Genomic DNA, 57,671 nt, shown 5'->3' with positions numbered 1-57,671 from the left:
TGCAGTTGGATTTAACCAGAATTTAGCAAGAAAATTTTCTCGCTGCACATGAATGTGCGGTGGCTCGCCTTTTTCGTTGCTATAAAAAAGAACCGGTAAGCACCGAATTTGAGTATTGCAGGCGTATTCCACCATGCTTATTACACCTGCATCACCCCAATCCCGGCCAATAATGACTATCCGGCAACGGCCGTTTGCCGAAGATCGCCTGACCGACGCGCACGACGGTGGCGCCTTCTTCAATCGCCAGCTCGTAATCGCCCGACATGCCCATCGACAGTTCGTCGAACGATAGTCCTGCAGGCGCTTCCTGGCGCAGCATAGCCTGGATGTTGCGCATTTTGACGAAGCATTCACGCACACGGTCATGATCGGAGGAGAAGATCGCCAGTGTCATCAGACCTTTGATGCGTAGCGATGAAAATTGCGGTAAGTGTTGCACGAAATCACGCACGGCTTCGGGCGGCAGGCCGAATTTGCTTTCTTCGCCAGAGCTGTTGACTTGCACGTAGACGTCAATGGCGCGGCCTTCATTTTGCAGGCGCTTGTCGAGTTCTTCGGCGACTTTCAGGCTGTCGAGTGCCTGGAATTCGTTGGCGAAGCGCGCCAGGTATTTGGCTTTGTTGGTTTGCAAATGACCGATGATCGACCATTTGATGCCTAAATCGGCGAGTACTTCGGATTTTTCGCGCGCTTCCTGGATTTTGTTTTCGCCCATTTCATGGACACCGGCAGCAAAAGCGATACGCAGCCGCTCAGGCGATACGGTTTTGGTCACAGGCAAGAGCCGCACGCTGGCAGGGTCGCGCCCTGCTTTCTTGCACGCATCGACGATGCGTTGTTTGACGGTAGCAAGGTTGTTTTTGATGTCGGCGAGTTGCTGCTCAGCGTTGAGTTCCACGGCGGTCTCCTGATTCATAATGCGGATGCTCCTGTTATTTTTGTAGCTTGATGAAAAATCATTTTCCAATTGTCCCCTTGGCGCTGCCATAGCGAAGTGCGGATCGATTCCGACACTTGGTTACCGGCTTGATCCGGTTTTTGCAAAGCGTAAATCGCAAGCAGCAGATCATTGCTCAGCGCTTTGATGCGAAAATCCCGGAATGCCCAACGCAGATCCGGGTCTTTGCGTTTTAACCAATCGATCACATCGGCCCGGCTATGCAGATGCCCATAATTGTCGATTTCCTCGAAATCTTGCGCCAGCAATTCATCGATCAATCCGGGATGTGCGTTCAGATCGCTTTGCAACAATTGAAGTTCCAGTTGCTGAATCAGTTCGGCGGTTACACTCGATTCCATTGCACGCAAATTACTTAACCCGCATGCCCGGTTGCGCGCCGGAATCCGGCGATAGGATGAACAATTCACCTGGATTGCCGCCACCGGCAGCCAGCACCATACCTTCCGATAAACCGAATTTCATTTGCCGCGGTGCTAGATTGGCGACCATCACGGTCAGGCGCCCTTTCAGTTGCTCCGGATCGTACGCGGATTTGATGCCGGCAAAGACAGTGCGCTGTTCGCTACCGATATCGAGCGTCAGTTTTAGCAGCTTTTCCGCTCCGGTCACATGTTCGGCATTGATGATTTTGGCAATGCGTAAGTCGATTTTACCGAAGTCGTCGATGGAAATGGTTTCGGCAATCGGTGCAATCGATACTGCTGCGTGCTGTTGTTTTTCTCCATGGCGCGCCGGTGATGCGGGCGGCGGTGCGGCCAGGCTTTGCGTATTGGCGGCGATCAGCGCGTCGATTTGTTTGCTGTCGATGCGCGTCATCAAATGTTGATACGCGTTGATCACATGCCCGGCAGGCAATAGCAGGCTCGATACCGTTTGATCGGTGCATAATTGCGGCCAAGTCAACGGTTCGCAATTGAGAAAAACTTCAATTTGCTGCACGGTATGAGGCAGAATCGGTTTCAAGTAGCGTGCGAGCAAATAAAACAATTGAATGCCCAGGCTGCACGCACGGTGCAAGTCGTCAGTCCGTTCCGGATTTTTGGCGATTTCCCATGGTGCCAAGTGGTGGATCATTTCGTTCGCTTCATCGGCGAATTTCATGATTTGGCGGATCGCAGCGGAAAATTCGCGTTCTTCGAATGCTTGCTCGATTGCATCGGGGCGCCAGCTCAGAAAATGCTCGTCGACCATCTTGTGCAATGCTTGATATTGTTCGCCGGAAACCAGTTTGCCATCGAAACGTTTAGTGATAAATCCGGCACAGCGGCTGGCAATATTGATGAATTTGCCGACCAGATCGGAATTAACACGCGCGACAAAGTCGTCCAGGTTCAAATCGATATCTTCCAACGTGCTGTTGAGCTTGGCGGCGTAGTAATAGCGCAGCCATTCCGGGTTCAAGCCTTGTTTCAGGTAGCTTTCGGCGGTGATAAATGTGCCGCGCGATTTGCTCATTTTTTCACCGTTCACGGTCAGGAAGCCATGCGCAAAAATTTTGGTCGGCGTGCGGTAACCGGCATTTTTCAGCATTGCCGGCCAGAACAATGCGTGGAAATACAAAATATCCTTGCCGATGAAGTGATACAGTTCCGCATCTGATTGCGGTTGCCAGTAATCGTCGAACGGGATGTTTTCGCGCTCGCACAGATTCTTGAAGCTACCCATGTAACCGATCGGTGCATCGAGCCAGACGTAGAAATATTTTCCTGGTGCACCGGGAATCTCGAAGCCGAAATACGGTGCATCGCGCGAAATATCCCAGTCGGACAATTTGTTTTCCCCTGCTTCACCAACCCATTCGCGCATTTTGTTAGCGGCTTCCGGTTGTAAGTGATCGCCCTCACACGCCCACTTCCGCAAAAAATCGGCGCAGCGCGCATCGGACAAGCTGAAGAAATAATGCTCTGATGATTTGCTGATCGGTTTCGCGCCGGATACCGCCGAATACGGATTTTTTAATTCCGTCGGCGCGTACGCCGCGCCACAGACTTCGCAGGAGTCGCCATATTGGTCCTTGGCGCCGCACTTCGGGCATTCGCCTTTGACGAAGCGATCCGGCAGGAACATATTCTTGATCGGATCGTAGAGTTGTTCGATGCCGCGTATCGCGATCAAGCCGGCGCTTTTGAGTTTGCCGTAGATATCCTCGGAGAAATACCGTGTTTCCAGCGAGTGCGTACTGTAATAATTGTCAAACTGGATATGAAAGCCGGTAAAATCGCCGAAGTGTTCCGCATGCACGCGCGCAATCAGAGCTTCCGGCGTGATGCCTTCTTTTTCCGCGCGCAGCATGATCGGCGTACCGTGAGTATCGTCGGCGCAGACATAATGCACCGTATGCTCACGCATTTTCTGGAAACGCACCCAGATATCCGTCTGAATATATTCCACCAAATGCCCCAAATGGATACTGCCGTTGGCGTAGGGCAGCGCGGAAGTCACCAGAATTTTTCGCTTACTCATGGGCTCTAATGCATCGGATTAAATAAACCCTAATTGTAACAAACTGTGTGTGCATTCCCGATATTTGTTACCATTTCCGAATTAATTCGTGAACCGCCCGGCGGTAGTATTAAAGGAGCCTTGTAGTGACCATATCCGAACAACAGATTCAGTCCGTACTGAAACAAACCATCGATCCGACCACCCACAAAGATTATGTCACCGGCAAATCGGTCGGCACCATTCAAATTACCGGAAACAACGTAGCCATCGCTATGGAACTGGGCTATCCGGCGAATAGCGTGAAGAATCAGGTACAACAGCAAATTACCGAAGCATTGCGCTCGATTCCGGGTATCGGTGCCATTCAGGTCACGGTCAGCAGTAAAATCATCTCGCATGGCGTGCAGCGTGGCGTCAAACTGATACCCGGCGTCAAAAACATCATCGCCGTGGCATCCGGCAAAGGCGGGGTCGGCAAATCGGCGACCGCGGTCAATCTGGCACTGGCTTTGGCGGCGGAAGGCGCTGTCGTCGGTATTCTGGATGCCGATATTTACGGCCCTTCCCAGCCGCAAATGCTGGGGATTACCGGCCACCCCGAATCGCTCGATGGTAAATCCATGGAACCGATGCTTGCACACGGCATTCAGGCGATATCGATCGGGATGCTGGTCGACGTCGAAACGCCGATGGTGTGGCGCGGACCGATGGTGACACAAGCCTTGCAGCAATTACTCAACGATACCAACTGGAAGGATCTGGATTATCTGGTGGTGGATTTGCCGCCCGGCACTGGCGATATTCAATTGACGCTGGCGCAAAAGATTCCGGTCACCGGCGCCGTGATCGTCACCACACCGCAAGATATCGCCCTGCTTGATGCGCGCAAAGGTCTGAAGATGTTCGAGAAAGTCGGTATTCCGATTTTAGGTATCGTGGAAAATATGAGCACGCACACCTGCTCGAACTGCGGGCATACCGAGCCGATCTTCGGTACCGGCGGCGGTGAAAAAATGTGCCGGGACTATAACGTCGAATTGTTGGGCGCGCTGCCGCTCGATATTAAAATCCGTGAGCATACGGACGCCGGAAAACCCAGCGTGGTTGCTGAACCGGACGGAAAAATCGCGGAAATTTATAAACTGATCGCGCGCCGGGTTGCCGTTAAGATTGCGGAATCCGCCGAAGATCACTCCGATCTGTTCGCCAAAATCGTAATGGAAAATGACTAGGAAAACCTGAAGGATGACGATTAAATCAGATAAATGGATACGTCGCATGGCGCGGGAGCATGGCATGATCGAGCCGTTCGAGCCTGACCAGATCCGCCGCAAGGACGATCAGCGTATCGTATCGTACGGTACTTCAAGTTATGGCTACGATATCCGCTGCTCGGACGAGTTCAAGTTATTTACCAATATCAATTCCACCATCGTCGATCCGAAAAATTTCGACTCCAATTCGTTCATCGACGTTAAAAGCGATGTCTGCATCATCCCGCCCAACTCATTCGCACTGGCACGCACGGTGGAATATTTCCGCATTCCGCGCAATATACTGACGATTTGCCTGGGTAAATCGACGTACGCGCGCTGCGGCATCATCGTCAACGTCACACCGTTCGAACCGGAATGGGAAGGTTTCGTCACCTTGGAATTTTCCAATACGACCCCCCTGCCCGCCAAAATTTATGCCAACGAAGGTGTCGCGCAAGTGATCTTCTTCGAATCGGATGAAGTCTGCGAAACATCGTATAAAGACCGGGGCGGGAAATATCAGGGACAACATGGCGTAACATTGCCAAAAATTTGAGGTCGAAAGACAAACAACGATGTGGAGACCAGTTGATGCCGATTCCAATATGCTTAAAGCCAGTGAAATGGTTTCCTGTTTTTCTGGCGCTGCTTACGTTTTCCGTAGCGTTTTCCGCAGAAGCTCATCCGCACATTTCTCTGCCGCGAACCGGCTTAATGCCCGAAGATATCGCCGTCATCGTCAATGACGATGATCCTCTGTCCCGGCAAATAGGAGATTATTACCAGCGTGCGCGGCAAATACCGAAAGCCAATGTCATCCATTTAAATTTCCCGCCCGAACGCAATTCCATGACTGCCACAGAATTCATGGAACTTAAAACTAAAATCGATCAACTCACGCCAGCGCATGTGCAAGCATTTGCTGTTGCCTGGTCAGCTCCGTACCGGGTGGATTGCATGTCACTGACTTCCGCTTTGGCGTTTGGTTTCGATAAAAAATACTGCTCCGATAAATGTGAACCGACGGCACCAAGCTCCTATTTCAATGCTTTAGGTCCCTACCCGTTTGATGATTATAAGTTACGTCCAGCCATGATGCTGGCCGGCACAACTTTTGCACAAGTTAAAGATTTAATCGACCGCGGTATTGCATCGGATCATACTTTTCCGAAAGGTCAAGCTTACCTCTTGAGTACCTCGGACAAAGCCCGTAATACGCGGGCAACCACTTTTGCAGAAACCGCGAAAGAATTCACCAGTGTTTTTCCTGTACAAGTGCTGGAAGCTGATTTCATTTCGGAGCGCCAGGATGTGCTTTTTTATTTTACCGGATTAGTGAGTGTATCCAAGCTGGAAACGCTCAAGTTTGTCCCAGGTGCACTGGCAGACCACTTGACATCAGCAGGCGGCATGCTCACCGATTCTATTCAAATGAGCAGTTTACGCTGGCTCGAAGCAGGCGCCACAGCGAGTTATGGTACTGTAGTCGAACCTTGCAGTTTCCCGCAAAAATTCCCTGCTCCAGCAGTGGCCATGTTTCACTACGCAGTGGGAGCCAGTGCGATTGAAGCCTACTGGAAAAGCGTCGTTTGGCCAGGGCAAGGGTTATTTATCGGCGAACCGCTAGCGAAACCATTTGCGCCGTTATTGCGGGAAATAAGCCCGGATCGGTTCGAATTGAAGATTTTTTCACCCCGTACCGGACGATTGAAAATTGAGAAATCACTCTCCGCCGCCGGACCGTTCCAACCGGTCTCACGGCCGCAATCAATTCGTCGCGGAATAAATCGATTCTTCTTTAAGTTTAACGAGAAAACAGATGGTTATTTGAAGTTGCAGTGGAACTAGTCAATGTATCGTGATGCAAAACTGAGCTTTGATAAGAATCACCGCCTACACACATTGAGATTACTCATGACCATAAAACAAACTGCGAAAACTCCCTAAACTTTTTATCAAAATACCCGTCAAATGCATCAGAAATTGTATATACACAAATCATTGTTTATTAATATAAATCATCAACCAGAAAAAATACTTGATTTACCCGGAATGCAGACTATAATGCGTGCAAATTTAAAACCAGCAAATTTACCGATAAGGAGGTCATCATGAGAAGCACCAAGAACTTTTTTGCTCCAGCCGATTTAGTCAACATCCATATTCCTGAAACGTAGCGGTTCTTAAAGGAGCAAACGCATGTCCAAACTCTCATCTACCCTTCAGAAGCACGATCAATCTGAAGTTCTGTTTGATACCCATCCTGAAATCAGCCTGAATTTTGAACACGTTCAGAATGCCTTGAAAGAAGGCTATCGACGACCTTTTTTGCTGGTTGATAGCAATATTATCCGAAATAAAATGCGCCGTTTTAAAGCTGCAATGCCGCGAGTTCATCCGCATTACGCAGTTAAAGCCAATCCCGATGCACGCGTGCTGAAAACTCTGATCGAGGAAGGCGCTGGTTTTGAAATTGCTTCGATTGCCGAACTTGATCTATTACTTGAGCTAGGCGTACCCGCTGCTGAAATTTTCTACAGCAACCCAATGAAATCCCGAGCGTATCTGGAATATGCCACCGCCAAAGGCGTGGAATGGTATGTACTCGACAGCATCGAAGAAATGCGCAAAATCTTCAGTGTGAAACCGGATGCAAAAATGTACCTGCGCATCGATACCCCCAATATCGGCAGCGACTGGCCGTTAGCAGGCAAATTCGGCACCCACCTTGCCGACATCAACGAAATTATTCAAGAAGCTGCAAAACTCAAAGCGGATTTGGCCGGCGTTACCTTTCACGTCGGTTCGCAATGCCGCAATCCCCAGAATTGGCGTGTCGGTATTGAACGTGCAAAAAAAGTCTTCGCTGAAATGCAGCTGGCCGGTTTGAACCCCCGTTTATTGAATGTGGGTGGCGGTTATCCGGTTCGCCATGTCAAACCGATCCCTTCGATTGAAATCATTGCCGAAGTAATCAATGAAGCCATCGCCGATTTGCCGGATAATATCCGCATCATGGCGGAACCCGGCCGTTACTTGGTATCGGATTCAGCTTATTTCGTTTGCCGCGTGGTGGGTACTGCGACACGCAATGGTAAACGATGGATGTACTGGGATGCCGGTATGTTTGGCGGTGTCATCGAAATGACCGAAGGTTTACGATATGAAATTCTCACTGACCGGAAAGGAAGCAACATACCTTGGTCGATTGCCGGTCCAACCTGTGATTCAGTCGATATCCTGACACATGACTTGATGTTGCCCAACGATATGCAAGAAGGTGACTTTATCTATATACCGAATGCCGGCGCCTACACGACTGCATACGCCAGCAATTTCAATGGTTTTCCGTTACCGGATGTAAAAGTAATTTAAAACTTTGTCATTGAGTGTATATTGATCGATCAACATAAATAAAAATGGTGAAGAGCAGCAGCACGCTTCACCATTTTTATCGTAAGCCACATGAAAAACTCATCAAAATTCCATTCAAATCGTGCTGACTTTGCGATCAAGAATGACAAAATGATATTCTAAGTTACTCTCGTTTTCCGCAATGTGCTTGTCGCGCTGCGTTTCTTCCCATTCGTTGCAATCAAATTCCGGAAAAAAAACATCACCGTCAAAATCCTTCTGAATCTCCGTGATGTACATGCGCTGACACATCTTAAGCGCTTGCCGGTATAGTTTTTCACCTCCGATGATGAAATTTTCACTATGACCGGTGCTGGTCTCCTCGCATATCAGCAATGCATCCTCCAGAGAATTGACGACAATTGCTCCAGGCACTTCGTAATCCGTTTGGCGGGTAATAATAACATTAGCTCTTCCGGGCAAGGGTTTACCGATCGATTCGTAAGTTTTCCGCCCCATGACGATAGTTTGCCCCATCGTCAGGAATTTGAAATGCTTCAAATCAGCTGGTAAATGCCACGGCAACCGGTTATTGCGGCCAATCACCCGATTTTTCGCCATGGCCACGAGAATGGATAGATGGAATGATGTCATACGGCTACCGGCGCCTTAATAGCAGGATAAGGATCATAATTTTCCAAAACAAAATCTTCATATTTAAAATCCAATATCTCCCGGATACCGGGATTTAATTTCATTATAGGTAGCGATCTTGGAGTGCGCGATAATTGTTCCCGGGCTTGTTCCAGATGATTCAAATAAAGATGCGCGTCGCCCAAGGTATGCACAAAATCCCCTGTCTGCAGATTGCACGCTTGTGCAATCATCATCGTCAGCAAAGCATACGATGCGATATTGAAAGGTACGCCAAGGAAAATATCCGCGCTGCGCTGATAGAGCTGGCACGACAACCGGTTATCCGCCACGTAAAATTGAAAAAAAGCGTGACATGGCGGCAGCCGCATTTTATGCAAATCTCCTACGTTCCATGAGGAAACAATCATGCGCCGCGAATCGGGTGTGTTTTTTATCTGCTCGATTACTTGCCGCAGCTGATCAATATGCTGACCATCCGCAGTTGCCCAGGAACGCCACTGATGGCCGTATATCGGACCAAGATCGCCTTTTGCGTCCGCCCATTCGTCCCATATCGTGATGCCATGGTGATGCAAATAACTGATATTGGTTTCACCGCGCAAAAACCACAGCAATTCATGAATGATCGACTTCAAATGGCATTTTTTTGTTGTCACCAAAGGAAAACCATCCGCCAGATTGAAGCGCATTTGATAACCAAAAACCGAAAGCGTGCCAGTCCCTGTGCGATCCGATTTACGATGACCGCGATCGATGACATGTTGCATTAATTCGAGATATTGGCGCATCCTAGTTTGGAACTCCTCCTCATTCAGTTCAGAATAAATCCGTTTATTGCAGGGCTATGCCAGCCATAAAGCTGATAAGACGTATATAATAACAATATTACAACAATCATTCTTTATGCAATGACGCACGCTATTGTCATTCAAAAAATACTATTCGACAGGAAAGCTTTCAATGCTGGCATCCCTTTTCCAAAACATATCCGCTCTCGATCAATCCGTTAAAGCATCACACACTCTCGTAGTCCTCCCGAAGTTAGAAAAACTCCCCAAGAAGTATGATATTCCTGGCGAAGAATCATTGAGTAAGTTGCTTTCGCGGCGCGAGATGCAATTGACTGATCTCACTACGACGCCGGTCAGTGCTAATCTCTCGAATGGAGAATTGTGCGCCTGGGTCATGATCGATACAAATCAACCGGTATTCGAGCAGCAAACCACGCTGCGCAAGGCTGTCAAACTGTTGCTGGAAGAGAACCCTGCCGAGTTGCATATCGCAGTGTATGGCACAACACCGCAAAGAAAAAACTTTTCCGCACTGGCTGTTTATGTGAGCTGGGTCAATGGTGCTGTGCTGCCGGTCCGCAAAAATAAACCGAGCAGAAAACCACTAGTAAAAATTTTTTTGTATGGTTACAAAGATGCCGGCAACTTTACTTTACAGCGCGCCCAAGCGGAAGGTAATTTACTCGCACGCGGCTTGACCGCATTGCCGGCCAACGAGCTGACACCGCAAACCTATCGCCAGCAAATCAAAAGATTAGCTGAGAATGAAGGATGGAAATATCAGGAATATGATTTACAAAAGCTGAAGGAAATGGGCGCGGGTGCTTTTGTCGCTGTGGCGCAAGGTAGCGATACTGAAGATGCCGCTATCGTTCATTTACAGTATCGCTGTAAACAAAATTCACACAACAAAACCATCGCAATTGTTGGCAAAGGCATCTGTTTTGATACCGGCGGTCATAATTTAAAACCCGCCCGGCATATGCAGGGAATGCATGAAGATATGAACGGTTCTGCGGTGGCATTGGGCATACTGCTGGCGGCAACGCGCGCTGAAATTCCAATCAAGATAGACTGTTGGCTTGCAATTGCGCAGAATCATATCAGTCCGCGTGCCTATAAGCAAAACGATATTATTACGGCACTCAGCGGATTATCCATTGAGATCGTTCACACCGATGCGGAAGGGCGAATGGTTCTAGCCGATACGCTGGTCTTGGCGAATAAATCGAAACCCGATTTGATTATCGATTTCGCCACCTTGACCGGCAGTATGAAAATCGCACTAGGATCGCGCTATAGCGGCATATTCAGTAACCGTGACGAACTGTCGCAACAAGCGGTTTCTGCAGGAAAGGAAAGCGGTGAGCGTGTTTGTGTTTTTCCGATAGATTCGGATTACGAAGAAAGTCTGGAAAGCTCGGTTGCCGATATCAAACAATGCGAATTAGATGGGGAGTTCGATCATATACTCGCTGCCCGTTTCCTGCAGCACTTTGTTGACGATACGCCATGGCTGCATATGGATTTGTCCGCCAGCAGCCATAAGGGCGGTTTAGGTGCCGTCGATAGCGAAATCACTGGATTCGGAATCGGTTGGGCGATTGAGTTTTTAAAAAATATTTGCCCCCCTCACGCTCAGTAGAAACTGGGGTTTACTGAGACTGCGCCATTAGCTTTTCACAATAACCAGTTTCTGACCAATGGATAGATTCTCATCATTATTATTCCAAAGCTTAAGTTGGTTGATCGTCGTACCGTACCGCTTGGCGATTTCATATAGGGTATCCCCTTTTCTTACTATATGAACATTCGATTGGTAGTTCTGCAGCTGTCTTTTCTTTAACGCAACACTATCCTCCTGATACTCCGACACCATATGTGGAACCAATATCTTTTGCCCGAGGGTTAGATTTTTATTGCGAGCGATACCGTTGATCGTTTGTAATTGCTTTACAGTAGTACGATGGCGTACTGCAATTTCGTTGATATTTTCCCCTTTTTTCACATGATAAATTTGCCATGAAATTCTGGGATCTTGGTACGTTTCTAAATTCTTCAGGAAAATATCTTTATTTTTCTTCGGTAATAACAAGGTACGAGGTTCATCGAGTACTTTTATTACATAACGATTGTAAGCGGGGTTTAATGCGTTGAATTCGGTTTCGGAGATATTGGCAAGGCGGGTAACGAGAGGAATGTCGATGTGTTCATGTATTTTGATAGTATCAAAATACGGTCGATTCGCTATCGGTCGAATCTGAATGCCATATTTCTTAGTATTAATGATGATGTCTTTAATTGCCAATAACTTGTAGACATAGTGCTTGACATCGCTTGGAAGGTTTAAATCGTAAAAATTACCGGATCTGCCTTTATGAATATTCCTGGAAAGCACTTTGCTGACAGCGCCTTCACCTAAATTATAAGCTGCAATTGCCAGCTTCCAATTATCAAACTTCTGATGCAGATACTGCAGGTAATCCAGTGCAGCCTGAGTTGATGCGACAATATCGCGCCGGTCATCATGCCATACATTTTGCGTTAATCCCAAAACTTTGGCTGTTTCCGGTTGAAATTGCCACAATCCCGCTGTTTGACTATTCGATTTAATCGATGGATTGTATGCACTTTCAATGACGGGGATCAGAGCAATTTCCATTGGCATGCCGCGGCGCTCGACTTCCTCAACGATATAAAACAAATACCGTTCGCTGTTTGCAATAATGCGTTCAAACAGCTGAGGATTCTGTGTATAGGATATACCTATTTTGCGAATTATCTTACTATCGGGCGGTAACGCTAAGGCAAAGCCGTTTTGTAAACGGCTCCATAAATTTGCATGGTACTGTATTCTGTCTTGAACTAATTTGTCTGCAAATGCATTTAGCGATATTAATGAACAAGTCCCAAAAAATAGTGATATTAGTAAAATAAAGAGGCCATTTCTTTTTATAATCATTTACATATATTATTTTTTATATCCATATCGACTTACAGGATATATAAATTTTCAACATTTGCAAACTATTTTTTACATGAAAAAATATTCCTAATTATAAAAATATATTTATTATCATTGCGTTGTCTATATATCTTAGAGAAAAATATGAGATATTATCCTCGAATATTCGATTGTGTATTGAATTCCTGAAGCAAAACCATAGGTTTGGGCTGCCATCCTTTTTTTCGGTGATCGACAATCACATTGGTGAAAATGCCGCCACGCACGTAAAAACGAGCAATTATCCGAATATATCGAGGTTTCAAAGCGGCTATGAGATCATCGAGAATTTTGTTGGTTACCGCTTCATGAAATACCCCTTCGTCGCGGTACGACCAGATATAAAGTTTCAAGCTTTTTAGTTCAATACATTTTTTATCCGGTACATAATCCAGAATCAAAGTGGCAAAGTCCGGTTGTCCTGTTTTCGGACATAAACAAGTAAATTCAGGAATTTCCATGTGGATATGATAATCCCGCCCGATAAACGGGTTCGGAAAAGTTTCAAGTGTTTTTTCTGGTGTGCTGGCCATTCTTCCTGCTCATGGTGAAAGTAATTCGGTTACAATGATAAAAAGCGTTATACGCTCGTATTATTATAACTGCCTTATCCAATAAACAAAAAATTGCGCTTAGCTCATATCAAGCTTGCAGGCTTCAAATCATTTGTCGATCCCACTTTAGTTCCCATCTCCCAAGACCTGGTCGGTATCGTCGGTCCCAATGGTTGCGGCAAATCGAATATTATCGACGCGGTACGCTGGGTTCTGGGTGAATCGAAGGCATCCGCACTCCGGGGTGATTCGATGCAGGACGTCATTTTTTCCGGATCGGATAACCGTAAAGCCGTCGGGCGTGCCAGCGTAGAAATCGTTTTTGACAATCATTTAAAAAAAATAACCGGACAATGGTCCAGTTATGCCGAGATCGCCATTAAACGTGTTTTGCAGCGTGATGGCATCTCGAGTTATTACATTAACAATCTGCAAGTGCGGCGGCGCGATATCGCCGATCTTTTCCTGGGTACGGGAGTCGGCGGGCGCGGTTACGCCATTATCGAGCAAGGCATGATTTCCCGGATCATTGAGGCCAAACCGCATGAACTGAGAAATTTCTTGGAAGAAGCGGCGGGAATTTCCCAATATCGCGAAAGAAGACAGGAAACTTCCACACGGCTTGCGGAATCACGGAAAAATCTCACGCGGCTGGAAGATATCCGCCAGGAATTGGAAGCGCAATTGCGGCATTTGGAAGTACAAGCAAAAACCGCTCAGCTGTTTAACGATTTACAAGAAAAATTGCATCACGCGCAATTGCAGTTATGGCTGTTACGCAGAACTGAAGCCGGAAAGCAACGCGATCATGCGCACCAGGAGATCCGGACACTTGAAATCGAACTGGAAACCACACTGTCCACTCAGCGCCATGCGGAAAAAAACTATGAAGAAGCTCGTGCAGAAGAACATGCCGTGAATGACGCATTACTTCAGGTGCAAGGCCGGCTCTATGGCGCCGATGCTGAAATAGGACGCCTGGAGCAAGAAATTAATCACCTGAAAAATACGCAGGAACGCTTGCTGCAGCAAATCCGGCAAATCGAGGATCAGCAACAAAAAAGCACGCAGTCAAAAGATATCAAATTGGAAAACCTGGCGCATTGGCGCCAGGAAAAGACACAAGCCGAATCCGCGCAACAAGAAAGCATTCAGAAAAGCCAGGAAGAAAATAATAAGCTCCCGGCTATTGAAGCCAATTTTGTTGCATGCCAGGAAGAATTAAACCAATCCCGGCATGATCTGCTGCTCATCGAACAAGCCAGCCGGCTTGAAGAGAATCATCTCCAGCACGCCGCAAAAAATATTCAGCAGCTTGAAGCACGCGCCGCACGTCTGCAGCAAGAGCGAAATGAATTTATCGCCATAGATCCGGCCAAAATGGCGGAATTGCAGCGTGAGATGAATCACATTGAAAATACTTTAATAGCAGAGCGGCAAAAGCAGCAGGCACTCGAAAGCCAATCTTTAGTGGCAACTAACGCCAAGCAACAAATTACCGGTGAACTGCAAAAATTCCAGCATACGTTGTCCCAAGCTACGGCCCGTCATACTGCATTGCAAAGCTTGCAGCAAAAATTGGAAACCAATCAAAATTTAACTGCCTGGTTGCGCAAACAACAACTCGATACTCTGCCGCGCTTATGGCAAAAAATTCAAATCCACCCCGAATGGGAAAACGCTCTGGAGGCTATTCTGCGCGAACGACTCAACAGCATTGAATTAGCGCAATTGGATACTATCCGCAATTGGATCGGCGAGGCACCGGCCGGAAAATGGGCGATTTTTGAAGAACCCGTTCCCCTCACTGTTGTTGGCGATCAACCCATCCCCTTCAAGGACCGCCTTGCGTGTGAAAAATTACTGACTCATGTCACAGTCGATCAACCCGGGATTCAGACTGTACTCAACCATTGGCTAAGCAATGTATACATAGTAAAAGATATCGCTGAAGGTCTCGATAAAAAAGCGCTGTTAAGCTCCGCCGATACGCTCGTCACCCGCGAAGGGCATATCATTACGTGGGCGAGCGTCATTTTTTACGCGCCCGATTCGCAATTGCACGGCGTTCTGTCCAGGCAGCAAGAGCTCATTCAACTGCAAAAAGAAGCTGATCAACTTGAATCTTCCCTCTGCGTGCAACGTGATTTACTGGCAAAAACCGAACAGCAGTGCGCCGAATTACGCGATGCCGTCCGGATCAGTGACGACAACAGCAAGCGACTGCAGCAGCAATGGCATACACTACAACTCGAAACTGTGAAGCTGTCGCAGGCCAACGAGCGCGCAACTCACCGCAGCGATCAGATCGATGCCGAGTTGACGGAAATCCGGCAAGCGTTGGATCATGAGAAATCTCTGCAAGCATCTGCAAATGCAAGCTTGACGGAAAATCAGCAGAAAATTGCTGCATTTAGAGAACAAGTGCAACAAGCACAGCTTGCTTGGGAAACCGCCAATCAATCACTGGCAAAGCAGCGGCAAAATATTCAGCAAGCATCAAAAGCAGTGCAGGAAACTGCTTTCCATGTTCAAACTTGTCATAACAAAATCAGTGAAATAGAACTGAATATTCAATCAATAGATGAAGATCTGAAAAGTTTGATGCAGAACCACGCCAATTTGCTCAGTGAAATACACGACTTAAATCCAGCAGCGCTGAATGAACAGTTAGAAACCGCCCGGTTACAGCGCAAATCGATCGAACAAACCGCACGACAAGCACGCCAGACAGTAGCAGACACCGCTCGTAATTTGCGCGAAATTGAAAGCGTGCGGCTGGCATCCGAACAAAAATCGCACTCCTTACGCGAGGGAATCAATCAAGCCCGGCTCAAAGAGCAAGCAGCCAGCTTGACCATTGCTCAATTTGATGAATTGATCAGAGAAGCAAATGCCGATACGGAATCGGCATTGCTTCACCCGGCAAAAAAGAGTGTTAGTGCATGGCAAGCAGAAATTCAAAAACTGAATGCGGAAATCGCAGCATTAGGATCTGTCAATCTTGCCGCATTGCAAGAACTTGAAATTGCCCGCAGCAGAGAATCCGGCTTACTGGTGCAGTTACAGGATTTAAATGCCGCAATCGCGACACTGGAAAACGCCATTCAGCAAATAGACCGGGAAACCGAAATGCGTTTGCAAGAAACATTCACGCAAGTAAATATCTATTTAAACGAGATTTTTCCAGTCATATTCGCTGGGGGAAATGCCAAGCTCGAATTTTGTGATGACAAGATCTCGGATGCCGGCTTATTACTGACCGCGCAACCGCCCGGAAAAAAAAATAGTTCCATTCAATTGCTATCCGGCGGTGAGAAAGCGTTAACGGCTTTGGCATTGATTTTTTCGTTATTCCGGCTGAATCCGGCGCCTTTTTGTTTGCTTGATGAAGTTGATGCGCCACTCGATGACAGCAATACCAACCGTTTCTGCGAATTGGTAAAAAATATGGCGAAACAAACCCAATTTCTATTCATCAGCCATAATAAAATTACCATGGAAATGGCGCAGCGATTAATTGGGGTTACAATGCAGGAACAAGGGGTTTCAAGAATAGTGGCGGTCGATCTTGCGGCTGCGATTAAAATGGGGAAACGTGAAAAACAGCCGGCGATTGGATAACTGTGATTAGCCAAACAAAACTGACATAATTGGTTTTCTGCGGTGTAGGCAATGGCAATTTCGCGAAACAGCGAGGAGATAATATGGAGATATTGAGTATGAGTGACTTGCAGATAAGCTTGATCATCATCGGCATCATCGTTATTGCCGGTGTTGTTGTCTTCAACTGGATGCAACAACTGCGTTACCGGCGAAAAGTACAAGCCGCATTTGATCATAAGCACGATGACATTCTGCTGGATGATCAAATTCCCGAAGAATCTTTTCAGCGCATTGAGCCAAAATTCAATAAAGCACCGGTCGATCCATCGTTTGACGCTTTTGCCCCAGTTGAGGCACCGATCGACGAGCCGAAAAGAACGCCGATCACACCTCCTGCGCAGACTGCGGTCAATATTCCGGTGAGTACTGTTGCAACTTCATCGGCAGCTTCTCCATTATTGGATTACGACAACACTGCCAATTACATTGTCAACGTCCGGTCCGAATCGGTTATTCCCAATACCCATATTGCCAAGTTATTGCAAAGAAAATTCGATTTCGGAAAACCCGTTTATTGGCTTGGTCAACAAAACAAAAATGAACCGTGGGAGGAAATTACCAACGAATCCAACGTGGATAGCGATGGCTACAGTCACTTAAAAGGTTGTTTGCAGCTTGCCGATAGAGCCGGCCCTATCAGCGAAGTCAATTTATCCAAATTCCGCGATCTGGTGCAAGATTTTGCTTCACAAATCCATGCGACAGCGGAATGTCCCGATATCGTCAGTACGCATGAAAAAGCGGTCATGCTCGATAAATTCTGCGCCGAAGTGGATGTCATGATTGGTATCAACATCATCAGCAAAGATAATGGCGCTTTTGTCGGCACCAAAATTCGCGCATTGGCGGAAGCTTCCGGATTTAAACTTGAGCCGGAAGGTTTGTTCAAATATCGCGATGATAGTAATAATATATTGTTCACACTGAGCAATTATGAATCGTCTCCATTCTTACCCGATAACATGAAGTCGTTGACAACACATGGCGTAACTTTCTTACTGGATGTACCAAGAGTTGCACATGGCGAAAGAGTGTTCGATCAAATGACGCACCTGGTAAAGATTTTTTCTAATACGCTTGGCGGGATTATGGTCGACGATAATCGTGTGCCGCTCAGTGATAGCGGAATTCAAAGAAGCAAGCAACAGCTTGTCGAAATACAAGCTGCAATGAAAAAAAACCACATCAGTGCCGGTGGCCCGAGCGCTTTACGTTTGTTTGTGTAAATAAATTTTAATAAAAATTAAAGTTAAATACTGGAGTATCCGTAATCGCTATCAAAGCTACCAACCGTTCCAATAAATAGCATTTACAATAAATAGTTAGCGGATATTGTTAAGCAATAATTGTAAGATGATAGCTATAGTAGTGAGCAATATTTCAGTCAGGAAATAAAATTTACCTTACTCCCAGGAAAAGTTATCAAGAAATCGTTAACTAATTATTTTATAAAGAAATAATAATGAATAATCCCTCGGATACAAAACTGTCTTTTTCACCTATTGAGGTTAAGCTCGAATCGGAAAAAGATTATTATTGGTGTACCTGTGGTCGTAGCAAGTCACAACCGTTTTGTGATGGCTCACATAAGAATACAGAATTTACACCTAAAAAATTTAGTGTTAGTGAGAATAAAACGGCTTGGTTATGTACCTGCAAGAAAACTGGAAATGCACCTTTTTGCGATGGCACTCATCTCAAACTGTAAGTACCCAGCTGCATTCAATTTCATAAAATAACAATAATTATTTCAGTAAAAGATACTGGGGCACAAAAATAAAAGAATTTAATATTTGGCTACCTATTAACCTTTTGATAGACTTCATAAGTCAGTGCTCCCATGGAAACAGAACTGAAATCCTTAGAAGAGAAAGTTTATCTGCTTTTACGCTTATATCAGGATACAAATACCGAAAATAAAAAGTTGCGTAAGGAACTTGCAGATTCGCACGCTCATTGTGAGCAGTTAAATGAAAAAATACATGTGGCTGCGGATCGGCTTGAATCACTCCTGCTAGATATTCCCGATCATGACTAACGATCCACTCAACATCAGCATCATGGGACGAGATTTTTGTATTGCTTGTCCCGATGACGAGCGCGAGGAAATTCTGCTCGCCGCTACTTACCTTGATAAAAAAATTCAGGAAATCAAAGCGGAAGGAAAGATTGTCGATTCTGATCGCATTGCACTAATCGCAGCATTACGGATTACGCATGAATTGCTGATGTTGCGAGATGGAACTGGTTTTGACATCAATGAATTTCGGCGTAGAATTGCTGCACTGAGAAAAAAGATTGATGGAGCAATTGCTCGGAAAGAAAATTAGAGTAATGCTTGAATAAAGTTAATCCCTGCGATGTTTGTTAAGACTTATATTCTTTGAACCAATTGTTAAAAAATGGCTGTAGATTTAAGTGATACTGTTGTGCGCGCCTTTTTAGGATGTGCCTGATGTATCCATGAAACAGCCGCCTTGGACCTTATGGTTCAAGATGATGGTCTGACGGCATATGTGGGGAGCTCTTACGGGACAGGAATTGTTATTCTACATTTCTTGTCCCTTTTCGTTTTTGCATATCCTGTCTCTACTTGCATAATCCTTTCATACAGCAAAGAAACCGAATTTCACCATTGTCCACAAAAACATTTTTATTTGATATCGGTCGCGTTTTATTGGATTTTGATTTCGAATCATCGCTGATGCGATTAATTCCCAAAGGAATCGACAAGCCGGATGAGCGAATTAAACAAGTGCTGCAATGTAAAGATGCGTTGGAATACGGACAAACCAATCCAGCCAGCTTTGCCGATTGGGCATTGAGAATCTTGGAAAGCGAGGCTACACGGGAACAGTTCTATCAAACTTGGCAGCAAATTTTTACTGTCAATGAACCAATGTGGCAGTGTGTGCGTGAATTCGCCGACAATAATCACGCTTTAATTCTGATCTCGAATATTAATGCGATTCATTGTCCGTGGATATTTACAAAATATCCTGAGTTTTCTTATTTTGAACGCAAAATATTGTCATTTGAAGTTGGTATCCTGAAACCGGATCCTGCCATCTATCAATACGCGATTAACAAATATCGGCTTGATCCATTGGCAACGATTTATATCGATGATCAACCGCAAAATATTATTTCCGGTCAGAAATCAGGATTTCTTTGCTGGCAGTACGATTTGAATCATCATCAAGCTTTCGAGAATTGGCTTGCAACAATTCATACCACTGATTAGCAAAAATATAAATGCATCTAAACCTATTTCTTAGCTCGCGCTATTACACTGCGGATGACTCGCCCATACCTCTGGCAAGTAACGCATTTACGATGGCGATGGCGATGGCGATTGCTTTTAACCGCACCAAAAGCGGTAAATTCTGCATCGCAGGTAGGTAATGATATTCAATCCAAGGCATTGCCGCTAAATTTTGAATACTCATCACAAACAACCCGAGAGACCTTTTTGCACGGCCCCCCAGAACTATTCGGGATTGCTGCTGTGCAAAAGATGCTGCAGACAGGGATTTGGAACGGCGGATTAAGCGATGAGTCAGTGGAAGGCATGACGAACTCAAATCTGCATGTGATGCGATTTTTGGGATTGTCGATGGAAGACGATGTACCGGACCACTCCGTACTATCGCGTTTTAGAACGCGGTTAACGGCGGCGGGTGCGTGGGATAGACTATTAAACCAAATCAATCGGCAGATACAAGTGCACGACATCACGGTCAGAAAAGGCTGTTATGTCGATGCGAGTATCACCCAAAGTCCACGCAAACCTAAACGTACCTTCGGCAGCCAGATGCGGTGGTTCAATGCCAAAACGCTGCGTTACCGCGGCCTGGCCTTGGCGCATGCTTGGCTATGGTGTATAACCTGAAAAGGCTACCCAAACTCTTTGCCGATCCTGGAATGACCCGTTTAGAGTGATTATTCCCAGCTCGTTCGTAGAAAAGGGCTAAAAATTTCCTATCGCTTACATGCGAACCCACAATTACATTGAAATAAGTTACGTGACTTGCAAAGATCTCCCTAAATTAATTACCGCCAATTGGAGGGATTGGTTGATGCAGTTTGACTCAAGAAAATAAGTTTCTGGAAAATCCAAGGGCGATTCATGGAACGAATTTCATAGTGATAGGTTTTAATGCTTAATAACAGATTCTATTGAATTTTCTTCAGTAGTCGATTGTAAAACTGGCTGTGCAATTGGTGCAGAAAATAACTCTGGTTTATGTTCCAATGCGAGATCAAGCACTTGATCTATCCATTTGACGGGATAAATTGTCAATTGATTTTTTACATTAGCCGGTATCTCAACCAAATCCTTCACATTCTTTTCTGGAATAATGACCGCTCTAATACCGCCACGATGCGCTGCTAATAGCTTCTCTTTTAGACCGCCAATCGGAAGCACCTCTCCTCTCAGTGTAATTTCTCCCGTCATGGCGACATCCGCTTTTACAGCAATATTCGTGAGAACCGATACCATCGCAACACAGATACCAATCCCTGCACTCGGTCCATCCTTAGGTGTCGCACCTTCCGGAAGATGAACATGAATATCGTTCTTCTGGTAAAAATCTTCAGATATCCCCAAGAGATGAGAGCGACTTCGAACCACGGAGAGAGCTGCTTGGATAGACTCTTGCATCACTTCACCGAGTTGCCCGGTCGTGATAGTTTTTCCTTTCCCGGGAAGAACCACAGCTTCAATAGTCAATAACTCGCCGCCAACTTCCGTCCATGCTAAGCCGGTAACTTGCCCAATTTGATTTTTCTCTTCCGCAACGCCATAAGTAAAGCGTTTAACGCCCAAGAATTTATCAAGATTGCGAGAAGTAACAGTGATTTTGTCTTTGCCTTTTTTAAGCAGCATCGCTTTTACTGCTTTGCGGCAAATTTTTGAAATTTCCCGTTCCATTGCACGCACACCGGCTTCTCTTGTGTAATAGCGTGCGATATCACGTAACGCGGATTCTGAAACAGTTAATTCGCTTTCTTTAAGGCCATGATTTTGCATTTGCTTGGTGAGCAAATACCGTGTGGCTATATTCAATTTCTCGTCTTCCGTATACCCTGAAAGCTGAATGACTTCCATGCGATCAAGCAGCGCCGGCGGAATATTGAGCGTATTAGCCGTGGCAACAAACATCACGTCCGACAGATCGTATTCAACCTCAATATAATGATCGACAAAGGTACTGTTTTGTTCTGGATCAAGAACCTCCAGCAGCGCTGAAGAGGGATCTCCGCGAAAATCCATACCCATCTTATCGACTTCATCAAGCAAGAATAATGGATTTTTGACACCCACTTTGCTCATATTGTGTAAAATTTTCCCAGGCATGGATCCTATATAGGTTCGGCGATGACCGCGAATCTCAGCTTCATCACGCACACCACCAAGTGACATGCGTACAAATTTCCGGTTGGTTGCATGAGCTATCGATTGTCCTAAAGAAGTTTTACCAACACCGGGCGGTCCGACTAAACAAAGAATCGGCGCTTTCAATTTGTTTACACGTTGCTGAACTGCAAGATATTCAACAATTCGTTCCTTTACTTTTTCCAGACCATAATGATCTTTCTCAAGCCTTGCTTCCGCTGCTTTTAAATCGTGATTAATTTTGCTTTTCTTTTTCCAAGGTAAGGTCACGAGCGCATCAATATAATTGCGCACTACTGTAGCTTCGGCAGACATTGGCGACATCAAGCGCAGTTTCTTTAGCTCCGATTCGGCCTTGACAAGCACTTCTTTCGGCATTTGAGCAGATTTGATTTTTTTCTCAATTTCATCGATATCCGCGCCATCCTCACCTTCGCCTAATTCTTTCTGGATAGCTTTCACTTGCTCATTGAGGTAGTAATCACGCTGACTCTTTTCCATCTGGCGCTTCACTCTACCGCGAATACGTTTTTCTACTTGTAAGATATCTAATTCGGTTTCCAATAACCCAAGCAAGTGTTCCAGTCGTTTAGAAACATCAAATATTTCCAATACTTCTTGTTTTTGCTCTAATTTCAGTGGCAAATAAGCCGCAATGGTATCAGCCAATCGACCGGCATCATCTATGCCGCCAAGCGAAGTAATGATTTCCGGGGGAATTTTTTTATTAAGTTTTACGTATTGATCAAACTGATTCAGAATAGCGCGACGCATCGCTTCTACTTCAGGATTTTCCGTAGCATCGGATCGAACTTGTATCGCCCTTCCGGAATAATGAGTATCAGAGTCAATTAACTCCTGGATTCGTGCGCGGTGATTACCTTCCACTAGAACTTTGACAGTTCCATCGGGTAATTTCAGCATTTGCAGTAAGCTGGCAATACTGCATACGTCATAAAGATCCTCAGGTGCAGGATCATCCTTTGACGCCACTTTCTGTGCAACCAGTAGAATATTTTTATTCGACTCCATTGCCAGTTCAAGTGCTTTAATGGATTTCTGCCTGCCGACGAATAACGGAATAACCATATGCGGAAAAACAACAACATCCCGCAAAGGTAAAAGCGGCAACACCAACTGTTCAGAATCTTCAACCAAAGAAGTCATATTAACTCATTAAAAATTTACAATTGTTCGATGAAATATATGCACAAATCAAAAATTCAAGATGACGATGAGAATAAACCATACACTACCATGTCTCGCCGTCTGTGAATCATTCAAATAAAGATATTAAATGCGCATACTTTCTTTATTGACAATAAGACCGACTAAATTTTTTCAATTACTTTGAGCGCTTGGCAACTTTAGGTTGATCTGAATAAATCAAAATTGGCTTGATATCATCATTCGCTGCATTAAAGTCAATAACTACTTTTGTAACATTCTCTAATGAAGGAAGATCGTACATGATATCCAGCAATATCTCTTCCAGAATCGAACGTAATCCACGTGCACCTGTTTTACGAGTCAAAGCCCTCTTTGCTATTGCTTTCAATGCCGCCTCACGAAACTCCAGATCAACCCCTCCCTCCATATTGAACATTTTCCAATATTGTTTAACAAGTGCGTTCTTGGGCTCCGTTAAAATCTGAATTAATGCCGCTTCATTCAGTTCTTCCAATGTGGCTACTACCGGCAATCGTCCAACAAACTCTGGGATCAAACCAAATTTCACTAAGTCTTCCGGTTCTACTTGCTGCAGCACTTTATTCACATCCTTCCGGGTATGACTTTTTACATCAACACCAAAACCGATACCGCCTTTCTCAGTACGCGCCCTAATCACTTTATCGAGACCATCAAACGCGCCACCGCAAATAAACAATATGTTGGTTGTATCGACTTGAATGAATTCTTGATTAGGATGTTTTCGTCCACCTTGAGGCGGAACCATAGCAATAGTGCCTTCAATTAATTTCAATAATGCTTGTTGCACCCCTTCGCCTGAAACATCGCGTGTAATAGATGGGTTATCGGATTTACGTGAAATTTTATCGATTTCATCAATGTATACGATACCACGCTGTGCTTTTTCAGCATCATAATTACATTTTTGCAGTAGTTTCTGAATGATGTTTTCAACATCCTCACCAACATAGCCTGCTTCGGTTAAAGCCGTCGCATCCGCCATAATAAAAGGAACATCGAGTAACCGCGCCAAGGTTTGCGCCAATAATGTTTTACCTGAGCCTGTCGGCCCCACAAGCAGAATATTGCTCTTTGATAATTCAATATCATCCGTTTCGTCTGATTTCGCCACATTTCTCAGTCGCTTGTAGTGATTATAAACGGCTACAGAAAGAATTTTTTTTGCAGATTCTTGCCCAATTACATATTGATCAAGTATCTGGCAGATTTCGCGAGGCACAGGTAAATTCGATTTAACCAACTTGGTAGCCTCGTCGCCTTGCATTTCTTCGCGTATGATGTCATTACACAAATCGATACATTCATCGCAAATAAAAACCGAAGGGCCCGCAATCAGTTTCCTCACTTCATGCTGACTCTTGCCGCAAAAAGAACAATACAGAAGTTTCTCGCTACTAGCTTTGTCTGGCATATCTTTATCTCACCGTAATCGAGTTTGGTTACTCGTGTTTAAATAAATTTCGCACACGCATTTCCCTTAATTTGCGCTTTCTTCCCTTTGTGCCAATACTGCATCAACTAAACCATAATTTACAGATTCTGTTGCACTCATAAAATTATCACGATCGGTATCTTTTTCTACTTCTGACACCGGATGTCCGGTGTGTTTCGCCATAATCTCATTTAATCGCGCTTTAAGATACAATATTTCACGTGCATGTATCTCGATATCCGAAGCCTGACCCTGAAAACCTCCGAGCGGTTGATGGATCATGACGCGTGAATTCGGTAAACAATAACGTTTGCCTTTCGCGCCCGCGGTTAAAAGTAGCGCTCCCATACTTGCTGCTTGGCCAATACACAGCGTACTTACATCCGGCTTTATGTACTGCATTGTGTCATAAATAGCCAAACCGGCGGATACTATTCCCCCCGGTGAATTAATATAAAAATGAATATCTTTTTCTGAATTTTCAGACTCAAGAAATAAAAATTGCGCAACTACCAGATTTGCACTGGCTTCAGTAACGGGGCCAATCAGGAACACGACCCTTTCTTTTAATAAGCGTGAATAAATATCATAGGCACGTTCACCGCGCCCGCTCGTTTCGATTACCATAGGAATTAATCCCAGGTTTCTAGGTTCCAGATCACGCATATTCTCAGGCAGTTGAATCATTTCAGGATATCCCCATCAGCTCGTCGAAAGTCACAGTTTTATCAATCAATTTTATTTTTCCGAGCGCCCAATTAACTACATTTTCTTCCAGTGCCAACGACTCCGCTTCCTGCAGACGCTCTGGAGAAGCGTAGTGCCATTTAACAACTTGTTCTGGATTCTCATAGCTCTGCGCCGCATCTTCTATAACACTGCGAACCTGCTCTGGTGTAGCTTTGAGGGCATGCACTTTCACCAATTCAGCCAATATCAAACCTAATTTAACGCGATATTCAGCTTTTTCTTTAAAGAGATCTGATGTCAGGGATACCTCATTAGTTTTCATTCCGCGTGCTTCAAGATCGCTTTTTGCGTTTTGCAGCAGCCTTTCTTTTTCTTGGCTAACCAATATAGTAGGCACTTCAATTTGTGCTGCATTCAACAGCAATTGCATGATTTGTTCTTTAAGTTTTGCTCTGACTCGCTTAGAAACTTCACGTTCAAGATCTTTTTGTATTCCTTCGCGTAATTTTTTAAGATCTCCATCCGGAATGCCTAGCGATTTAGCAAACTCAGCGTCTATATTCGGCGATACCGGCTCTTTCAGCTCATTCAGTTTAACTTCAAATGTAACGGTCTTTCCGGCAATATCTTTACCATGATAATCTTCTGGAAAAACAACATCAAATGACTTGTCGCTACCAATTTGCATACCGATCAGTGAAGCCTCAAAATCTTTGAGAAATTTTCCATCACCCAATATCAAGTGCACGTCTTTAGCTTTTCCACCCGAAAAATCATTACCATCGACTGTACCGCGATAATCTATTTTAACGTGATCGCCTTTTTGAGCTGCTCGATCAACCGGTTTATATGCCGTACGCTGTTTGCATATCATATCCAGTGTCTTATCAATATCCGTTTCACTAATCTGCGCATTTGGCTGCTCGATACTCTGATTGCTCAAATCACTTAGCACGATTTCAGGATAAACTTCAAATGTTGCGCTTACGGTATAAAGAGAACCGTTATTATCGGATACTTTTGCTTCAAATCGCGGATAACCAGCCACTTGCAAATTCTGTTGCTGTACAGTGTCTTTGAACTCCTTATGCACTGCATCGTTCAATACATCTTGTTGAATCTGCACACCATACATTTGGGTTATTATTTTTAATGGAACTTTTCCAGGGCGGAAACCATGCAGTTTGACCGTCTTCGCCAGTCGATTTAAACGTTTATTAATCTCATCCTGCAATTTCTCCAAAGAGATTGTCATATCAAAACGACGTTCCAGTGCACCGAGGTTCTCTACATTTGATCCCATTCAAGTTCCTGATTGATTAAATTATTTTTCAATATATTACGATATTATCCGATCATTTTTATACATTACCGGACAAAAGACTTTCGATAAATACAGTTTGGTGCGAAAGGGGGGACTCGAACCCCCACACCTTTCGGCGTCAGAACCTAAATCTGGTGCGTCTACCAATTCCGCCACTTTCGCAATTCAGCTCATCCGAGCAATTATACCTTTTAATTCCGCCAGCTGCAGCCGGATCATTCACTCGGATTCATGAGCAAAATAAGGTTTGCCCTCGCACATTTTTGCTATCAGGCCCCATCAAATAAAGATAAGTAGCCATTAAATCCTCGGGACGCTGCATTCTTTGCTTAATTTCACCAGGATGTGTGATAGTGCGTTGTGGCGAATTGACTATTCCCGGCACAATAGAATTCATGCGCAAATTTGGTAATATTTCCCACTCATCCGCTTGTATTTTCATCAGCGCTTGAATCCCTGCATTGGCTACGGCAAAACCACCCCAATATGCGGCGGGATTCAGGCCGTGTAAACTCGAAGTCATAATCACACTTGCATCCGAGGAAGCTTTCAATAATGGCAGACACGCTTTGGTTATCGCAAAAGGTGCAATTAAATTTACCTGCAACAACGACCGGAACTGCGCAACCGATTGATGTTCCAGCGGACTTAAGCCAGGCAGCAAAGCCGCATTATGCAAAATTCCGTCGAGCCGCCCCAATTGTTCCGCAATCGCTTGTGCCAGAATTGCGAAATCTTTGTCCTCGGCTTTTTCAAAATCGAGTGGATAAATAAGCGCTTGTGCTTTTCCTAGCGCTTCAATCTCATCGTAAACGGCTTCCAGCTTCTTAACCTTGCGTCCGTGCAAAATCACTGTAGCACCATGATTTGCATAGGCTAAGGCTGCTGCACGTCCCAACCCCTGCCCTGCACCCGTCACCAGAATAACGCGATTAAGTAACAAATCTTTGGACGGTGAGTAGTTTTCAATTTTATTCATAGCATAGAATTTATCACGACAATCTATCTTCAGATGAAAATATAACGCCGGATAAGTATCTCTATTCCTCCAATCGGAATTTCATCAGCATAAAAAAACAGACCCCAAAAATGTTGGAGTCTGTTTAGTATCAAAACACTGAGTGTGTTGCGATGGCTGGCTTTACATATCCATTCCGCCCATGCCACCCATACCGCCCATGCCACCCATACCACCGCCGGCTGGCGCTTCCTCCTTAGGCAATTCGGCCACCATAGCATCCGTGGTGAGCATTAAACCTGCCACAGACGCAGCGTTTTGCAATGCTGAGCGAGTTACCTTGGTTGGATCCAGAACACCCATCGCAACCAAATCACCATACTCACCGGTTGCCGCATTATAGCCAAAGTTACCTTTACCTTCGGTGACTTTATTGACAACTACCGATGGCTCATCGCCGCAATTCGTGACGATCTGGCGTAAAGGTTCTTCCAATGCCCGCAGCACAATCTTGATACCGGCATCCTGGTCATGGTTGTCACCTTTGGTGTTTTTCACCACCGGCGAGGTTCTCAATAATGCGACGCCGCCACCAGGAATTACCCCTTCTTCTACAGCTGCACGCGTTGCATGCAAGGCATCTTCCACGCGCGCTTTTTTCTCTTTCATTTCAACTTCGGTCGCCGCGCCAACTTTGATCAAGGCTACACCACCCGCCAATTTGGCCACACGCTCTTGCAGTTTTTCCTTGTCATAATCGCTGGTTGCTTCTTCGATTTGCGTGCGAATTTGTTTGACACGCGCTTCAATAGCCTTGGCATCGCCGGCGCCGTCAATGATGGTGGTGTTTTCTTTACCCACTTCAATGCGTTTTGCTTGCCCCAAATCGTTCAGTGTCGCTTTCTCGAGAGTCAGGCCGACTTCTTCCGCAATCACGGTACCACCGGTCAAAATGGCAATATCTTCCAACATGGCTTTACGGCGATCACCAAAACCGGGAGCCTTAACCGCGCAGGTTTTAAGAATACCGCGAATATTGTTCACCACCAGCGTAGCCAATGCTTCACCATCGACATCTTCCGCAATGATTAACAGAGGCTTTCCGGCTTTCGCAACTTGTTCCAATACCGGCAATAAATCCCTGATATTGGAAATTTTTTTGTCATGCAGCAGAACAAATGGACTATCGAGCAGCGCAATTTGTTTTTCCGCACTGCTGACAAAATAAGGTGACAGGTAACCGCGATCAAACTGCATACCTTCGACGACTTCCAATTCATTTTGCAGTCCTGAACCGTCTTCTACCGTGATCACACCTTCTTTACCCACTTTATCCATCGCATCCGCAATGATTTTGCCGATCTCGGTGTCGGAGTTTGCAGAAATGCTGCCCACCTGAGCAATTTCTTTTGCTGTTGCACAAGGTTTTGATAGTTTTTTCAATTCTCCAACTGCAGTGCTCACGGCTTTATCGATACCGCGCTTGAGGTCCATTGGGTTCATGCCCGCAGCAACATATTTCATCCCTTCCTTGACAATCGATTGCGCCAATACAGTCGCGGTAGTGGTACCGTCACCGGCGACATCGGATGTTTTGCTGGCCACTTCTTTCAGCATCTGGGCGCCCATATTCTCGAATTTGTCTTTCAGCTCGATCTCTTTAGCAACTGAAACACCGTCCTTGGTAATGGTTGGGGCACCATAAGAGCGATCCAAGACGACATTGCGGCCTTTGGGGCCCAAGGTCACTTTCACCGCATCAGCTAAAATATTGACACCGGCCACCATTCTATGACGTGCTGAATCACCAAACTTCACTTCTTTTGCTGACATAACTTTTCTCCTAATTTCTTAACAACACATTATCTTCAGTGAGCAATCTACTGGCGCGCTTAGTTAGCCTTCAATCACACCCATAATATCTTCTTCCCGCATAACCAAAAGTTCTTCGCCTTGAACCTTAACAGACTGTCCGGCATATTTTCCAAACAATACTCTATCGCCGACTTTGACTTCCAATGGACGCACTTTTCCATCGTCGCCAACCTTTCCTTTACCGACGGCCAATACTTCACCTTGATCAGGCTTTTCTGCGGCACTGTCTGGAATTACAATACCTGAAGCGGTTTTACGCTCATCTTCCAATCGCTTGACAATCACACGATCATGCAAAGGACGAATTTTCATGCTGTTTTCTCCCGTAAGAATTAAAAATCAAGATTTATGAAATACCTTGCATTTCACTTATATATTTCTAAAGAAGTCAGGGGTCTAATATAAAAAATTATTAGCACTCAATAACCACGAGTGCTAATAATAGGGATTGTGATGAAAAATTTCAAGATCAGTATATGGAAATATTTTATAACTTATTGTTGTAAGGAAGAAAATAAACCCGGAATGTAAGAAAGAAAATAAATCCGGAATAAAAAAGAAACAACAGCGGAATTAAATCAATACCAATGATATTATTAGTTAGTGTTTCATCGCTCCCAAATCATCAGGATTAAAAATATCTAAATTTTCACAGATATCTTTTTTTAATTCTCTACTTTTTGCATAAAAAAGATTCAGATTTTCGTCTGAACGTGGATACAGATAATTAGTCGCCCCTGCAAAATTCACACAGTCATGCCGACAAACGAACGTTTTGTGTAAAAGGTGTTGATCAGTTGCAGCAGCGCAAGTCGCAATAAAGAATTCTTGATGCCCAAACGGTGTATAGCTCTCATCAGCCAGCGCAGATTGTAGCCAGCCGCACATAACACAGCGTGCAGTGCATCACCCAACTGACCTGGTAACCAGCAGCGATTCATTCGGTGATCCGACTTCAGATGCCCGATTGCAGGTTCCACGGCCTGCCGGCGCTTGAGCCAGCGCCGCTGCGGTTTCGTCAGCGACTTGTACTTGCCGCGATGGATGATTTCCACTGCCGGATTGTCAGCATCCACTCCCCGGAACCCGAGATCGGCAATAACCTGCTTCGGTATTGATCCGGTATCTTCGAGTAGCCTGTGCGTTTGTTCGAGCTGTTGGTGGAGAATATGACCATCGTAGGGATTGCCAGGAAAGGTTCTGGCACCGACTATCAGGCCGCTTTTGTGCGTAACAGCAATGCCGGCTTTAACTCCGAACTCGTAAGGTTTGCGTGCTTTGCCCTTGCCGATGCATTCGGCTTCCGGTGCGTGCAATGCATAGAGTTTGTTGTTGTCCTTGGGTTGCTGCTTATGAATCCGTCCTGCCCGTTCCAATAGCGTGGTCAATTGCTGCAGCGATGCGGCACAGACCGTCGTCACGGTTGCCAGTTTGCGCTGGATCTCCCGCAGCACGATACCAAGGATCGTGCGTTGGCGTTTAACGGTTTTGTGCAGACGCCGCAATTGCCTGGCGTGGGCATAGCCGCCTGCCCTTCGGCGCAGCGCCTTGCCTTCTTTGGCGTAGGTTTGCTTCAAGGTGATGCCAGCCCGTCTGGCTGCTTGCACAATCTTGCCGCGAGCAATTTCCAGTAACCGGCTATCTACCGGATGCGCAATTGCCTTTTCCTGAATTGTCGTGTCAACAATCACTCGTTTGAATTCAGCCGGTTTGACCGCCTTGGTGTGCACCGCAGTGTCAATCGTTGCCTTCAGCAGCTTCTCAACACCAGCTTCACCAATGGCGGTGCGGAAACGGCCAATCTGGGTGGCATCACACGGCAACTTCGATGTGTAATATTCCTCGCCGCTGAAATACTGCCACACCACATTCTCCGACCAGCGAACCACCAGCTCTTCGTCACTGAGGTTGAACGCATGCTTCAGATACAGCAACGATGCCATCAACCGGATCGGCAAGCGGGGCGACCCGCAGTGCTCACGCCCCCACTGGCAATCGCCAATGTTGTGCCAAAAAGATCGTTGATCTCCAACACTTCACCCTGACGGTTTTTACGCTCAAAAGCAGGGACAAGTGCTGCTTCAATATCAGCCCACGGCAGTCGATTCGACAGCACTGCCAGGGGATGACGCAGATCAATTATCTGATCGAGACGCGCTCGGAAAAAATCATCGGTCGGCATTTCAGTTCCTCTTGATTCTCTCAGTGTTTTGATGCGAATAGTATAAATTCTCAGGGATCAATGCCGTCTAAAATTTGATGATTCCTGCAGTTCATGCAGGCTCTAAGTGTTTTGCAGGGATGACTATGTATCGAGATCACTGACGCATTTACGTACGCCTTTATTGCTTTCGTGCTTCAAATCGTTTGCTCATCTGTATCAAAGAAATTTGAAGGTTAGATAAAGAATTTAAATAGATGATAATCAAGTCTCATTGACACAAGGAGAAGTAAATATGGAATTTTTAATAGCTTTTTTTGGAGCTATATTTGCTCTTTTTGGTTTTGTTGTAGGTCAATATATACTTAAACTAGTAATCTAACCAATTCAAGGCTTTAGAAAAACTATTGGAGAAATATCACATGTATTAATAACTTATAATGTCGTTATTTCAAATAACGATGAATTTGATAAAGAAAGAAAAAATGATGTTTATGAGAAAATCAGGAATTTATCTGGTCAATTGCAGGCATCATATCATCTCATACCGAAGTCCATTAGGAATAAAGAAGGATGTTGGACGTGTTTGTATTCATTTGATCTTCCTTCAAAAGAATCTATTTCATTAGTATCACATAAACTTCAAACTTTAACTAGGGCCTGTTAACACTACCTAAGTGCTTCGACGATGAGAGCGAAATGGATGAATGAGAGAAAAATGACATCCAGTTTGTCGAATCTGGAGAATATTCGACGGAATCCCTTGAGTCTGCGGAATAATCTTTCGATCTCATTGCGTTTTTTGTACATGGCGCGGTCATATTCCCAGAGCTCCAGCCGATTAGTTTTGGGTGGGACAACCGGGATATAACCGAGCTCCAATGCAAGCTGTCTGGTTTGATCACCCTCATAAGCGCGATCCATCAGCAGATGAGTAGGAGAAGAGACGGGGCCGAGTGCTAACAGGAGTTGTCGTCCTTCCGGTGCGTCATGTGTATGCCCCGGAGATAAGGAAAAGTTATGGCTGTTCTGGTATCTGCGGCAACCAGATGAATTTTAGTGGTCCAGCCACCTCGGGATTGCCGATGGATTGCGGGCCGTTTTTTTTTAATGCACCAGTACCATCAGGGTGCACTTTGATGCTGGTGCTATCCATCGAAACGGCTTCAATCTTGATGCGAATGATTTGTTGATGCTGCAGCTGCTCAAAAACTTTTTGAAGCACGCCGCTTTTCGCCCATCGATTCATTCGAGTGTAGATGGTATGCCAATTACCGAAACGCTTGGGTAGTCCGCGCCACTTGCAACCATGCTCGGTAACATACAGAATAGCATTGAGAATTTGTAGATTGGAATGACTGACATTGCCACGCTGGCGCGGCATGCAGTGTTCGATCTGTTGATATTGAGTTTCGGTGATTTCCATCACCGTATTATATCAAATAGTGTTAACAGGCCCTAATTAGTCATCCCTGCAAAACACTTAGAGCCTGCATGAACTGCAGGAATCATCAAATTTTAGACGGCATTGATCCCTGAGAATTTATACTATTCGCATCAAAACACTGAGAGAATCAAGAGGAACTGAAATGCCGACCGATGATTTTTTCCGAGCGCGTCTCGATCAGATAATTGATCTGCGTCATCCCCTGGCAGTGCTGTCGAATCGACTGCCGTGGGCTGATATTGAAGCAGCACTTGTCCCTGCTTTTGAGCGTAAAAACCGTCAGGGTGAAGTGTTGGAGATCAACGACTCTTTTTGGCACAACATTGGCGATTGCCAGTGGGGGCGTGAGCACTGCGGGTCGCCCCGCTTGCCGATCCGGTTGATGGCATCGTTGCTGTATCTGAAGCATGCGTTCAACCTCAGTGACGAAGAGCTGGTGGTTCGCTGGCCGGAGAATGTGGTGTGGCAGTATTTCAGCGGCGAGGAATATTACACATCGAAGTTGCCGTGTGATGCCACCCAGATTGGCCGTTTCCGCACCGCCATTGGTGAAGCTGGTGTTGAGAAGCTGCTGAAGGCAACGATTGACACTGCGGTGCACACCAAGGCGGTCAAACCGGCTGAATTCAAACGAGTGATTGTTGACACGACAATTCAGGAAAAGGCAATTGCGCATCCGGTGGATAGCCGGTTACTGGAAATTGCTCGCGGCAAGATTGTGCAAGCAGCCAGACGGGCTGGCATCACCTTGAAGCAAACCTACGCCAAAGAAGGCAAGGCGCTGCGCCGAAGGGCAGGCGGCTATGCCCACGCCAGGCAATTGCGGCGTCTGCACAAAACCGTTAAACGCCAACGCACGATCCTTGGTATCGTGCTGCGGGAGATCCAGCGCAAACTGGCAACCGTGACGACGGTCTGTGCCGCATCGCTGCAGCAATTGACCACGCTATTGGAACGGGCAGGACGGATTCATAAGCAGCAACAAGGACAATAACAAACTCTATGCATTGCACGCACCGGAAGCCGAATGCATCGGCAAGGGCAAAGCACGCAAACCTTACGAGTTCGGAGTTAAAGCCGGCATTGCTGTTACGCACAAAAGCGGCCTGATAGTCGGTGCCAGAACCTTTCCTGGCAATCCCTACGATGGTCATATTCTCCACCAACAGCTCGAACAAACGCACAGGCTACTCGAAGATACCGGATCAATACCGAAGCAGGTTATTGCCGATCTCGGGTTCCGGGGAGTGGATGCTGACAATCCGGCAGTGGAAATCATCCATCGCGGCAAGTACAAGTCGCTGACGAAACCGCAGCGGCGCTGGCTCAAGCGCCGGCAGGCCGTGGAACCTGCAATCGGGCATCTGAAGTCGGATCACCGAATGAATCGCTGCTGGTTACCAGGTCAGTTGGGTGATGCACTGCACGCTGTGTTATGTGCGGCTGGCTACAATCTGCGCTGGCTGATGAGAGCTATACACCGTTTGGGCATCAAGAATTCTTTATTGCGACTTGCGCTGCTGCAACTGATCAACACCTTTTACACAAAACGTTCGTTTGTCGGCATGACTGTGTGAATTTTGCAGGGGCGACTAAATAATCCGCTGAAGCGGGTTTGAAAGAATTTGCTATTTTTTTAATCTCTACCGGGTTTATCGCCTCTTAGGACGGACCGTTCATTGGCATTCATACCTGACAGCGCCATTGCGATGTAGTATAAAATCAAATTAGGAAGCGGTGTGTTTCCGCAGAGCGGTTATGCGATCAAATAATTGGAAGGAACAAATATGTCTCGATCACTTTTTATTCTTATCGTCTTTGCTGCAATGCTCCAAGGGTGCGTCACCTCCAGAGAGGTGTTTCTGGCTGATGGAACCAGAGGACACAACATCAACTGCAGCGGCTCCGGATTGAATTATAGCTATTGCCTTGAGAAAGCGGGCGAGATCTGCGGTGCGCGCGGGTATCACCTGCTGAATCAGCAAGGCGATGTTGTTCCTTTCTCTCAAGCAATCAGTGAGTTTGATGCAAATACACAATTAGCATCAGTCGGATATTCGACATATTCCGCTACAACAATCACGCGGAATCTATTTATCAAATGCAAATAAGTGGAGGTAACTTATGAAAGTCGAGGTGACAGTTGAATTAGAGATAAGTCTGCATAAAACCAGTATTGCGGACATCAAGAAATTACTGGAAGAAATGATGGATCCCAAAAAATTTGATGCCTTAGAAGCGATCAGAATAAAAGATGTAAAAATAGGGGAATAGATTATCTTTCAATGCCAATTGAGAGGGATTCCGCTGTAATTTTGCACCGACAATCAGATTGCGATATTCATTTTTCCGGATCTGTGTTTTCTCCTTTTCTTTACCATCGAGAATGACAGCGCCGGCAATAACGCTGGCGGTGTTGCCAAAATATCGCGCCAATCTGAGTACAATGTCGATAGTGATTTCACGGCGTTCCGCACAATATCATTTCTTGTCGGTGTGATCGCACGTAATCCAATACCGCCAGCAAAACCGGCGGTATTGGATCTCACACAACAACACAAGCACAAACCTAAAAAGATGTTGACTATAGTTCGCCATGCCAGCTATTCAGCATGGCTTCACTTTTAAAACAATCCCAGATATAACCAGCGGTGGCTGAAATCATCATTAGTTTTAGCATGAGCATCACCGCCACTTCCGGAATAATCCAGTTGGATTTGAGAAAAGTCGCTGAGATTGAGCGCACGCGCGGTACTGCGCAAGGTAAAGCTATAGTTGTTCGTCGCATTTTGATCAGCACTGCAGCTTTGGCTGCTCACTAAGGCTTCACTGGTATCGGTACCGTTCTTCAGGTAACTGACTTCTTCTTCGCTTACTTTGACATCGTTGGAAACAGCAATCACTCTCAGGGTGTTGGTAATGCTTTCGTCGGCAATATCAAAATACACGCCATGCAAATTTTTCATGCTGCCGCCCGCTTGCTTGACTTTGAAAAACAAAGAACCGTTTGCCATTTCTTCGATCGTTACCCATGCCACCGGTTTTGTTTGTTGTTGTGCTGTCGTACCGTTAACTAAGAATGATATTGTTGCCATGATCGTCTCCTGAATTTAATCCTGTAATGACTACCCTTATTCAGTAGTCGCTGTTGTTGTGAACACAGGAGTAACTATAAACTCAGAAACCAACCCAATTGTGGAGACAATGCAAACTCTTTGTTAAATGTCAGTCAAAATTAACAAAATAAGCGGCAATGTAGTGCAAGAATATTGAATATCCTAATGATTAATAACATCATTCATAAAATGTGCAGGGGTATGAATTGTTACTCGGAGAAAAATTCACGCGCTTTATCCATCCATGATTTTGCCCGTGGACTGTGCCGGGAACCGTCTTTTAGTAAAGGAGCCGATATTGCATTCGATACGATTGATCACAAAGCTGTCAGCAGAATGACGAATACGGCGCACCATCTGGACGACCCGAATGTGCTTTTTGTTGCCCGGTAGTTTTTGTATTGAAGGGGATCATGTCAATTTGCCTTTTTGAGTTGAGATTATGCGGAGCAGTTCGGCAATTGCATATCAATTCATTACGCACCGGTATCGGATGCGGCAGGCCGCCCGGCGTATTCGGGATTGCTGCTGTTCAAGATGCTGCTGACAGGAATCTGGAATGGAGGTTTAAGTGATGAATCGGTGGAAGACATGGCGAATTCGAATCTGCATGTGATGCGATTTCCAGGATTGTCGCTGGAAGACGATGTGCCGGACCACTCAGTATTGTCGCGCTTCAGAACGCGATTAACGGCGGCAGGCGCTTGGGATGGTTTGTTAACGCGGATAAATGAGCAAATACAAGCGCACGATATCGCGGTCAGAAAAGGCTGTCATGTCGATGCGAGCATTACGCAAAGTCCGCGTAAACCTAAAACCCGGCCTGCTTATGAAGTGGTGAATGACCGGGAAGAACGGGATGATGAGCCGGATACCCAAGTGGCGATGCGGGTTATTGAGGTGACCCAACCGGGCGTGGATACTGAGGCACGTTGGGTCAGGAAAGGTGGCCAATCGGTCTTTGGTTATAAACAACACACGATGGTCGATAGCGCCGGGTTGGTCATGGCAGTAATCACCACCGCAGCCAATGCCACGACAGTAAGCCGCTGCTGGATCTGCTCGACAAAGCCAATGTTCAGCCGGGAGTCCGCATTCATGCCGACAAGGCCTATAGCAGCCAGAAACATCGCGATGCTTTGAAATCACGCGGTATTAAAAATGGCATTCAGGATAAGGCCACAAAGAATAACCCATTGGCGCGTCGACAGTTGCAGCGCAATAGTCTGATCACGAAATCCCGCTATGTTGTTGAACGCACCTTCGGCAGTCAGGCACGTTGGTTCAATGCTAAAATCCTGCGTTATCGCGGTCTGGCCTTGGCGCATGCCTGGCATATGCTATTGGCGATGGCGTATAACCTGAAAAGGTTACCCAAACTCTTTGCCGATCGTCGAATGATGACGCAAATATAGGAATACTGCATCCTCTCAACCGGAAATGGCCGGTTGAGTGTGATTATTCCTGATTCATGTGCAAAAAAATAGTTAAAAAACACCCGATCTCCTTACAAATAAACCCAGAATTACACCGGAATGATAAGGTTACGACCTTTTGCAAAGGTCTCCCCGAGTACAAGCCACGCGTGACATTGGCTTGCACTCATTGATTTTGGGGCTGTAGTAGATCAGGTTAAATCTGAGTCCAAAGTTTGAGTATTTTTAGTTGTTGTTTAAGTGTTCCATAATTGAATCTGAATTCGCATTCTTTGAGAAACAGTGGAATGATTCTTTAGGAATGCCATTGTATTTTCTTAAGACGCATTTAGCCTGATTCCAAAAGTTCTCAATGCCATTGATGTGATTCTTACCTTGAGCAAAGAGTGTGGAATGATTGATCCGTTCATGGTAAAAATGATTCACATCAAGCGCATTGTAACTGCGATAATAATCTGTATAAACTACGCTGTCAGGTGCTATTTTTCTAGTAATGAGCGGCATCGACGTTTCTGTCTTGGTATCTCCAACGACCTTCGTGTAGACCTTGCCACCACGTTTTAATATGCCAAACACCGCAACCTTACCTGCAGCGCCTCGATCTCGTTTACCTTTACGGATACCGCCAAAGTAGCTTTCATCCAACTCCACCACACCATCAAAGATTTCGTGAGATTCCTGTTCCAAATGGTAAACAATTACTTCGCGTATTTTGCGATAAAACAGGACTGCACTATTCGGTTGTCCAGTATATCGGCTGCCGATCTTGCTGTAACCTCCAACACAAAGTATTCCAGCAGCTTTAATTGTGTTTTCTTTAATAATCTACAATAGCTTATCTTCATTCAATTAGCTTAGCATCTAAGCTAATCTACTACAGACCCTAATTTTTTATAAGAGTTAAAACATGCACGTATGGCATGAAATCAGTGCACAAATTTCCGCCGTGACCGGTAAACCATTCCAGGTCAAAGAATCCCACCCGACCAGCGGCGGTTGCATCAATCAAACGTATTGTATAGCCAACGAATCGCAGTGTTTTTTTGTGAAACTGAATTCCGCGGATAATCTTGATATGTTTGCAGCGGAATCCGCCGGTCTCGAAGAAATCCGGCAATCGGCTGCGATACGTGTACCGCGGCCCATTTGCTACGGACACAACGATGAGATGGCATGGCTGGTGCTGGAATATCTCAATCTCAGCCAAAGTGCGCGTGGCAAAGCATCCGTTCTGGGCGAACAGCTGGCTGCCATGCATCGCGTGACTTCTTCGCAGTACGGCTGGTATCGCGACAATACCATCGGACAAACGCCGCAAATAAATTCATTTTCTTCCGATTGGGTAGAATTCTGGCGCACGCAACGATTGGGGTATCAACTCAATCTGGCACAACGGAATGGATTCATCGGGAGGTTACAAACATTGGGCAAGCAGTTATTAAACGATCTGGATAAATTTTTTACCGATGCGCCGCCCTCTCCATCGCTGTTGCACGGCGACCTGTGGAGTGGCAATTATGACTATGATGATAGCGGAAATCCGGTATTATTCGATGCTGCAGTCTATTACGGCGATCGCGAGACGGATATTGCCATGACCGAACTTTTCGGCGGCTTCCCAGCCGATTTTTATTCCGCTTACCGCTATAATTATCCGCTGGATTCCGGTTATAATACCCGTAAACACGTTTATAACCTCTATCATATTCTGAACCACTTGAATCTTTTTGGCAGCGGTTATCGCCATCAAGCCGAACATACAATAAATACGTTGCTTGCTGAAATTCATTAATATACTGATACATTATTTATTTACTCAAAACCATACAAACCAATCTCACTGATCTCATGAATTTTTCTTGTTACGATAACCGCTCATGACCAAGTATGTCTTTGTGACTGGTGGTGTTGTTTCCTCCTTGGGTAAAGGGATTGCTGCCGCATCTCTGGGTGCGTTGTTGGAATCGCGCGGTCTTAAAGTCACCATGCTCAAACTGGATCCCTATATCAACGTGGATCCCGGGACCATGAGTCCGTTCCAGCATGGTGAAGTGTTTGTCACCGAGGATGGCGCTGAAACCGATCTGGATTTGGGTCATTACGAACGTTTCATCAGCACGCGCATGACGCGGCACAATAACTTCACCACCGGTCAGATTTATGAAAGCGTGATTCGCAAGGAGCGGCGCGGTGATTATCTTGGCGGCACAGTGCAAGTGATTCCGCATATCACCGATGAAATCAAACGCTACATTCAAATGGGTGTAGGCGATGCGCAGATTGCGATTATTGAGATCGGCGGCACGGTCGGCGATATCGAGTCACTGCCGTTTCTGGAAGCCATCCGGCAAATGGCGGTGCAAAATCCGCGCACCGATACCTGTTTCATCCACCTCACCCTGTTGCCTTATATCGGTTCGGCCGGTGAATTGAAAACCAAACCGACCCAACATTCGGTCAAGGAATTGCGCGAAATCGGTATTCAACCCGATGTTTTATTATGCCGCTCGGATCGCGAGGTGCCGAAAGAAGAGCGCAGAAAAATAGCACTCTTCACTAATGTTCAGGAAGAAGCGGTTATTTCCGCGATCGATGTCGACAGTATCTATAAGATCCCGGGATTACTGCATGAACAGATGCTCGACGAAATTATCTGCCATAAGCTGAGTATCCTAGCCAAACCTGCGGATTTAAGCGTGTGGAAGAAGCTGGTGCATGCGCTGGAGCACCCGAAACACACCGTCACCATCGCCATTGTCGGCAAATATGTCGATCTGACCGAATCGTATAAATCGCTGTCCGAGGCTTTGATTCATGCCGGTATTCATACCAACAGCCGGATTAATATCGCCTATATCGACTCCGAAACAATCGAAAAAGAAGGTACGGACAGCTTGGTTGACATGGATGCGATCCTGGTTCCCGGTGGCTTCGGTAAACGCGGTGTAGAAGGGAAGATTATGGCGATCAATTTCGCCCGCACCCACCGCATCCCGTACTTAGGCATTTGCTTGGGTATGCAACTGGCCGTCATCGAATATGCGCGCAATAAAACCGGCATGAAAGGTGCGCATAGCACGGAATTCAATCCGGATACCCCCTACCCGGTGATCGGTTTGATCACCGAATGGCGCACGCGCGACGGGCAAATCGAAACGCGCGATGAAAATTCCGATATCGGCGGCAGTATGCGTCTGGGTGGGCAGGAATGTATGTTGAAAAAAGATTCGCTCGCCTGGAAAACCTATGGGGTGGATACCATTATCGAACGCCACCGCCATCGTTATGAAGTCAACAGCTTTTATATTCCTAAATTGGAAAAAGCGGGGCTTTGCATCAGCGGCTTTTCCAAGGAAGAGAATTTATGCGAAATGATCGAACTTCCTGAAGCTGATCACCCGTGGTTTCTCGGTTGCCAATTTCACCCGGAATTCACTTCAACGCCGCGGCTCGGTCATCCGCTGTTCAGATCCTACGTGCAGGCCGCTATCCGCTTTGCTAATGAACGCCACCAGCATGCCGGGGACGAAAAAATACATGCCGTGCACAACAATTGATCCACCGGATTCCAGTAGTAAAACTTAAAAAATAATCGTCAACACAGGGAAATGTAGTATGAGCGCAATAGTAGATGTTATCGCTCGCGAGATTCTTGATTCTCGCGGTAATCCAACCATTGAAGCGGATGTTCTGCTCGAATCCGGCGTGCTCGGGCGCGCCTCGGTTCCATCCGGAGCATCCGTCGGTACGCGGGAGGCAATGGAATTACGCGATGGCGATGCGCAACGTTACTCCGGCAAAGGCGTGCTCAAAGCTGTGGAAAATGTGAATACTGAAATTTCCGAAACATTAATGGGACTGGATGCCACCGAGCAGAATTTCATCGATCAGGAAATGATCAACTTGGACGGTACCGAAAACAAATCCAGACTCGGCGCCAATGCGATTCTTGCAGTATCGCTTGCAGTTGCCAAGGCAGCTGCGGAGGAATCCGGCCTGCCATTGTACCGCTACCTCGGCGGCGCGGCTTCGATGTCGATGCCGGTGCCTTTGATGAATTTGATCAATGGCGGTGCACACGCCAACAACAACATCAACATGCAGGAATTCATGATCGTGCCGTTGGGAATTGCCGATTTTCGCGATGCCATCCGCTGCGGCGCAGAAGTTTTCAGCACGTTGAAGAAACTCATCCATGGCAAAGGCATGCCGACCACTGTCGGTGACGAAGGTGGATTCGCGCCCAATCTGGAAAACAATGAAGCCGCATTGCAACTGATCGTTCAAGCCATTGACCAGGCCGGTTACCAACCTGGTAGAGATGTCGCCATCGGTATCGACTGTGCCAGCTCGGAATTCTACCAGGACGGCAAATACCACTTGGCATCCGACGGCTTGCACCTGACGTCCGAACAATTCGCCGATTATCTGGCGTCGTGGGTCGATAAATACCCGATCATCAGTATCGAAGACGGTATGAGCGAACTGGACTGGGCCGGATGGGAACTGCTGACCGCCAAGTTAGGCAAATCGATTCAATTGGTCGGTGATGACATCTTCGTCACCAATACAAAAATCCTGCAGGAAGGTATCAAGCGCGATATCGCCAATTCCATTCTGATCAAGGTCAATCAAATCGGTACATTGACCGAAACCTTTTCAGCGATTGAAATGGCGAAATGCGCCGGCTATACCGCCGTCATCTCGCACCGCTCCGGTGAAACCGAAGATACTACCATCGCGGATATCGCGGTCGCCACCAACGCCTTGCAAATTAAAACCGGCTCAATGTCCCGTTCCGACCGGCTCGCGAAATACAATCAATTGCTGCGGATTGAAGAGGACCTGGGAGATTCGGCAAGTTATGCCGGCCGGAGAGCGTTTTACCAGCTCAAATAATGAAACTGCTGAGTTTCATCCTGCTCCTGTTGATTGCTGCAATGCAATATCCGTTATGGCTTGGTAAAGCGAGCTGGCTAAAAGTCTGGCAAGTGGATCAGGAAGTAATCGCGGCGCGGGCGGAAAACTTGCAACTGCAAAATCGTAATAATAAGCTCGAGGCCGAAGTCAATGACTTGAAACAAGGCCTCGAAGCCATCGAAGAACGCGCCCGCAGCGATTTAGGCATGATCAAGGAAGGCGAGATACTCTTTCAGATCGTCAGGAATTCCCAGCAAAAGCCAGCGCAATAATTTCCGTGAACTCCTCGGAAAATTAAGCGCCTAAAATCAAACCGGGCGGTTGCGAGCCGAGCAGCACCGGATCATCCGGTCATTAGATAATTTCACCTATAATTCGCTTGAAAAGCGGCAAGTGATTCATATATCAGACTCGTTTCGTTTTGAATTAGATAAAAACCATGGAGTAAAAAATGAAAAGAATCATTCTCTTTTTAGCAACCAACTTGGCGATCGTCGTCGTATTGAGCATTACGTTACGGTTACTCGGTGTTGAGAAAATACTGGATGCACAAGGAACTGGCTTGAATATCAACTCGCTGTTGGTATTCGCAGCGGTATTCGGATTCGGCGGTTCTCTGATATCGCTTGCGCTCTCCAAATGGACTGCTAAGCGTTTTACCGGCGCACAAATCATCGAAATGCCACGCAATGCACAAGAACACTGGCTGGTTACCACAGTACAACGCCAAGCGCAAGCAGCCGGCATCGGCATGCCGGAAGTGGCGATTTACGATGCGCCGGACGTCAACGCTTTTGCTACCGGCATGTCACGGAACGATGCACTGGTTGCAGTCAGTACCGGTCTCCTGAATACCATGAGTCAGGATGAAGCCGAGGCTGTATTGGCGCATGAAGTCAGTCATATCGCCAACGGCGATATGGTCACACTGGCGTTGATCCAGGGCGTCGTCAACACATTTGTCATCTTCCTGTCGCGTGTTATCGGTCATACCGTGGATCGCGTCATCTTCAAAACGGAAGAAGGCCATGGCCCCGCTTTCTGGGTTACCAATATCATTGCTGAAATCGTGCTCGGCGTGCTGGCCAGCATCATCGTCATGTGGTTCAGCCGTCAACGCGAGTTTCGCGCCGACGCCGGCGGAGCAAGTTTAGCGGGAAGGGAAAAAATGATTGCCGCCTTGCGGCGCCTGCAGATGATTCATGAACCAGCGCATTTGCCCGATCAACTGGCTGCTTTCGGTATTTCCGGCGGCAGTAACGGATTTTCACGCTTGTTCATGTCGCATCCGCCTTTGGAAGAAAGAATCGCGGCTTTAGAGATGCAGTAATAAGCAATCTTCACGTTAATGGGTATAAAAAAACGCCGTACGATTACTTCGTGCGGCGTTTTATAATTTTATGTTGCGGCGGTTGCCGCTTTGCCAAAACCAGTCAAAAAACTTTGCAGCTATTATCAGTAGGAAGTTTCCCGTGAAAAATCTTGCCAGATAAAAGGCGGATTAACCGATGGTTTAGTAGGAATCAGAAAAGTAGCTGCATCCAACACACCCACCAAGGTGCGCCCGACAGAATGCATCACTCCCATTCCCAGTCCGATGGTAATACCGTAAACCGGCCCGTCTTTTTGACTGGTTAAAATAATATTCTTGGGTAACTCCAACCAGCCAGTTACTACATTGGCAACACCACTCGCGAGTTTCTCAGCCGAGTTATTCACATAACTATCGGAAGCGACAGCCTGGGACGAGAAAAGGAACAATATTGAAAGCACCAAAGACAGTTTAACAATGCTCCTCATTAAAAAATCTCCTTTATATAGTTTTAGAAATTTTAGCAATTGATTTTTGCTCAACATAGAAAATAAGCAAAAATTCCCCAGCAGTTTACCTCTTCACAGCTCATCAGACAAATCCATGCTCATAAAAGGGATTGTGCATAAACGAGCGGATTATCAGCATCAAGACGCGCTGAAAAAGAAATTTCCTCAAAAACCCAGTGGAAATGTCGATAACCATGCTCCTGGCAAACAGGCAATCCACGGAATTCTACCGATCATAATCCGATTGATGTCATTGGAGGAGTATCACAACATGGAAGGACTTATCGTTGAACCATCCAGAACTTACCAAAAATTGCTGTCAACTGCGATTGAATCGGGCGGACTAGGAACCAAGCAGGTATCAACCGGTAGTGAGGCGCTATCGCTACTGCAGAAACAGCCTTTTGATCTGGTTTTCATCGCCACTCACTTGCAAGATATGGATGGTCCCATGTTTTCGTCGCAATTGCGCGCCGATTCCCGCACCCGGCAAATTCCGCTGGTGATGATTACCGCAAATGATGATAAGCAATTCCAGGATGAGGCGTTTTCCGCCGGTGTCACCGAAATATTTTGCAAGCACGAACTGGATAAAATTACCAGCTACACCGTGCAGTTCTCCAGAAAACGATGCAGCAAGGCAATGAGCGGGCGAATTTTATACCTTGACGACAGCTCATACATGACAAGCACAGTAACCTCGTTGCTCTCGGATTGCGGCTACACGGTCGATCATTTCAGCAATGGCGAGGAAGGATTACAAGCATTCCAGGATCATGATTACGATCTGGTGCTCGCCGACACTTTGCTGAAAGGAAAATTCAACGGCCAGGCGATTGTAAAAACAATCCGCAACCTTGAAAACGATAGAAGAAATGTACCGCTGCTGGTCTTCTCGGTTCTTGACGATGCGACGCACAAAGTGGAATTGCTGCGTTCCGGTGTCAATGATTACGTCAGCAAACCGCTAATCCAAGAGGAATTGCTGGCACGAATCAATACGCTGATCAGTAATAAGAAACTGTCAAGCAAGGCAATCTCGCAATTGGCTCAAATGCACGAACTGACGATGAAAGATCCGCTCACCGGTTTATATAACCGCCATTTCTTGCTGGAAACGGCGCCATCGAAACTGAGCGAAGCTGCCCGGCATAGCATTCCATGCAGCCTGATTATGATCGACATCGATCGGTTCAAATCCATCAATGAAAAATTCGGTCTTGCCAGCGGAGATAAGGTATTGAAGGAAATAGCCGCGATACTCACCGGTTCTGTTCGCAGAGAAGATATCGCTGTCCGTTATGGCGAAGAGGAATTCGCGCTGCTGCTGCTTTATTGCGATATTTCCGGCGCGGCGGTTATCGCCGGAAAAATACGCCAATCGATCGAGAATCTGCAACCATCCGGTATCGATATCACCGCAAGTCTGGGCGTAGCCGAATTGCAATCCAATTCATGCAATGGCTTCACCGATCTGTTGAGAGCCGCCACGGAAGCGGTCGAGCGGTCTAAATCCGGCGGATGTAATCAGGTTTTCGTATACCATCCATAATACAATCTCGGGTTTCCGCATCCGCTAGGCGGAATTCTGCTCCAGCATGGCAATTGCATGACTCTCGATGTAACGCTGATATTTCTTTTCCTTGATGGCATCGACATGCACCAGAATCAGCGCATCGACGCAGTTTGAGAATTGCGGATCGATATTGAATCCCAGAAATTCGCAACCGCCCGGTTCGCATAATTCCACATATTGTTTATACAGTACCGGCACCTTGACACCGGATACATCGAGTTTTTCTTTCAGCAATGCCACGGCATTCTTATACTCCGCTTCACCGATAATATTGCGGTAAGCCGCAAAATCCGATACCGCGTCAAATTCGAACGGCAGCCTTGATGCGGCCAGCTGCTCGTTGTTACCGAACAAGGTGTGATAGAAACTGGCGATCGCCTGTTGCGCCGGTTTAGGTAGTGACGTACTCATCGACACCGGCCCGATCAAGTAACGTATTTGCGGATGCTGATGCAAATAGGCGCCAATACCGTACCACAAGTAATCCAGACTACGCTTGTTCTGGTAACGAGGCTGAATGAAACTACGGCCCAGCTCGATGGATTGCTCCAAATATGGCAGGAAACCGGGACTGAACTCAAACAAACTGTGCGTGTACAACCCATCCGCACCGCGCGTTTTGAGAATTTCCGCCGCTTCGCCGATACGATACGAACCGATGATCTCAAGTTCGTCTTCGTCCCACAAAATCAAGTGGCGGTAATAGCGATCGTAACTGTCGATATCCAGCGCGTTACCGGTACCCTCCTGCACCTGGCGGAACGACAGTTCGCGCAGGCGGCCGATTTCGCGCATCACGCTGGAATTCGGTAAATAATCGAACAGATAAATGTGCTTGCCATCCTGCGTTTTGCCGATCAGTTGCGACGCTTTCAATTCCTTGCGGATCTGTTTGGTACGTACCGGATGAATGATGTTCTCGATCGGTTTGAACAGCTCTTTTTTCTTTTTCTTGCCGAGCAAATAGACTTGCTTGCGCATCAGTTTGGCCACGTCTTTTTTCGACAAATCCATCGCCGCAATCGATTCCCACGGAATCGGCTTGCCGATGCGGAACGAAATCTCACCGCCCTGCTTGTTGAACATCTCGTTGACCAGCATCATCGTACCGAGCGGTTTGTAGATACTCGATAGCCCGTAAAACACCGCGGAATTCTTGCCGCCGATATGCACCGGCACAATCGGCGCTTGGGTTTTCTTCGCCAGCGAAATAAAGCCGGATTTCCATTTGCCATCACGCACGCCAAGCGGTGAAATACGCGACACTTCACCAGTGGGAAACACGATCACCGCTTGTTCCGCCTCCAGCGCGGCGACAATCTGATTCATGTTGTCGCGGTGCTTCGCCACGCTGGAAAAATTATCCACCGACAGAAGCAAACTTCTCAGCGGATCGATACAATCCAGCAAGATCGTCGCCACGATTTTCACATCGGTACGAATTTCCGACACCAGTTTCAACAACGCCAAGCCATCCAACGAACCAAGGGGATGATTAGCCACGATCAACACCCGGCGCTGATCCGGAATCCGCGCCCGGTCTTTACTGGAAACCTGGAACGAGAAATTGAAATGCTCCAGCACGGCATCGTTGAACTCCAACCCTTCCAAATGCCGGTGCGTCTCGATGAAGCGATTGATCTCATCCTGATGCAGCACTTTCTTCAATAATGAAGATGCCGCTTTCATCAGCGGCTTATCGCTCTGCACATCCGAGCCTGGAAAATAATCTTTCAACATCGCATCGACATCCAGCATTCGTTGACTCCACTATGAAATTGATTGATGAGTACGATAGTGAAGTTTTGTGACAAGATGATGACAACTGAGTATTTTTATTTGATTTATTAGTAAAATTTTCTAAGAATCAAATGAGGGAGAATAAATTGACGAGAGAAACAGGTACGCAACACGACATGTTAAACCAACAACCCAATCATGATCGCCGAATGAGAATTATAGATCGACTTGACGAGATAATTGTTCAAGGTGCTAAAAACTTAGCAATTTTGAATGGAGGAGCTGTAATCGCTATGCTTGCGTCTGTTCAGGCTTTGATTAACAAACCTGAATACTTATGCTTATGCTTCAAAACATATGCACTTAGAGCCTTAATCTGTTTCCTTTTAGGTGCTTTTCTTGCTGCCATAACTTTCTTCTTTCATCATGGCTATGTTTATCGCACATACCAAGATACAAATACGCAAATGAAGTGGAAAAAGATAGTTTGGGGGATATTAATCACTTCCGCAACATTTGCTTTAGGCGGTGGTTCGTTTGTTACCTACGGTATCTGGAAAGCAATATAACTCTATTGTTTCCTTCTTAGTTTTTGTAAATTCTTCGGTTTGATAACTTTGTTCATATTCCATCTTCAATCAAACCACTGCCAGATGACCTGAACCAACCACTCCGGCTCATCCAGCGGCAAATCATGCCCGGCCGATTCATGCTCCACATAATCAGCATTCCAGGTCTGCGCGAACTTTTGGCTGCAACGGTAATCCACCAGCCGATCCGTTGGGCTGGTGACGACAAGTAGCGGTTGCTGCGGTTTTGTTGTGACTGAAAATTTCATGGCGGCGAGGAATTGGTTTCTCGCGCTGATTGGCGATACCGGGTTCTGCCGCTGCCATTGCTGCCAGGATTCGAGCAGTTTTGTATCGTGTTGATGGCGATTGGAAGTCAATCGCAGAATATCCGCTTCCCTTTGCACACACGAATGAAACATTATACGCAAAATATAAGGATAAGCCGTCCAGCGCAGGCGATGGTAAAACGGCGATAGCGGTCTGGCGCTGGTGTTGATCAATACCGCGGCTTCAATCTCGGCGGGATAGCGTGTCATCCAGTCGATGGCGATCATGCCGCCCATCGACAACGCAATCAGCCGGATCGGTTGGCTCAGATCAATTTGCTGGCGCAGTGCATCGGTCATCCCGGCGATGGTAGCCGGACTGGTTTCGTAATTGCGCAGGCCGTTGCCGGGCAGATCCGGTGTGCTGATCGACGCACCGGGGAATCGTTGCTGCAAATGACCGGGAAAACCGCCCCAATGCCGCGCTTCGCGCCATAAACCGCGCAGCAGCACGAAATGCGGCGGACGGTTCATGGGTACCACAGCGCCAGGGCTTGTTGCTCCAGTTGCTTCGCATCGCTACGCTCAAGCCAATTATGGTATGACAACGTGGCGTGCAGCAAAAACTCCATCAAAATCAGATGGCTTCTCAGCACACGATTGAGCCGGTGCGGCTTGATCGGATGGTACAAACCGAGCAGCTGCCGCAATTGCAACGGATTTTTGCGAATCCAGCGCCACGATCCCATTTCCAGCGTCAGTGGCAGAAAAATCGTGTGATGCTCCAGCGACTGCAAGTACAGAAAATCCCACAAATCACCGTGCACCAGGTAATGCTGCGATTGCGGCTCGAACAAGTAATCCTGATGCGGGTAGGTTTGCATGAACAAATTGCGTAAATAACAGATTTCCTTCAAGTGCTTGATCGGTTCCAACCGGCTCCGGGCGTACGGAAACCAGATTTGATTGCGAAAACCGAAACCGGAATGGCAATCGAGCACCAGGCTGAACGGCGCGGGAAACACTTCCTGCATGATGAAATCGCACAGCGCTTGCGCTTCCGCTTGCATCGGTTCGTTGCTTTTGCCGCGATACCACGGCAGCGCCGGTGAAATCCGGTGGCCTCCAGCCAGCAAAATGGTTTTTTCTCGGCTATCGACCGGCGCATTGCGCATCAAATCGATGCCTTGCGCATTCGCGCGGGTTTTGCTCAACATCCCGGCGGGATTGACGATCGGCAGGAAATTAATGCGCACCAGCTGCAGAATGTCCGCCAACACCCGATCCCATTTCAACCGCTCCAGCAACCCTTCGAGGAATGCGATGACCACTTGCGTGCCGATACGCTCCAAGCCGTGAACACCGGCAACGTACGTCACGCACGGCACCGCCGGACCGCGATTGCCCAATGTCAGCGCATAGATTGGCAACGAGTCATCGCCGGACCGCACCCGGCACAGTATTTGGCTGCGCAAATGCCCGGCGTAGTTCTCCTGAATAATCGCTTCGATCTGCTCGAGCTCCGGAAACGGCTGGTTGGTTATTGGCGGTGCACGCATTATTGATAAGGAATGTGTGACTGGAATCCTGCTAGCGATAAGAGCTGCATGTTACTCGAATCTTCTCGCCAGTATCAAAGAAAACCGCACTGTTACTTATTTTTCATAAAGATTTCATCAATATGTAACAAATGCTTCAACGAAGCTTAACAAACAGCCTTTATGCTGCGAACCATCATTCATCCATTTAAAAAGGCGTTTATGATTAAGAACAAGGCTCCTATCAAGGTACGAAGCGTTTGGATTTCGGATGTGCATCTCGGATTTCGCGGTTGTCAGGCGGAAGCCTTACTACACTTTTTGCATTCGGTGGAAACCGATTATCTGTTTCTGGTCGGCGATATCGTCGATTTCTGGAGTATCAAAAAGAGCCCCTATTGGCCGCAACATCATACCAATGTTATCCGCTCCATTCTGGGAAAAGCCAAGCACGGCACCAAAGTGATCTATGTACCGGGTAATCACGACGAAGCATTGCGGGATTGTGTCGGTCACGTATTCGGCAATGTCGAAATTCACCAGGATTATGTGCACACCACCACCGACGGCAAAAAGCTGCTGGTCATGCACGGCGATGAATTCGACATGATCATCAAAAACAGCCGCTGGCTTGCCAAGCTGGGCAATATCGCATACGACACCTTGCTCGATCTGAATCACTACTTCAACGGTTTGCGTAAATTTTTCGGTTACTCGTATTGGTCTCTATCGGCTTACCTGAAGTTAAAAGTCAAAAACGCGGTCAGTTACATCAGCAGTTTTGAAGAAGCATTGGCACATCTGGCCAAGGACCGCGGTGTCGATGGCGTTGTCTGCGGCCATATCCATCACGCCGAATTGCGGGAAATCAATTCCGTTCTCTATTGCAACGATGGTGACTGGGTGGAAAGCTGTTCCACTTTGCTGGAACATCTCGACGGGTCGCTGGAACTGGTGTTCTGGTCCGAGCGGTTTGAACAGCACAAAAATCTCGTACAAGCGGAATTGCTGGCCAGTAAAAGAGCGGCTTAAATTCTTTTGAACCATCCATCGTCAGCGAAAACCGTTTTAAGCCTGGACGGCGGCGGCAGCCACCTGCTGATTCAATTAGGTGTGCTGGCTTGTCTGGAAGACGATACCGGCGCTTCCACTTACGATTTGTTCGATCTGATCGCCGGTTCTTCATCCGGTGGATTGATCACCTGTTTGATTCTCGGGCGGCAATTCAGCGCAAACCGTATCATCGAAAAAATTTTGCAGGAAAAGTTACTGCAAGAAATCATGACAGAGCAGCGTTTCGGCCGTTTGCTGCGCACCCTGCAAGTCCGGCCCAAATATCAAGGAATCCCGAAGAAACTGGCGTTACAGCGGGAACTAGGTGATGTGAAACTGTCGTCCCTCGCCAAGCGGATTTTTATTCCCTGTTTCAATCTCAATCAAGATCAACTGGAAATTTTTACCAACGGCAGTCAACCGGATTTTTTACTCAGCGAAATTGCCGATGCCTGCACAGCCGCGCCCTCCTATTATCCGCCGGTGCAAATGCAAGATGGCGGCTGGCGCATCGACGGTGGCGTCGGTATGAACAATCCCGGCTTCAGTGCTTATCTCTACGCACAACGCTGCTGGCATCAGCATGACATCAAACTGCTTTCGATCGGATCGGGCTGGCGCAGTTTTGCCATTAACGGCACCAAAGCCCGTAGTTACGGCGGATTGCAATGGTCGGTGCAAGGTATCGCCTCGATCATCTTGCGGGAAAAAATGATGACCAATGTAAAAACCACCGCGGAGGTTCTCGGCAATCAAGCGCTATATATCAATCATCATTTGAAAGACTATGACATGCCGGATCACATGGATTCGGCCAATAGCACCATCGTGCAACAGAAGGCGCTGAACATCGGTAAACGCTGGTATGCCCTGCATCGCGAACAAATTCATGCGTTGCTGCAACTCTGATAATCGCAAATCAAAATCTACTTTCACTATCGGCAAAAGACCTTAGAATCTGATTTAACAGATCACTCAAATTAGTTAATTTGAAAGTGATTTTTGTCACATTAATACAATTTCTTTTAGCGTATACTTCCGCGCTAGTTGGCATTACCAACGAACTTATCCTTTCTAGACGTGGTTACATTTCAGGGAGAAAATGCAATGCCTGTTAACTCATCGGCCCAAGGTGCGAATACATTTGCGCAAAATTCAAAAGCTCAAAATGATAATTTCAATGATTTGCCAAATAATCAGGATCATTATGTACTGAATGTGTTGGCAAACGATCAAGGCGGTCAAGCGAAAGTTTTGTGGTCTTTGGATGAAGGCAGCGGAAGATGGAATGAGCCGGCTGATTTAATCAGCAAGGATGACATCAACAGTATCAATTACAGTCAATTAAGCGCGCAAATTTCGATTACGCAAGACGGCAAAGTGTCTTATGTCCTAACGCCAGAATTGCAATTGAAACTGAAAGATGTGGCAACTAATGAAGAGCTGACCGATACCTTCATTTACGCCATGAAAGTCGGTCAAGGGGACAGCCCGCTGAATTGGGCCAAGGCGACGGTAAAACTGCAAGGTCTCAATCATGCACCGGAACTGACAGGAACCGCCGCGATTCTCCCTAATGGCACTCAAAATACAGACTATAAAATTCTTACCAGCGATCTGCTGAATGGATTCACGGATGCTGATCATGATGAGTTGTCGATTGCGAATCTGACGGTTACGCATGGCTCATTAACTCAAACCGCTGATGGCTGGATTTTCACACCGGAAAATAACTTTACCGGTGAAATTGAACTTAACTATGACATTGTGGATGGTCACGGCGGAAGTCTGGATGCAACTCTTAAATTTACACTGGAACCCGCGTTCGTGGATACGGATCCACCGACCTTATTATCTGCCGAGCCTACCGATGGCGCTACCGCAGTTCCTGTTGCCAATAATATTTTTTGCATTTCAGCGAAGACGTCGTACCAGGATCCGGCAACATCGTCGTCACTAATGGCACGGATACTCGTCTCATCGCTGTGGATGATAGCAGTCAGGTCACATTCAGTGGCAGCAAGGTAATCATTAATCCCAGCACCAACCTGGTGCCCAATACTACTTACCATGTCGAGATGGCCAATGGCGTGATTGCCGATTATTCCGGAAATCCCTACACCGGAATTGATGATCCATCCACGCTCAACTTTACCACGACCCCCGATACCGCCCCACCGACACTGAATTGGAGTTGGCCATTTGATGGGCAATCATTCAAGATCGACGACAGTATCACCCTGAATTTCAATGAAGAAATCATGGCGGGGACCGGTAACATCATCATCAGCAACGGAACTGATACCAGAACCATCGCAATTGATGATGCCAGTCAAGTAACCATCAATAACCCCACCGGATTCGGCACAGTCAATTACGGTTCAATCACCATCAACCCTACCGAAGATTTGATTTCTAATTCTACCTATAGCATCCAGATTGCCGCTGGTGTCGTTACCGATACATCAGGCAATGCTTGGGCGGGAATCAATGATGCACTGAGCTTTAGTACGATCGGTCCCGGTCCGATTTTGAATTGGAGCAACCCGGGGGACAATGCCACCGATTTTCAGATGGACAGCAATATCGAGTTATTCTTCGATGAGGCCGTTAAACCGGGCAGCACTGGCAATATCATCATCAGCAATGGCTCCGATACGCGTGTCATCTCGATCAATGACAGCAGCCAAGTGACATTTGATGGTTACAGTGGCGTAATCATCAATCCAACAACTGATCTGGTGCCGAACACACATTACAGCATCAAGATCGATAACGGCGCTATCACCGATCTGGATGGTAACCCGTACGCCGGAATCAGCGATGACACCGCACTGGACTTTTCGACAATTCCAACCGATCCACTCCTGACTTGGAGTGATCCTGCTGATGATTCTGCAGACTTTCAGGTCGATCGCAATATCGAGCTGGATTTCAATGAAGCAGTCAAGGCTGGAGATACTGGCAATATCGTTATCAGCAATGGTACTGACACACGCACTATCGCAATTAATGATGCCAGCCAGGTAACTTTTAATGGTAGTAAGATCACTATTAATCCTACTGCCGATCTGATCGCCAACTCTAGCTACAGCATTAAGATCGACAACGGCGCCATTTCCGATTTAGACGGCCATACTTATGCTGGTATCAGTGACGATACGTCGCTCAACTTTACGACAATACCTAGCAATCCTCTATTGATTAGCAGTTCACCGGCAGATGATACCAGCGGTGTTGCAGTGGGTGACAATGTTGTTCTCAATTTCAATGAAGAGATAAAACCGGCAAGCGGGAACATTGTGATTAGTAATGGTTCGGATACGCGAACGATTTCGATCAATGATTCGAGTCAAATAACATTCAGTGATAGTAAGTTTGGTGGCAATCAAATTTTCATCAATCCGACTGCCGATTTGATTCCCAATACGGCTTATCATATTGAAATTGATGCAAGCGCAATTACCGATACTGCCGGAAATCATTACGCAGGAATCAGCGATGACACCACACTCAACTTCACGACGGCCGATAGCACTGGATTGGCTCTTGCCACTCCAGCAATCGTCGGAGTATCGGATATTAGCGAGTCGTTTTTTCCAGTTCACTAACGCTTAAATTGCATCGTTGTAAGTAGTACCATCTCAATTTGAAGACGCTGCACAATTTGATGATACTGCTTACAACCCAAGATAATTACTTGAATGCTGCAATAACACCATGAAATACTGATCCAAAGTAACTGGTTATGCGACAGATTTCCGAAGCCCTTCAAAGTGCCGTTCGTTTTCAGCAATCCGGGCAATTTCACGAGGCGGAAGCAATTTGTCTCAAAATTTGTGCGACGCTACCGGACCACCCCGATACGCTGCATTTGCTCGCCATCATTTACGCCCAAACCCAGCGTTTTCAGCTTGCCAACGATTATTTCCAAAAAACGATAGCAAAGACGCCGACGCGAGCAGACTTCCTCGGCAACTACGCGAATGCATTATTGGAACAAAACCTGATCGAAGATGCGATCGCTTATTGTGCACGGTCGCTCGCGCTCAAGGCCAATCAAGCAGAGGTTCTGAACGTTTTGGGCAGTGCTTATACGGCGCAAAACCGACATCAAAAGGCTGCCGAATGTTTCCGTCAAGCATTGCAAATACGCCCCCAGTTTCCGCATGCACTGAATAACCTCGGAAATGCGCTACAGAAAGCGAATAACTCCGCCGAAGCTGTCTCCTGTTATCAGCGTGCACTTGAGTTAACAGGCGATTATTTCGAAGCCCATAACAACCTTGGCCTGGCATTGAAAACACTGGGCAAGATCGATGAAGCTAGGGCGCATTTCCGCAAGGCCTTGCAACTCAATCCCAGCTTCATCCAGGCAAGTCACAATCTTGCCGAAGTCGATTCAAACTGGCTGGAACCGCTCGAAGGGAAAAAACTATATCTTCGCCGTTATCAAGAACAAGATGCCGCTTACCTTCGTGACTGTCACCGGAACGATGTCTTCATGTCGCAATACAATCAATATATCCCGCGCAATCAAGCTCTTGGTGAATTGGCGGCAAAGTTGCGTGAGGTACACGCAATGCACCCTTGCCAAACAAAATCGGTCGAATGGATGATCGTGCGGAGAAATACCTGTCAACCCGCAGGTATTGCGAACCTGGTGGACATCAACCTACCGCACCGCCGCGCCGAGCTTTTGATCGGATTACCGGATCCCGAAGATCATACCCGCGGCATCGCACTCGAAGCATCACTGCTGATTCTTGATTATGCATTCAACCGGGTCAAATTAAATAAATTGACCAGCAATGTCTATGCTGACAATTTCATATCGCAAAAGAACACCGTTGCCTTCGGATTCAAGCAAGAAAGCTACTTACGTGAACATATTTTTGATCCTATTCACGGAAAATTTCTGGATATTTACGGCAACGGCATGACAGCGCAAGATTTCCGTTCTAACAAAAGAATCTCTAAACTCTCCATACGCATGCTCAATCGGGATATTACCGCAGCATAACAAGCAATCATTTGTAATCTCACTGATCGTTTGTTGCTAAATCCGGCACGCCGGATTTAATCCATCAAACTGTCATCTTTCTGTCACACCGGCTTGCTAGACTTTGCCCGATTCTTTCAGGCCCTGACATCTAGGGCTTTGCAATCAACATTGCAGACATCGGTCCAGGAACTCAAGCATTATGAAAATTTTTTACGGCATACAAGGAACCGGCAACGGCCACATCACGCGCGGCCGCATTATGGCACGGGAGCTGCGCGCAGCGGATCTGGAGGTCACCTATCAGTTTACCGGCAGGCCGCACGATAAATTTTTCGATATGGAAGTGTTCAATGATCATCAATGGCGGGAAGGGCTGACCTTCAGCACGCAAAACGGCAAAATCAATCACATCCGGACAGTATTGCAATCAAAACCGGTACGTTTTCTCAACGATATCCGGCAATTGGATTTAAGCAGTTACGATCTGGTGATTTGCGATTTTGAACCGGTTACCGCCTGGGCGGCGCGGCGGCAAAAGAAAAAAACCATTGGCATCAATCATCAATGCGCTTTCCGGCATAAAATACCGCGCGCCGGAGGCGATCCGATATCGGAAGCGGTATTAAAAAATTTTGCTCCCGTTGACCTCAGTATCGGTTTGCATTGGCATCACTTCGACCAGCCTATTTTACCGCCGGTGATCGAAACGCCTTTTGTTTCCGAGCAAATACAAAAAAACAAAATTGTCATCTACCTGCCATTCGAGAACCAACAATACATTATCCAACTGCTTGCGCCGTTCAAAAGCTTCGAGTTTCACATCTATTCACCGGAAGCAACACCATCGCCTTTTCCCCATATCCATTGCAAACCATTGTCACTGATCGGATTTCAGAAAGATTTGTCAGATTGCGTCGGCATCATTTGTAACGCCGGTTTTGAACTGGCCAGTGAAGCGCTGCAGTTAGGCAAGAAAATTCTGGTAAAACCGGTGCATGCGCAAATGGAACAAGCCTCCAATGCGATTGCACTAAGCACATTGGGTTACGGACATATGATGCAGACTGTCGATGCCACGCGCATTGAGCAATGGTTGTACGAAACCAAAGCGCTGCGCGTTACCTTCCCGAATACGGCGAAGCATCTGGTGCAGTGGATAAAAGACGGCATGCCGCCGGTGGAACAATCCTGGTGCAATCAGATCTGGTCCGAAGTGAAAGTTATTCCGGTTGAATTATCCTGAGTTTGAACAACAATGCTTGAATCAGAAAATGCGCTTAATTCCATGAATGACAGTTCTTTTTTTCAATCCCATCCATTAATCAGCAAAATACCTTCGCCGGAAAAAATCCTCATCATCTATAACCCGATATCCAGCGCAGGCAATACCGAATCGCTTTCGCGCAAATTGGAAACGGTGCTCGCCGGTCATGGCAA

Annotated in this window: 53 protein-coding genes, 1 tRNA gene, 1 other RNA gene and 3 pseudogenes (2 of these 58 cut by a window edge); 33 read left to right on the top strand and 25 right to left on the bottom strand. The window is 46.5% G+C overall.

Annotation, left to right across the window (positions count from 1 at the left end):
- The 4 genes in view from HRU78_06310 to metG are tightly spaced (at most 16 nt apart) and all read right to left on the bottom strand, a layout consistent with a single transcriptional unit that may run on beyond the window.
- Window positions 1–135: the 5' end (the start) of a DUF2442 domain-containing protein gene (locus HRU78_06310; protein QOJ23313.1), read on the bottom strand. 204 nt of this gene lie to the left of the window's left edge; the window shows 135 of its 339 coding nt (coding positions 1–135); its start codon is at window positions 133–135; the stop codon falls past the left edge of the window.
- A 16-nt stretch (window positions 136–151) separates the two neighbouring features.
- A complete protein-coding gene (locus HRU78_06305; GenBank protein ID QOJ23312.1) occupies window positions 152–919 on the bottom strand; it encodes a YggS family pyridoxal phosphate-dependent enzyme in 768 nt (255 codons plus the stop codon).
- Window positions 916–1,302, bottom strand: a complete 387-nt coding sequence (locus tag HRU78_06300) for a DUF4440 domain-containing protein (GenBank protein ID QOJ23311.1) — start codon at window positions 1,300–1,302, stop codon at window positions 916–918. Before HRU78_06300 ends, HRU78_06305 begins: the two co-directional genes overlap by 4 nt.
- Window positions 1,303–1,312: 10 nt before the next feature.
- Entirely contained in the window at window positions 1,313–3,427 is a 2,115-nt protein-coding gene (metG, locus tag HRU78_06295) for a methionine--tRNA ligase (protein QOJ23310.1), read from the bottom strand.
- 125 nt (window positions 3,428–3,552) lie between these two features.
- On the opposite strand from metG, the gene apbC reads away from it, so the two are divergent.
- From apbC to HRU78_06275, 4 genes are all read left to right on the top strand, one after another.
- Window positions 3,553–4,641, top strand: coding sequence for an iron-sulfur cluster carrier protein ApbC (apbC, locus tag HRU78_06290; protein ID QOJ23309.1), 1,089 nt, complete (start codon window positions 3,553–3,555; stop codon window positions 4,639–4,641).
- A 13-nt stretch (window positions 4,642–4,654) separates the two neighbouring features.
- Window positions 4,655–5,221, top strand: a complete 567-nt coding sequence (locus HRU78_06285; protein QOJ23308.1) for a dCTP deaminase — start codon at window positions 4,655–4,657, stop codon at window positions 5,219–5,221.
- A 35-nt stretch (window positions 5,222–5,256) separates the two neighbouring features.
- Window positions 5,257–6,513: a TIGR03790 family protein gene (locus HRU78_06280; GenBank protein QOJ23307.1), complete on the top strand. Its 1,257-nt coding sequence runs from the start codon at window positions 5,257–5,259 to the stop codon at window positions 6,511–6,513.
- A 351-nt stretch (window positions 6,514–6,864) separates the two neighbouring features.
- Window positions 6,865–8,040 (top strand): type III PLP-dependent enzyme, encoded by a 1,176-nt coding sequence (locus tag HRU78_06275; protein QOJ23306.1) that lies wholly within the window; start codon window positions 6,865–6,867, stop codon window positions 8,038–8,040.
- Between the two features lie 114 nt (window positions 8,041–8,154).
- On the opposite strand, the gene HRU78_06270 is transcribed toward HRU78_06275, so the two are convergent.
- Window positions 8,155–8,673 (bottom strand): dihydrofolate reductase, encoded by a 519-nt coding sequence (locus HRU78_06270; GenBank protein ID QOJ23305.1) that lies wholly within the window; start codon window positions 8,671–8,673, stop codon window positions 8,155–8,157.
- A complete protein-coding gene (locus HRU78_06265) occupies window positions 8,670–9,464 on the bottom strand; it encodes a thymidylate synthase (protein ID QOJ23304.1) in 795 nt (264 codons plus the stop codon). Before HRU78_06265 ends, HRU78_06270 begins: the two co-directional genes overlap by 4 nt.
- A 172-nt stretch (window positions 9,465–9,636) precedes the next feature.
- On the opposite strand from HRU78_06265, the gene HRU78_06260 reads away from it, so the two are divergent.
- Complete coding sequence (locus HRU78_06260; protein QOJ23303.1) at window positions 9,637–11,112, top strand: leucyl aminopeptidase family protein; 1,476 nt, start codon at window positions 9,637–9,639, stop codon at window positions 11,110–11,112.
- Between the two features lie 27 nt (window positions 11,113–11,139).
- Here HRU78_06260 and HRU78_06255 read toward each other — a convergent pair whose 3' ends face one another.
- Both HRU78_06255 and queF read right to left on the bottom strand, forming a co-directional pair.
- A complete protein-coding gene (locus HRU78_06255) occupies window positions 11,140–12,429 on the bottom strand; it encodes a transglycosylase SLT domain-containing protein (protein ID QOJ23302.1) in 1,290 nt (429 codons plus the stop codon).
- Window positions 12,430–12,584: 155 nt separating this feature from the next.
- Window positions 12,585–13,004, bottom strand: coding sequence for an NADPH-dependent 7-cyano-7-deazaguanine reductase QueF (gene queF / locus HRU78_06250; GenBank protein QOJ23301.1), 420 nt, complete (start codon window positions 13,002–13,004; stop codon window positions 12,585–12,587).
- A 93-nt stretch (window positions 13,005–13,097) separates the two neighbouring features.
- Here queF and smc point away from each other — a divergent pair, with 93 nt between their 5' ends.
- The 7 genes from smc to HRU78_06215 all read left to right on the top strand — a co-directional run bounded on the left by smc (window position 13,098) and on the right by HRU78_06215 (window position 19,935).
- Window positions 13,098–16,649: a chromosome segregation protein SMC gene (gene smc, locus HRU78_06245; GenBank protein QOJ23300.1), complete on the top strand. Its 3,552-nt coding sequence runs from the start codon at window positions 13,098–13,100 to the stop codon at window positions 16,647–16,649.
- Between the two features lie 83 nt (window positions 16,650–16,732).
- On the top strand, window positions 16,733–17,917 hold the full coding sequence (locus tag HRU78_06240) for a cell division protein ZipA C-terminal FtsZ-binding domain-containing protein (protein ID QOJ23299.1): 1,185 nt from the start codon (window positions 16,733–16,735) through the stop codon (window positions 17,915–17,917).
- A 236-nt stretch (window positions 17,918–18,153) separates the two neighbouring features.
- Window positions 18,154–18,399: a CDGSH iron-sulfur domain-containing protein gene (locus HRU78_06235; protein QOJ23298.1), complete on the top strand. Its 246-nt coding sequence runs from the start codon at window positions 18,154–18,156 to the stop codon at window positions 18,397–18,399.
- 132 nt (window positions 18,400–18,531) lie between these two features.
- A complete protein-coding gene (locus tag HRU78_06230; protein QOJ23297.1) occupies window positions 18,532–18,729 on the top strand; it encodes a hypothetical protein in 198 nt (65 codons plus the stop codon).
- Complete coding sequence (locus tag HRU78_06225) at window positions 18,722–19,021, top strand: cell division protein ZapA (GenBank protein ID QOJ23296.1); 300 nt, start codon at window positions 18,722–18,724, stop codon at window positions 19,019–19,021. The genes HRU78_06230 and HRU78_06225 overlap by 8 nt, the downstream gene beginning before the upstream one ends.
- 19 nt (window positions 19,022–19,040) lie before the next feature.
- Window positions 19,041–19,218: non-coding RNA, 6S RNA (gene ssrS, locus HRU78_06220), on the top strand.
- Window positions 19,219–19,395: 177 nt separating this feature from the next.
- Window positions 19,396–19,935, top strand: coding sequence for an HAD-IA family hydrolase (locus HRU78_06215; protein QOJ23295.1), 540 nt, complete (start codon window positions 19,396–19,398; stop codon window positions 19,933–19,935).
- Between the two features lie 43 nt (window positions 19,936–19,978).
- On the opposite strand, the gene HRU78_06210 is transcribed toward HRU78_06215, so the two are convergent.
- Window positions 19,979–20,140: a hypothetical protein gene (locus HRU78_06210; GenBank protein QOJ23294.1), complete on the bottom strand. Its 162-nt coding sequence runs from the start codon at window positions 20,138–20,140 to the stop codon at window positions 19,979–19,981.
- A 59-nt stretch (window positions 20,141–20,199) separates the two neighbouring features.
- Here HRU78_06210 and HRU78_06205 point away from each other — a divergent pair, with 59 nt between their 5' ends.
- Complete coding sequence (locus HRU78_06205) at window positions 20,200–20,583, top strand: transposase (GenBank protein ID QOJ23293.1); 384 nt, start codon at window positions 20,200–20,202, stop codon at window positions 20,581–20,583.
- Window positions 20,584–20,847: 264 nt separating this feature from the next.
- Here HRU78_06205 and lon read toward each other — a convergent pair whose 3' ends face one another.
- The 10 genes and pseudogenes from lon to HRU78_06155 form a co-directional block, all read right to left on the bottom strand.
- Window positions 20,848–23,259, bottom strand: coding sequence for an endopeptidase La (lon, locus tag HRU78_06200; GenBank protein QOJ23292.1), 2,412 nt, complete (start codon window positions 23,257–23,259; stop codon window positions 20,848–20,850).
- Window positions 23,260–23,437: 178 nt separating this feature from the next.
- The gene (gene clpX / locus HRU78_06195) at window positions 23,438–24,715 is read right to left on the bottom strand and encodes an ATP-dependent Clp protease ATP-binding subunit ClpX (protein ID QOJ23291.1); all 1,278 of its coding nucleotides are present in this window, start codon (window positions 24,713–24,715) and stop codon (window positions 23,438–23,440) included.
- 66 nt (window positions 24,716–24,781) lie between these two features.
- Window positions 24,782–25,423, bottom strand: coding sequence for an ATP-dependent Clp endopeptidase proteolytic subunit ClpP (gene clpP, locus HRU78_06190; GenBank protein QOJ23290.1), 642 nt, complete (start codon window positions 25,421–25,423; stop codon window positions 24,782–24,784).
- 1 nt (window position 25,424) lies between these two features.
- Entirely contained in the window at window positions 25,425–26,729 is a 1,305-nt protein-coding gene (locus HRU78_06185) for a trigger factor (protein QOJ23289.1), read from the bottom strand.
- Window positions 26,730–26,827: 98 nt separating this feature from the next.
- A tRNA-Leu gene (locus HRU78_06180) sits at window positions 26,828–26,912 on the bottom strand.
- Between the two features lie 67 nt (window positions 26,913–26,979).
- Entirely contained in the window at window positions 26,980–27,729 is a 750-nt protein-coding gene (locus HRU78_06175) for a YciK family oxidoreductase (protein ID QOJ23288.1), read from the bottom strand.
- Between the two features lie 162 nt (window positions 27,730–27,891).
- Window positions 27,892–29,541 (bottom strand): chaperonin GroEL, encoded by a 1,650-nt coding sequence (gene groL, locus HRU78_06170; GenBank protein ID QOJ23287.1) that lies wholly within the window; start codon window positions 29,539–29,541, stop codon window positions 27,892–27,894.
- A gap of 63 nt (window positions 29,542–29,604) precedes the next feature.
- Window positions 29,605–29,895: a co-chaperone GroES gene (groES, locus tag HRU78_06165; protein QOJ23286.1), complete on the bottom strand. Its 291-nt coding sequence runs from the start codon at window positions 29,893–29,895 to the stop codon at window positions 29,605–29,607.
- Window positions 29,896–30,329: 434 nt separating this feature from the next.
- A pseudogene (locus HRU78_06160) lies at window positions 30,330–31,765 on the bottom strand (IS5 family transposase).
- Window positions 31,766–32,413: 648 nt separating this feature from the next.
- Window positions 32,414–33,170 (bottom strand): annotated as a pseudogene (locus HRU78_06155) (IS5 family transposase).
- A gap of 163 nt (window positions 33,171–33,333) precedes the next feature.
- Between HRU78_06155 and HRU78_06150 the strand changes: the two are divergent.
- The 4 genes from HRU78_06150 to HRU78_06135 all read left to right on the top strand — a co-directional run bounded on the left by HRU78_06150 (window position 33,334) and on the right by HRU78_06135 (window position 35,465).
- Window positions 33,334–34,185, top strand: coding sequence for an IS5 family transposase (locus tag HRU78_06150; GenBank protein ID QOJ23285.1), 852 nt, complete (start codon window positions 33,334–33,336; stop codon window positions 34,183–34,185).
- A gap of 13 nt (window positions 34,186–34,198) precedes the next feature.
- Window positions 34,199–34,768 (top strand): transposase, encoded by a 570-nt coding sequence (locus tag HRU78_06145; protein ID QOJ23284.1) that lies wholly within the window; start codon window positions 34,199–34,201, stop codon window positions 34,766–34,768.
- 210 nt (window positions 34,769–34,978) lie between these two features.
- Window positions 34,979–35,302: a hypothetical protein gene (locus HRU78_06140; GenBank protein ID QOJ23283.1), complete on the top strand. Its 324-nt coding sequence runs from the start codon at window positions 34,979–34,981 to the stop codon at window positions 35,300–35,302.
- Between the two features lie 13 nt (window positions 35,303–35,315).
- Window positions 35,316–35,465 carry a hypothetical protein gene (locus HRU78_06135; protein QOJ23282.1) on the top strand — a complete coding sequence of 50 codons (150 nt, stop codon included), beginning with the start codon at window positions 35,316–35,318 and terminating at the stop codon, window positions 35,463–35,465.
- A gap of 350 nt (window positions 35,466–35,815) precedes the next feature.
- Here HRU78_06135 and HRU78_06130 read toward each other — a convergent pair whose 3' ends face one another.
- The gene (locus HRU78_06130; protein ID QOJ23281.1) at window positions 35,816–36,286 is read right to left on the bottom strand and encodes a hypothetical protein; all 471 of its coding nucleotides are present in this window, start codon (window positions 36,284–36,286) and stop codon (window positions 35,816–35,818) included.
- Between the two features lie 222 nt (window positions 36,287–36,508).
- Here HRU78_06130 and HRU78_06125 point away from each other — a divergent pair, with 222 nt between their 5' ends.
- The 3 genes from HRU78_06125 (at window position 36,509) to HRU78_06115 (ending at window position 37,722) form a co-directional block, all read left to right on the top strand.
- A complete protein-coding gene (locus HRU78_06125; GenBank protein QOJ23280.1) occupies window positions 36,509–36,700 on the top strand; it encodes a hypothetical protein in 192 nt (63 codons plus the stop codon).
- A gap of 129 nt (window positions 36,701–36,829) precedes the next feature.
- Window positions 36,830–37,450: a transposase gene (locus HRU78_06120; GenBank protein ID QOJ23279.1), complete on the top strand. Its 621-nt coding sequence runs from the start codon at window positions 36,830–36,832 to the stop codon at window positions 37,448–37,450.
- Entirely contained in the window at window positions 37,357–37,722 is a 366-nt protein-coding gene (locus HRU78_06115; protein QOJ24946.1) for a transposase, read from the top strand. The genes HRU78_06120 and HRU78_06115 overlap by 94 nt, the downstream gene beginning before the upstream one ends.
- 217 nt (window positions 37,723–37,939) lie before the next feature.
- On the opposite strand, the pseudogene HRU78_06110 reads toward HRU78_06115, so the two are convergent.
- A pseudogene (locus tag HRU78_06110) lies at window positions 37,940–38,588 on the bottom strand (IS1595 family transposase).
- Window positions 38,589–38,650: 62 nt separating this feature from the next.
- Here HRU78_06110 and HRU78_06105 point away from each other — a divergent pair.
- From HRU78_06105 to htpX, 5 genes are all read left to right on the top strand, one after another.
- Complete coding sequence (locus HRU78_06105; protein ID QOJ23278.1) at window positions 38,651–39,535, top strand: fructosamine kinase family protein; 885 nt, start codon at window positions 38,651–38,653, stop codon at window positions 39,533–39,535.
- A gap of 85 nt (window positions 39,536–39,620) precedes the next feature.
- Window positions 39,621–41,300 carry a CTP synthase gene (locus HRU78_06100; GenBank protein QOJ23277.1) on the top strand — a complete coding sequence of 560 codons (1,680 nt, stop codon included), beginning with the start codon at window positions 39,621–39,623 and terminating at the stop codon, window positions 41,298–41,300.
- Window positions 41,301–41,358: 58 nt separating this feature from the next.
- Complete coding sequence (gene eno / locus HRU78_06095; protein QOJ23276.1) at window positions 41,359–42,642, top strand: phosphopyruvate hydratase; 1,284 nt, start codon at window positions 41,359–41,361, stop codon at window positions 42,640–42,642.
- The gene (gene ftsB, locus HRU78_06090) at window positions 42,642–42,935 is read left to right on the top strand and encodes a cell division protein FtsB (GenBank protein ID QOJ23275.1); all 294 of its coding nucleotides are present in this window, start codon (window positions 42,642–42,644) and stop codon (window positions 42,933–42,935) included. The genes eno and ftsB overlap by 1 nt, the downstream gene beginning before the upstream one ends.
- A gap of 179 nt (window positions 42,936–43,114) precedes the next feature.
- Window positions 43,115–43,993, top strand: a complete 879-nt coding sequence (htpX, locus tag HRU78_06085) for a protease HtpX (protein QOJ23274.1) — start codon at window positions 43,115–43,117, stop codon at window positions 43,991–43,993.
- 125 nt (window positions 43,994–44,118) lie between these two features.
- Here htpX and HRU78_06080 read toward each other — a convergent pair whose 3' ends face one another.
- Window positions 44,119–44,463, bottom strand: a complete 345-nt coding sequence (locus tag HRU78_06080; GenBank protein QOJ23273.1) for an exosortase system-associated protein, TIGR04073 family — start codon at window positions 44,461–44,463, stop codon at window positions 44,119–44,121.
- 292 nt (window positions 44,464–44,755) lie between these two features.
- Between HRU78_06080 and HRU78_06075 the strand changes: the two genes are divergently transcribed.
- Window positions 44,756–46,036 carry a diguanylate cyclase gene (locus tag HRU78_06075; protein ID QOJ23272.1) on the top strand — a complete coding sequence of 427 codons (1,281 nt, stop codon included), beginning with the start codon at window positions 44,756–44,758 and terminating at the stop codon, window positions 46,034–46,036.
- 24 nt (window positions 46,037–46,060) lie between these two features.
- Here HRU78_06075 and HRU78_06070 read toward each other — a convergent pair whose 3' ends face one another.
- The gene (locus HRU78_06070; GenBank protein ID QOJ23271.1) at window positions 46,061–47,818 is read right to left on the bottom strand and encodes a lysophospholipid acyltransferase family protein; all 1,758 of its coding nucleotides are present in this window, start codon (window positions 47,816–47,818) and stop codon (window positions 46,061–46,063) included.
- 128 nt (window positions 47,819–47,946) lie between these two features.
- Between HRU78_06070 and HRU78_06065 the strand changes: the two genes are divergently transcribed.
- Window positions 47,947–48,369 (top strand): hypothetical protein, encoded by a 423-nt coding sequence (locus HRU78_06065; GenBank protein ID QOJ23270.1) that lies wholly within the window; start codon window positions 47,947–47,949, stop codon window positions 48,367–48,369.
- 65 nt (window positions 48,370–48,434) lie between these two features.
- Here HRU78_06065 and HRU78_06060 read toward each other — a convergent pair whose 3' ends face one another.
- Both HRU78_06060 and HRU78_06055 read right to left on the bottom strand, forming a co-directional pair.
- Window positions 48,435–49,172 carry an alpha/beta hydrolase gene (locus HRU78_06060; protein QOJ23269.1) on the bottom strand — a complete coding sequence of 246 codons (738 nt, stop codon included), beginning with the start codon at window positions 49,170–49,172 and terminating at the stop codon, window positions 48,435–48,437.
- Window positions 49,169–50,197, bottom strand: coding sequence for a zinc carboxypeptidase (locus HRU78_06055; protein QOJ23268.1), 1,029 nt, complete (start codon window positions 50,195–50,197; stop codon window positions 49,169–49,171). Before HRU78_06055 ends, HRU78_06060 begins: the two co-directional genes overlap by 4 nt.
- A gap of 201 nt (window positions 50,198–50,398) precedes the next feature.
- On the opposite strand from HRU78_06055, the gene HRU78_06050 reads away from it, so the two are divergent.
- The 6 genes from HRU78_06050 to HRU78_06025 form a co-directional block, all read left to right on the top strand.
- Window positions 50,399–51,208 (top strand): UDP-2,3-diacylglucosamine diphosphatase, encoded by an 810-nt coding sequence (locus HRU78_06050; protein ID QOJ23267.1) that lies wholly within the window; start codon window positions 50,399–50,401, stop codon window positions 51,206–51,208.
- 6 nt (window positions 51,209–51,214) lie between these two features.
- Window positions 51,215–52,138, top strand: a complete 924-nt coding sequence (locus tag HRU78_06045; protein QOJ23266.1) for a patatin-like phospholipase family protein — start codon at window positions 51,215–51,217, stop codon at window positions 52,136–52,138.
- Between the two features lie 998 nt (window positions 52,139–53,136).
- On the top strand, window positions 53,137–54,840 hold the full coding sequence (locus HRU78_06040) for an Ig-like domain-containing protein (protein ID QOJ23265.1): 1,704 nt from the start codon (window positions 53,137–53,139) through the stop codon (window positions 54,838–54,840).
- Between the two features lie 137 nt (window positions 54,841–54,977).
- Complete coding sequence (locus HRU78_06035) at window positions 54,978–56,252, top strand: GNAT family N-acetyltransferase (protein QOJ23264.1); 1,275 nt, start codon at window positions 54,978–54,980, stop codon at window positions 56,250–56,252.
- A gap of 181 nt (window positions 56,253–56,433) precedes the next feature.
- On the top strand, window positions 56,434–57,477 hold the full coding sequence (locus HRU78_06030; GenBank protein ID QOJ23263.1) for a glycosyltransferase: 1,044 nt from the start codon (window positions 56,434–56,436) through the stop codon (window positions 57,475–57,477).
- Window positions 57,478–57,519: 42 nt separating this feature from the next.
- Window positions 57,520–57,671, top strand: the 5' end (the start) of a protein-coding gene (locus tag HRU78_06025) for an NAD(+)/NADH kinase (GenBank protein QOJ24945.1). The gene runs 862 nt beyond the window's last position; the window shows 152 of its 1,014 coding nt (coding positions 1–152); its start codon is at window positions 57,520–57,522; its stop codon lies off the right edge, out of view.

It is taken from the genome of Gammaproteobacteria bacterium, assembly GCA_015709635.1.
Lineage (GTDB): Bacteria > Pseudomonadota > Gammaproteobacteria > Burkholderiales > Nitrosomonadaceae > Nitrosomonas.
Note: the sequence above shows the minus strand (reverse complement) of the source record. Positions and strands in the feature narration are given on the sequence as shown.

Coding starts and splice junctions, on each gene's coding strand:
- HRU78_06305 (QOJ23312.1), bottom strand. CDS start 919: ATGAATCAGGAGACCGCCGTGGAACTCAACGCTGAGCAGCAACTCGCC.
- HRU78_06300 (QOJ23311.1), bottom strand. CDS start 1,302: ATGGAATCGAGTGTAACCGCCGAACTGATTCAGCAACTGGAACTTCAA.
- metG (QOJ23310.1), bottom strand. CDS start 3,427: ATGAGTAAGCGAAAAATTCTGGTGACTTCCGCGCTGCCCTACGCCAAC.
- HRU78_06285 (QOJ23308.1), top strand. CDS start 4,655: ATGACGATTAAATCAGATAAATGGATACGTCGCATGGCGCGGGAGCAT.
- HRU78_06280 (QOJ23307.1), top strand. CDS start 5,257: ATGCCGATTCCAATATGCTTAAAGCCAGTGAAATGGTTTCCTGTTTTT.
- HRU78_06275 (QOJ23306.1), top strand. CDS start 6,865: ATGTCCAAACTCTCATCTACCCTTCAGAAGCACGATCAATCTGAAGTT.
- HRU78_06270 (QOJ23305.1), bottom strand. CDS start 8,673: ATGACATCATTCCATCTATCCATTCTCGTGGCCATGGCGAAAAATCGG.
- HRU78_06265 (QOJ23304.1), bottom strand. CDS start 9,464: ATGCGCCAATATCTCGAATTAATGCAACATGTCATCGATCGCGGTCAT.
- HRU78_06260 (QOJ23303.1), top strand. CDS start 9,637: ATGCTGGCATCCCTTTTCCAAAACATATCCGCTCTCGATCAATCCGTT.
- HRU78_06255 (QOJ23302.1), bottom strand. CDS start 12,429: ATGATTATAAAAAGAAATGGCCTCTTTATTTTACTAATATCACTATTT.
- queF (QOJ23301.1), bottom strand. CDS start 13,004: ATGGCCAGCACACCAGAAAAAACACTTGAAACTTTTCCGAACCCGTTT.
- HRU78_06240 (QOJ23299.1), top strand. CDS start 16,733: ATGGAGATATTGAGTATGAGTGACTTGCAGATAAGCTTGATCATCATC.
- HRU78_06235 (QOJ23298.1), top strand. CDS start 18,154: ATGAATAATCCCTCGGATACAAAACTGTCTTTTTCACCTATTGAGGTT.
- HRU78_06230 (QOJ23297.1), top strand. CDS start 18,532: ATGGAAACAGAACTGAAATCCTTAGAAGAGAAAGTTTATCTGCTTTTA.
- HRU78_06225 (QOJ23296.1), top strand. CDS start 18,722: ATGACTAACGATCCACTCAACATCAGCATCATGGGACGAGATTTTTGT.
- HRU78_06215 (QOJ23295.1), top strand. CDS start 19,396: ATGCGATTAATTCCCAAAGGAATCGACAAGCCGGATGAGCGAATTAAA.
- HRU78_06210 (QOJ23294.1), bottom strand. CDS start 20,140: ATGAGTATTCAAAATTTAGCGGCAATGCCTTGGATTGAATATCATTAC.
- lon (QOJ23292.1), bottom strand. CDS start 23,259: ATGACTTCTTTGGTTGAAGATTCTGAACAGTTGGTGTTGCCGCTTTTA.
- clpX (QOJ23291.1), bottom strand. CDS start 24,715: ATGCCAGACAAAGCTAGTAGCGAGAAACTTCTGTATTGTTCTTTTTGC.
- clpP (QOJ23290.1), bottom strand. CDS start 25,423: ATGATTCAACTGCCTGAGAATATGCGTGATCTGGAACCTAGAAACCTG.
- HRU78_06185 (QOJ23289.1), bottom strand. CDS start 26,729: ATGGGATCAAATGTAGAGAACCTCGGTGCACTGGAACGTCGTTTTGAT.
- HRU78_06175 (QOJ23288.1), bottom strand. CDS start 27,729: ATGAATAAAATTGAAAACTACTCACCGTCCAAAGATTTGTTACTTAAT.
- groL (QOJ23287.1), bottom strand. CDS start 29,541: ATGTCAGCAAAAGAAGTGAAGTTTGGTGATTCAGCACGTCATAGAATG.
- groES (QOJ23286.1), bottom strand. CDS start 29,895: ATGAAAATTCGTCCTTTGCATGATCGTGTGATTGTCAAGCGATTGGAA.
- HRU78_06150 (QOJ23285.1), top strand. CDS start 33,334: ATGCCGACCGATGATTTTTTCCGAGCGCGTCTCGATCAGATAATTGAT.
- HRU78_06140 (QOJ23283.1), top strand. CDS start 34,979: ATGTCTCGATCACTTTTTATTCTTATCGTCTTTGCTGCAATGCTCCAA.
- HRU78_06135 (QOJ23282.1), top strand. CDS start 35,316: ATGAAAGTCGAGGTGACAGTTGAATTAGAGATAAGTCTGCATAAAACC.
- HRU78_06130 (QOJ23281.1), bottom strand. CDS start 36,286: ATGGCAACAATATCATTCTTAGTTAACGGTACGACAGCACAACAACAA.
- HRU78_06125 (QOJ23280.1), top strand. CDS start 36,509: ATGAATTGTTACTCGGAGAAAAATTCACGCGCTTTATCCATCCATGAT.
- HRU78_06105 (QOJ23278.1), top strand. CDS start 38,651: ATGCACGTATGGCATGAAATCAGTGCACAAATTTCCGCCGTGACCGGT.
- HRU78_06100 (QOJ23277.1), top strand. CDS start 39,621: ATGACCAAGTATGTCTTTGTGACTGGTGGTGTTGTTTCCTCCTTGGGT.
- eno (QOJ23276.1), top strand. CDS start 41,359: ATGAGCGCAATAGTAGATGTTATCGCTCGCGAGATTCTTGATTCTCGC.
- ftsB (QOJ23275.1), top strand. CDS start 42,642: ATGAAACTGCTGAGTTTCATCCTGCTCCTGTTGATTGCTGCAATGCAA.
- htpX (QOJ23274.1), top strand. CDS start 43,115: ATGAAAAGAATCATTCTCTTTTTAGCAACCAACTTGGCGATCGTCGTC.
- HRU78_06080 (QOJ23273.1), bottom strand. CDS start 44,463: ATGAGGAGCATTGTTAAACTGTCTTTGGTGCTTTCAATATTGTTCCTT.
- HRU78_06075 (QOJ23272.1), top strand. CDS start 44,756: ATGGAAGGACTTATCGTTGAACCATCCAGAACTTACCAAAAATTGCTG.
- HRU78_06070 (QOJ23271.1), bottom strand. CDS start 47,818: ATGCTGGATGTCGATGCGATGTTGAAAGATTATTTTCCAGGCTCGGAT.
- HRU78_06060 (QOJ23269.1), bottom strand. CDS start 49,172: ATGAACCGTCCGCCGCATTTCGTGCTGCTGCGCGGTTTATGGCGCGAA.
- HRU78_06055 (QOJ23268.1), bottom strand. CDS start 50,197: ATGCGTGCACCGCCAATAACCAACCAGCCGTTTCCGGAGCTCGAGCAG.
- HRU78_06050 (QOJ23267.1), top strand. CDS start 50,399: ATGATTAAGAACAAGGCTCCTATCAAGGTACGAAGCGTTTGGATTTCG.
- HRU78_06035 (QOJ23264.1), top strand. CDS start 54,978: ATGCGACAGATTTCCGAAGCCCTTCAAAGTGCCGTTCGTTTTCAGCAA.
- HRU78_06030 (QOJ23263.1), top strand. CDS start 56,434: ATGAAAATTTTTTACGGCATACAAGGAACCGGCAACGGCCACATCACG.